At 72.7% G+C, this 56,082-nt stretch carries 51 protein-coding genes (2 of these 51 running past the window's edge); 30 read left to right on the top strand and 21 right to left on the bottom strand.

The window, feature by feature from the left end; translation table 11 throughout:
- The 5 genes from BKE41_RS19275 to BKE41_RS19255 all read right to left on the bottom strand — a co-directional run.
- Window positions 1-1,050: the 5' portion of an extracellular solute-binding protein gene (locus BKE41_RS19275; RefSeq protein WP_244632973.1), read on the bottom strand. 780 nt of this gene lie to the left of the window's left edge; 1,050 of the gene's 1,830 nt are visible here — the first part of the coding sequence; its start codon is at window positions 1,048-1,050; its stop codon lies off the left edge, out of view.
- A gap of 244 nt (window positions 1,051-1,294) precedes the next feature.
- Complete coding sequence (locus BKE41_RS19270) at window positions 1,295-3,376, bottom strand: hypothetical protein (protein WP_070999990.1); 2,082 nt, start codon at window positions 3,374-3,376, stop codon at window positions 1,295-1,297.
- Between the two features lie 334 nt (window positions 3,377-3,710).
- Window positions 3,711-6,530, bottom strand: a complete 2,820-nt coding sequence (locus BKE41_RS19265) for a DUF4159 domain-containing protein (protein ID WP_053621501.1) — start codon at window positions 6,528-6,530, stop codon at window positions 3,711-3,713.
- A gap of 7 nt (window positions 6,531-6,537) precedes the next feature.
- Window positions 6,538-7,449: a DUF58 domain-containing protein gene (locus tag BKE41_RS19260; protein ID WP_012320572.1), complete on the bottom strand. Its 912-nt coding sequence runs from the start codon at window positions 7,447-7,449 to the stop codon at window positions 6,538-6,540.
- Window positions 7,450-7,451: 2 nt separating this feature from the next.
- Entirely contained in the window at window positions 7,452-8,456 is a 1,005-nt protein-coding gene (locus tag BKE41_RS19255; protein WP_012320571.1) for a MoxR family ATPase, read from the bottom strand.
- A gap of 345 nt (window positions 8,457-8,801) precedes the next feature.
- Here BKE41_RS19255 and BKE41_RS19250 point away from each other — a divergent pair, with 345 nt between their 5' ends.
- The 5 genes from BKE41_RS19250 (at window position 8,802) to BKE41_RS19230 (ending at window position 16,331) form a co-directional block, all read left to right on the top strand.
- Window positions 8,802-11,936: a rhamnan synthesis F family protein gene (locus BKE41_RS19250; RefSeq protein WP_070999989.1), complete on the top strand. Its 3,135-nt coding sequence runs from the start codon at window positions 8,802-8,804 to the stop codon at window positions 11,934-11,936.
- A 19-nt stretch (window positions 11,937-11,955) separates the two neighbouring features.
- Window positions 11,956-13,488 (top strand): glycosyltransferase, encoded by a 1,533-nt coding sequence (locus BKE41_RS19245; RefSeq protein ID WP_070999988.1) that lies wholly within the window; start codon window positions 11,956-11,958, stop codon window positions 13,486-13,488.
- 128 nt (window positions 13,489-13,616) lie between these two features.
- Window positions 13,617-14,120: a cupin domain-containing protein gene (locus BKE41_RS19240; RefSeq protein WP_070999987.1), complete on the top strand. Its 504-nt coding sequence runs from the start codon at window positions 13,617-13,619 to the stop codon at window positions 14,118-14,120.
- A 133-nt stretch (window positions 14,121-14,253) separates the two neighbouring features.
- Window positions 14,254-15,306 carry an acyltransferase gene (locus BKE41_RS19235; RefSeq protein ID WP_053621499.1) on the top strand — a complete coding sequence of 351 codons (1,053 nt, stop codon included), beginning with the start codon at window positions 14,254-14,256 and terminating at the stop codon, window positions 15,304-15,306.
- Between the two features lie 74 nt (window positions 15,307-15,380).
- Window positions 15,381-16,331: a phosphatase PAP2 family protein gene (locus BKE41_RS19230; RefSeq protein ID WP_070999986.1), complete on the top strand. Its 951-nt coding sequence runs from the start codon at window positions 15,381-15,383 to the stop codon at window positions 16,329-16,331.
- Window positions 16,332-16,352: 21 nt separating this feature from the next.
- Here the strand turns inward: BKE41_RS19230 and BKE41_RS19225 are convergent, their stop codons facing one another.
- Window positions 16,353-17,618 (bottom strand): FAD-dependent monooxygenase, encoded by a 1,266-nt coding sequence (locus tag BKE41_RS19225; protein ID WP_070999985.1) that lies wholly within the window; start codon window positions 17,616-17,618, stop codon window positions 16,353-16,355.
- 100 nt (window positions 17,619-17,718) lie between these two features.
- On the opposite strand from BKE41_RS19225, the gene tesB reads away from it, so the two are divergent.
- The 3 genes from tesB (at window position 17,719) to BKE41_RS19210 (ending at window position 20,838) form a co-directional block, all read left to right on the top strand.
- Window positions 17,719-18,618 (top strand): acyl-CoA thioesterase II, encoded by a 900-nt coding sequence (tesB, locus tag BKE41_RS19220; RefSeq protein ID WP_083374385.1) that lies wholly within the window; start codon window positions 17,719-17,721, stop codon window positions 18,616-18,618.
- Window positions 18,619-18,918: 300 nt separating this feature from the next.
- Complete coding sequence (locus BKE41_RS19215; RefSeq protein ID WP_010683623.1) at window positions 18,919-19,257, top strand: P-II family nitrogen regulator; 339 nt, start codon at window positions 18,919-18,921, stop codon at window positions 19,255-19,257.
- 81 nt (window positions 19,258-19,338) lie between these two features.
- Complete coding sequence (locus BKE41_RS19210) at window positions 19,339-20,838, top strand: ammonium transporter (protein ID WP_024829209.1); 1,500 nt, start codon at window positions 19,339-19,341, stop codon at window positions 20,836-20,838.
- 152 nt (window positions 20,839-20,990) lie between these two features.
- On the opposite strand, the gene BKE41_RS19205 is transcribed toward BKE41_RS19210, so the two are convergent.
- The gene (locus tag BKE41_RS19205; protein ID WP_024829210.1) at window positions 20,991-22,160 is read right to left on the bottom strand and encodes a phosphoserine transaminase; all 1,170 of its coding nucleotides are present in this window, start codon (window positions 22,158-22,160) and stop codon (window positions 20,991-20,993) included.
- Between the two features lie 215 nt (window positions 22,161-22,375).
- Between BKE41_RS19205 and BKE41_RS30400 the strand changes: the two genes are divergently transcribed.
- A complete protein-coding gene (locus BKE41_RS30400) occupies window positions 22,376-22,555 on the top strand; it encodes a hypothetical protein (RefSeq protein WP_012320561.1) in 180 nt (59 codons plus the stop codon).
- Here the strand turns inward: BKE41_RS30400 and trmD are convergent.
- Window positions 22,513-23,277 carry a tRNA (guanosine(37)-N1)-methyltransferase TrmD gene (gene trmD, locus BKE41_RS19200; protein WP_058607401.1) on the bottom strand — a complete coding sequence of 255 codons (765 nt, stop codon included), beginning with the start codon at window positions 23,275-23,277 and terminating at the stop codon, window positions 22,513-22,515. The two genes, BKE41_RS30400 and trmD, sit on opposite strands and share 43 nt — an antisense overlap.
- Before the next feature lie 75 nt (window positions 23,278-23,352).
- On the opposite strand from trmD, the gene BKE41_RS19195 reads away from it, so the two are divergent.
- Window positions 23,353-24,084, top strand: coding sequence for a methyltransferase domain-containing protein (locus BKE41_RS19195; RefSeq protein ID WP_012320559.1), 732 nt, complete (start codon window positions 23,353-23,355; stop codon window positions 24,082-24,084).
- A gap of 7 nt (window positions 24,085-24,091) precedes the next feature.
- Here BKE41_RS19195 and BKE41_RS19190 read toward each other — a convergent pair whose 3' ends face one another.
- Together BKE41_RS19190 and BKE41_RS19185 are read right to left on the bottom strand one after the other, a co-directional pair.
- On the bottom strand, window positions 24,092-25,225 hold the full coding sequence (locus BKE41_RS19190; RefSeq protein WP_058607400.1) for an aromatic ring-hydroxylating dioxygenase subunit alpha: 1,134 nt from the start codon (window positions 25,223-25,225) through the stop codon (window positions 24,092-24,094).
- 354 nt (window positions 25,226-25,579) lie between these two features.
- On the bottom strand, window positions 25,580-26,209 hold the full coding sequence (locus BKE41_RS19185) for an ATPase (RefSeq protein WP_070999984.1): 630 nt from the start codon (window positions 26,207-26,209) through the stop codon (window positions 25,580-25,582).
- Window positions 26,210-26,520: 311 nt separating this feature from the next.
- On the opposite strand from BKE41_RS19185, the gene BKE41_RS19180 reads away from it, so the two are divergent.
- From BKE41_RS19180 to rimM, 5 genes are read left to right on the top strand one after another with little or no spacing between them, the layout of a single operon-like run.
- Window positions 26,521-26,739: a glutathione S-transferase gene (locus BKE41_RS19180; protein ID WP_012320556.1), complete on the top strand. Its 219-nt coding sequence runs from the start codon at window positions 26,521-26,523 to the stop codon at window positions 26,737-26,739.
- Between the two features lie 18 nt (window positions 26,740-26,757).
- A complete protein-coding gene (gene ffh / locus BKE41_RS19175) occupies window positions 26,758-28,320 on the top strand; it encodes a signal recognition particle protein (RefSeq protein WP_024829213.1) in 1,563 nt (520 codons plus the stop codon).
- Complete coding sequence (locus BKE41_RS19170) at window positions 28,317-28,649, top strand: chorismate mutase (RefSeq protein WP_012320554.1); 333 nt, start codon at window positions 28,317-28,319, stop codon at window positions 28,647-28,649. Before ffh ends, BKE41_RS19170 begins: the two co-directional genes overlap by 4 nt.
- A 7-nt stretch (window positions 28,650-28,656) precedes the next feature.
- On the top strand, window positions 28,657-29,019 hold the full coding sequence (gene rpsP / locus BKE41_RS19165) for a 30S ribosomal protein S16 (RefSeq protein ID WP_012320553.1): 363 nt from the start codon (window positions 28,657-28,659) through the stop codon (window positions 29,017-29,019).
- A gap of 12 nt (window positions 29,020-29,031) precedes the next feature.
- Window positions 29,032-29,727, top strand: coding sequence for a ribosome maturation factor RimM (gene rimM, locus BKE41_RS19160; RefSeq protein WP_070999983.1), 696 nt, complete (start codon window positions 29,032-29,034; stop codon window positions 29,725-29,727).
- Window positions 29,728-29,798: 71 nt separating this feature from the next.
- On the opposite strand, the gene BKE41_RS19155 is transcribed toward rimM, so the two are convergent.
- A complete protein-coding gene (locus tag BKE41_RS19155) occupies window positions 29,799-31,463 on the bottom strand; it encodes a DHA2 family efflux MFS transporter permease subunit (protein WP_024829214.1) in 1,665 nt (554 codons plus the stop codon).
- Complete coding sequence (locus BKE41_RS19150; protein ID WP_043074222.1) at window positions 31,460-32,728, bottom strand: HlyD family secretion protein; 1,269 nt, start codon at window positions 32,726-32,728, stop codon at window positions 31,460-31,462. Before BKE41_RS19150 ends, BKE41_RS19155 begins: the two co-directional genes overlap by 4 nt.
- A 194-nt stretch (window positions 32,729-32,922) precedes the next feature.
- Here BKE41_RS19150 and BKE41_RS19145 point away from each other — a divergent pair, with 194 nt between their 5' ends.
- Both BKE41_RS19145 and BKE41_RS19140 read left to right on the top strand, forming a co-directional pair.
- Window positions 32,923-33,585, top strand: a complete 663-nt coding sequence (locus BKE41_RS19145) for an HdeD family acid-resistance protein (RefSeq protein ID WP_024829216.1) — start codon at window positions 32,923-32,925, stop codon at window positions 33,583-33,585.
- A gap of 160 nt (window positions 33,586-33,745) precedes the next feature.
- On the top strand, window positions 33,746-36,190 hold the full coding sequence (locus BKE41_RS19140; protein ID WP_070999982.1) for a PBP1A family penicillin-binding protein: 2,445 nt from the start codon (window positions 33,746-33,748) through the stop codon (window positions 36,188-36,190).
- Between the two features lie 4 nt (window positions 36,191-36,194).
- Here BKE41_RS19140 and BKE41_RS19135 read toward each other — a convergent pair whose 3' ends face one another.
- Window positions 36,195-36,623, bottom strand: a complete 429-nt coding sequence (locus BKE41_RS19135; RefSeq protein WP_012320547.1) for a DUF1810 domain-containing protein — start codon at window positions 36,621-36,623, stop codon at window positions 36,195-36,197.
- A gap of 138 nt (window positions 36,624-36,761) precedes the next feature.
- Here BKE41_RS19135 and BKE41_RS19130 point away from each other — a divergent pair, with 138 nt between their 5' ends.
- Window positions 36,762-37,145, top strand: coding sequence for a hypothetical protein (locus BKE41_RS19130; RefSeq protein ID WP_043074220.1), 384 nt, complete (start codon window positions 36,762-36,764; stop codon window positions 37,143-37,145).
- 54 nt (window positions 37,146-37,199) lie between these two features.
- Here BKE41_RS19130 and BKE41_RS19125 read toward each other — a convergent pair whose 3' ends face one another.
- Entirely contained in the window at window positions 37,200-37,469 is a 270-nt protein-coding gene (locus BKE41_RS19125) for a hypothetical protein (RefSeq protein ID WP_012320545.1), read from the bottom strand.
- Window positions 37,470-37,676: 207 nt separating this feature from the next.
- On the opposite strand from BKE41_RS19125, the gene BKE41_RS19120 reads away from it, so the two are divergent.
- Window positions 37,677-37,949 (top strand): DUF2061 domain-containing protein, encoded by a 273-nt coding sequence (locus BKE41_RS19120; protein WP_012320544.1) that lies wholly within the window; start codon window positions 37,677-37,679, stop codon window positions 37,947-37,949.
- An 88-nt stretch (window positions 37,950-38,037) separates the two neighbouring features.
- Window positions 38,038-38,835 carry a 3-oxoadipate enol-lactonase gene (gene pcaD, locus BKE41_RS19115; RefSeq protein WP_012320543.1) on the top strand — a complete coding sequence of 266 codons (798 nt, stop codon included), beginning with the start codon at window positions 38,038-38,040 and terminating at the stop codon, window positions 38,833-38,835.
- A 73-nt stretch (window positions 38,836-38,908) separates the two neighbouring features.
- Here the strand turns inward: pcaD and BKE41_RS19110 are convergent, their stop codons facing one another.
- The 7 genes from BKE41_RS19110 to BKE41_RS19080 all read right to left on the bottom strand — a co-directional run bounded on the left by BKE41_RS19110 (window position 38,909) and on the right by BKE41_RS19080 (window position 45,427).
- Complete coding sequence (locus tag BKE41_RS19110) at window positions 38,909-39,196, bottom strand: hypothetical protein (protein ID WP_070999981.1); 288 nt, start codon at window positions 39,194-39,196, stop codon at window positions 38,909-38,911.
- A gap of 355 nt (window positions 39,197-39,551) precedes the next feature.
- Window positions 39,552-39,965: a histidine kinase gene (locus BKE41_RS19105; protein ID WP_012320541.1), complete on the bottom strand. Its 414-nt coding sequence runs from the start codon at window positions 39,963-39,965 to the stop codon at window positions 39,552-39,554.
- A 196-nt stretch (window positions 39,966-40,161) separates the two neighbouring features.
- Window positions 40,162-40,407: a hypothetical protein gene (locus tag BKE41_RS19100; RefSeq protein ID WP_012320540.1), complete on the bottom strand. Its 246-nt coding sequence runs from the start codon at window positions 40,405-40,407 to the stop codon at window positions 40,162-40,164.
- Between the two features lie 98 nt (window positions 40,408-40,505).
- Window positions 40,506-42,125, bottom strand: coding sequence for an ABC transporter substrate-binding protein (locus BKE41_RS19095; RefSeq protein WP_024829222.1), 1,620 nt, complete (start codon window positions 42,123-42,125; stop codon window positions 40,506-40,508).
- Window positions 42,126-42,310: 185 nt separating this feature from the next.
- The gene (locus tag BKE41_RS19090) at window positions 42,311-43,372 is read right to left on the bottom strand and encodes an MBL fold metallo-hydrolase (protein ID WP_012320538.1); all 1,062 of its coding nucleotides are present in this window, start codon (window positions 43,370-43,372) and stop codon (window positions 42,311-42,313) included.
- 117 nt (window positions 43,373-43,489) lie between these two features.
- Window positions 43,490-43,726 (bottom strand): hypothetical protein, encoded by a 237-nt coding sequence (locus BKE41_RS19085; protein ID WP_012320537.1) that lies wholly within the window; start codon window positions 43,724-43,726, stop codon window positions 43,490-43,492.
- Window positions 43,727-44,206: 480 nt separating this feature from the next.
- Complete coding sequence (locus tag BKE41_RS19080) at window positions 44,207-45,427, bottom strand: transglycosylase SLT domain-containing protein (RefSeq protein WP_071000721.1); 1,221 nt, start codon at window positions 45,425-45,427, stop codon at window positions 44,207-44,209.
- Between the two features lie 337 nt (window positions 45,428-45,764).
- Between BKE41_RS19080 and BKE41_RS19075 the strand changes: the two genes are divergently transcribed.
- The 10 genes from BKE41_RS19075 to BKE41_RS19030 form a co-directional block, all read left to right on the top strand.
- Window positions 45,765-46,955: an inositol-3-phosphate synthase gene (locus BKE41_RS19075; RefSeq protein ID WP_012320535.1), complete on the top strand. Its 1,191-nt coding sequence runs from the start codon at window positions 45,765-45,767 to the stop codon at window positions 46,953-46,955.
- A 40-nt stretch (window positions 46,956-46,995) separates the two neighbouring features.
- Window positions 46,996-47,925, top strand: coding sequence for a hypothetical protein (locus tag BKE41_RS19070; protein ID WP_070999980.1), 930 nt, complete (start codon window positions 46,996-46,998; stop codon window positions 47,923-47,925).
- A gap of 44 nt (window positions 47,926-47,969) precedes the next feature.
- A complete protein-coding gene (locus tag BKE41_RS19065; protein ID WP_058606201.1) occupies window positions 47,970-49,151 on the top strand; it encodes a methyltransferase domain-containing protein in 1,182 nt (393 codons plus the stop codon).
- Window positions 49,151-50,146 carry a Gfo/Idh/MocA family oxidoreductase gene (locus BKE41_RS19060; protein ID WP_070999979.1) on the top strand — a complete coding sequence of 332 codons (996 nt, stop codon included), beginning with the start codon at window positions 49,151-49,153 and terminating at the stop codon, window positions 50,144-50,146. Before BKE41_RS19065 ends, BKE41_RS19060 begins: the two co-directional genes overlap by 1 nt.
- Before the next feature lie 221 nt (window positions 50,147-50,367).
- Window positions 50,368-51,969, top strand: a complete 1,602-nt coding sequence (locus tag BKE41_RS19055) for a YcaO-like family protein (RefSeq protein WP_070999978.1) — start codon at window positions 50,368-50,370, stop codon at window positions 51,967-51,969.
- Window positions 51,966-52,838 (top strand): sugar phosphate isomerase/epimerase family protein, encoded by an 873-nt coding sequence (locus BKE41_RS19050; RefSeq protein WP_012320530.1) that lies wholly within the window; start codon window positions 51,966-51,968, stop codon window positions 52,836-52,838. Before BKE41_RS19055 ends, BKE41_RS19050 begins: the two co-directional genes overlap by 4 nt.
- A gap of 85 nt (window positions 52,839-52,923) precedes the next feature.
- Complete coding sequence (locus tag BKE41_RS19045) at window positions 52,924-54,162, top strand: glycosyltransferase family 4 protein (protein WP_070999977.1); 1,239 nt, start codon at window positions 52,924-52,926, stop codon at window positions 54,160-54,162.
- Between the two features lie 188 nt (window positions 54,163-54,350).
- Window positions 54,351-55,109 (top strand): PIG-L family deacetylase, encoded by a 759-nt coding sequence (locus BKE41_RS19040; RefSeq protein ID WP_070999976.1) that lies wholly within the window; start codon window positions 54,351-54,353, stop codon window positions 55,107-55,109.
- A complete protein-coding gene (locus BKE41_RS19035) occupies window positions 55,099-55,728 on the top strand; it encodes a uracil-DNA glycosylase (RefSeq protein ID WP_012320527.1) in 630 nt (209 codons plus the stop codon). Before BKE41_RS19040 ends, BKE41_RS19035 begins: the two co-directional genes overlap by 11 nt.
- Before the next feature lie 151 nt (window positions 55,729-55,879).
- On the top strand, window positions 55,880-56,082 hold the beginning of the coding sequence (locus BKE41_RS19030) for a lysylphosphatidylglycerol synthase domain-containing protein (RefSeq protein ID WP_012320526.1). It continues 886 nt past the right edge of the window; the window shows 203 of its 1,089 coding nt (coding positions 1-203); it begins with the start codon at window positions 55,880-55,882; its stop codon lies off the right edge, out of view.

Below are 56,082 nucleotides of genomic sequence, written 5' to 3'. Positions count from 1 at the left end.
GCCGTAGAACAGGGCCTTGTTCATCTCCTCGTAGTTCAGCGCGAGGTTGAAGGCCCGGCGGACGCGCGGATCCTTGAACTTGTCCCGGCGCGTGTTGAACGCGAAGGCCTGCATGATGCCCATGCCGCGCTCGGGGAACGCCTCCTTGATCAGCCGGCCCTCCTTCACGGCCGGGAAATCCTCGTAGGCGGTCGCCCAGTTCCGGGCGATGTTCTCCACCCGGAAGTCGTAGAGGTCGCCCTTCAGCGCCTCGACCAGCACGGTGCCGTCGCGGAAATACTCGTAGCGCTCGGTGTCGAAGTTGTAGCGCCCGGCGTTCACCGGCAGGTCCTTGCCCCAGTAGTCGGGCACGCGGGTGTAGGTCGTCGTGCGGCCCGGCTCGAACTTCGCGAGGCGATAGGGGCCCGAGCCCAGCGGCGGCTCCAGGGTCGTCTCGGTGACGCTGCGCGGCTTGCCGTTGGCGTCCTTGGCGGTCCACCAGTGCTTGGGCAGGACGCGCAGCTGCCCGATCACCTGCGGCAACTCGCGGTTGCCGGTCTCCGTGAAGGTGAAGGTCACCTCGTGCGGCCCGGTCACCGCGGCCTTGGCCACGGTCTGGTAGTAGGCGGCGTAGAACGGGCTGTTGGCCTTGAGCACGTCGAAGGACCAGACCACGTCCTCGGGCGTGATCGGCTGGCCGTCGTGCCAGCGGGCGTTCTCGCGCAGCCGGTACGAGACCGAGCCGAGATCGGGGGCGATCCGGACCGCCTCGGCGAGCAGGCCGTAGGAGGTGAACGGCTCGTCCGAGGACTCGGTCATCAGCGAATCGTAGATCTGCTGGATGCCGTTCTCGAGGTCACCCTTCAGGCCGGCGACGACGATGTTGAAATTGTCGAACCCGCCCTGGGCCCCGAACCGGACCATCCCGCCCTTGGGCGCGGCCGGGTCGGCGTAGTCGAAATGCTTGAAGTCGGGGCCGTATTTCGGCTGGCCCATCAGCGTGATCGCGTGGGTCCACTGGCCGTTGGCGGCCGGCAGGGTGGCAGGCAACTCAGCCGGCGTCGACGGCATCGCGGCCGGTTCCTGCGCACGGGCCGGGGCGAACTGGAGGCAGGCGGCGAGGAGTGTCGCGGCGAGGAGGCGTCCAGTCACGGTCTGCGCTGTCACGGGCAGGCTGTCTCCGTTGCGTCGGGCCCGCGCGCGGCGCGGACATCTCGAAAGTACCGGGGTCATAGGACGCGGGCGGCCACCCGTCGACCATGCGCCGCCGCACAGGACCGCGCGCGCGCCGCGCGCGACCCGCCGCGGGGCCGCGTCACGCCGCCCGCCCCCGGCGGCCCTCGACCAGCCACATGGCGAGCAGAGCGGCCGCCAGCGCGGCCAGCGCCGCGAGGCCGAGCGCCAGCGGGTAGACCTCGACGCCCCGGATGTTGGCGCTGTCGCTCGGACGGAAGCCGATCCAGTCGCTGCCGGCGAGGCGGCCGCCGCGCACCAGCGCGAGGCGCGGCACCTGGATGCCGCCGGTCTCGGCGACCCGGCGGACCGAGCCGCCCGATCCGTCGGCCGCGGCCTTCAGGCGCTCGGTGTCGCTGAACACGTCGGCCAGCTCGCGCGGGTTGGCCGGCCCGACGCTGACGAAGGCCACGAGGTTGCCCGAGCGCAGGGTGTGCAGGCCCAGGGTCTCCGCGTCGAAGGTCGCGGTGAACAGGCCGGGCTCCTTGGGCTTGAGCGTCAGCGTCGTCACCTTGCCGGTCGGGCCCGTGACGGTGACCGGCTCGGCCTGGTCCGCCATCGTCTGGCGCTCGACCCGCACCTCGCGGCCGCGCCCGGTGGTCTGGGCGCGCAGGGCCTCCTCCTCGAGGGCCGGCTCCTTCATCAGCCAGTGGCCGAGGCGGCGCAGCAGGTCGAGATAGGGGCCGCCCTCCTGGTAGCCCCGCGCCCAGAGCCAGGCGTGGTCGGACAGGAGCAGGGCGACGCGGCCCTTGTCCTCGCGCGACAGCGCAAGCAGCGGCAGGCCCTCGGCCCCCGACAGGATCGGCTGGATTCCCGGCCGGGTCCTGGCCTCGACGATGCGCAGCCAGTCGCCCCAGGCGGGCGGGCTCGCGTCCGAGCCCGGCAGGGCGCGGGTCACCGGGTGGCGCTGGCCGATCTGGGTCGGCGTTGCCTTGTAGGGCTTCTCGACGACCCGGCCGTCGGGGTCGCCGGGCAGGATGCCGGCGAGCCGCGTGCGGGCGAGGCTGGCCGGTCCGGCGAATTCGGGACCGGCGGCGATCAGCAGGGCGCCGCCCTCGCGGACGTAGCGGACGATGTTGTCGAAATAGGCCTGCGGCAGCACGCTCTGGTTGGCGTAGCGGTCGAAGATGATCAGGTCGAAGTCCTTGATCTTCTGGACGAACAGCTCGCGCGTCGGGAAGGCGATCAGGGAGAGTTCCGAGATCGGCGTGCCGTCCTGCTTCTCCGGCGGCCGCAGGATCGTGAAGTGGACGAGGTCGACGTTGGCGTCCGACTTCAGGAGGTTGCGCCACGTGCGCTCGCCCTGGTGCGGCTCGCCGGAGACGAGCAGCACCCGGAGCTTCTCGCGGATGCCCTCGATGGGCAGGACCGCCCGGTTGTTGACCGTGGTGAGCTCGCCCGGCAGCGGCTCGACCTCGATCTCCACCACGTTCGGGCCGCCGTGCTCGATGCGCAGGTTCAGGGAGAACGGCTTGTCGGTGGCGACGTCCCGCCGGCCGATCTCCTCGCCGTCGCGGCGCACCGTGACGACCGCGTGGCCGGTCCCGCCGCGCTCCATGACCTCGGCGCGGATCGTCAGGTCCTTGCCGACGATGCCGAAGCGGGGCGCCTCCAGGAGCTTGATCTGCCGGTCGCGCTCGTCCGGGTGTCCGGTGACGAGGACGTGGAGCGGCGCCTTGATGCCGAGCTGGGCCAGGGAGGCGGGGATGTCGTGCACCACGCCGTCGGTGAGCATCACGATCCCGGCGAGCCGCTCCGGCGGCACGTCGGCGAGCGCCTGGCTCAGGGCCGTGAACAGCTTGGTGCCGTCGTCGCCGTCCTTGGAATCGGGCACGTCGATGAAGCGGGGCTCGATGTCGGTCAGCGCCCCGAAGCGGCGCTGCAGCTCGGCGCGGACCGCGTCGGTCATCTGCGGCCGGTCGCCGAGCTGCTGGGAGCCGGACCGGTCGACCACGATGGCGGCCACGTCCTTCACGGGCTCGCGGTCCTCGCGCACCAGCGCGGGATTGGCGAGCGCCGCCAGCACCAGGGCGAGGACGAGGACGCGCAGCAGCGCGGTCCGGCCGCGGGCCAGGACGGCGAAGACCGCCAGGACGGCGACGATCGCGCCCAGGACGGCGATGGCCGGCCAGGGCAGGAGGGGGGTGAAGCTGAGGCTCAGCATCGGGCGGAGCACTCCGGATCCGTGAGGCGACGCCGCGCTTCGTGCCGGGCGCCGCCACGCTCACGCGGCGGCGCGGGCAGGCGCGACGGGCTCCCTCTCCCGTACGGGAGAGGGCTGGGGTGAGGGCCGGGAAGTTTCGGGCTCAAGCGCGCCGTCGACGTGCCGACAGGGAGCGCCGCGTCCGGGGAGACATGGTCCCTCACCCTGTCCCTCTCCCGCACGGGAGAGGGGACCCGCGCCCCGTCCTGCCAACGCGCCGCCGCGCGCGCGCTTCGGATCTGCAGGCACGCAGAGAAGGGAGGGGAGGCGGCCGCGCGCTGTCTGTCCAAAACCATCACTGCCCCAGCCGCTCCAGCAGCGCGGGCACGTGGACCTGATCCGCCTTGTAGTTGCCGGTGAGCGTGTACATCACGATGTTCACGCCACCGCGGAACGCCATCTCGCGCTGGCGCTGGTCGCCGCCCACGACCGGATACAGCGGCTCGCCCCGGCGGCCGACAGCCCAGGCGGCGGCGAGGTCGTTGCCCGTGATGATGATCGGGCTCACGCCGTCCCCGGCGCGGGCCGGGCGGCGCTCGGCGCCGTCCGCGGCCGGCGGCAGGGCCTCCACCCAGGTTTGGCCCGTGGCGTAGCGGCCCGGGAAGCTGTCCACGAGGTAGAAGGCCTTGGTCAGCACGTGGTCGAGGGGCACCGGCTCCAGTTCCGGCACCTCGAGCGTCGCCAGCATCTTCCGGAGATAGGCCCCTTCCGGGGTGGGCGGCCCGCCCGGCCGGGCGGTCAGCGCGTCGCGGGTGTCGAACAGGACCGTGCCGCCGTTGCGCATGAACGCGTCGATCTTGCGGATCGCGACGTCCGAGGGCTGCGGCCGGTTCGGGGCGATCGGCCAGTAGATCAGCGGGTAGAAGGCCAGCTCGTCCTTCGCCGGATCGATCCCGGCGGGCTCGCCCGGCTCCAGGGCGGTGCGCGCGGCCAGCATCTGGGTCAGGCCGGTGAGGCCGGTGCGGCTCGCCTCGTCGACGGCGGCGTCGCCCGTGATCACGTAGGCGAGGCGCGTGACCAGCGCCGATTCGATGCCGTTCGGCCGGTTGGCCGGGGGCTCCTCCGCGCCGGCCGGGCGCACCGGCAGGGCGGCGAGCAGGACCAGGCCGGCGAGGGCCAGCACGGCCGGCCGTCCGCGCAGGCGGGCCGCCAGACCGCCGCGGCGCAGGAAGCCGCCGAGCCACAGTCCCGCCAGGGTGTCGAGCGCCAGCAGCAGCAGCGCCAGGGTGAACAGGCTCGGCCGCAGGTCCAGGGTCTCGGCCCCGGCGAGCGACCCGAACCGGGCGCCGTCGAGGGCCGCGGTGTCGAGGGGCGTCAGCCGGTCATCCGGTTTCAGGGCGTTCACGCTGATGCCTCCGTCCGGCGGGCCGTAGAAGCCCGGCGGATGCTCAAGGTTCGCCCGGTCGGCGTAGTCGGCCGACACCGCGGTGGCCGAGGCCGGCGGCGAGCCCAGCGCGCCGAACCCGTCCAGCGTCACCCGCGGCGCGAGCACCGGCGCGGCGGCCCGCGCGGCGTCGCCCTGCACCGGCGCCGAGGCGCCGGCCAGCGCCACGACGCGCCGAAGCATGTCGATGAACAGCCCGGAGAGCGGCAGGTTCGACCACGTCGTGTCGGCGGTGACGTGGAACAGCACGATCGTGCCCTGGCCGCGCTTCTGCGCGGTGACGATCGGCGTGCCGTCCTGCAGGGACGCCCAGGTCCGGTTCGGCAGGTCGCCGTCCGGCTCGGCCAGGATCTGGCGGCGCACGCCGATATCGGCGGGCGGCGTCAGGCCCGCGAAGGGGCTCTCGGGCGGGAAGGGCGCCAGGGTCTTGGGGCTGTCCCAGGAGAGCGTGCCGCCGAGCGTCCGGCCGCCGCGCCGCAGCCGCACCGGCACCAGCGGGTCGTTGCCGGCGGCGAGCCGCGGGCCGGCGAAGCGCAGCAGCATACCGCCGTCCTTCACGAAGCTCTCGATCCGCGCGGTGGTCCTCTCGTCGAGGGCGCCGACATCGGCGAGCACGAGGACCGAGACCTGGTTGTCGAGGAGCTGGTTGATCGAGTCCGCCGTCCCCTTGGCGCCCCGCGGCTCCTGCACGTCCGCGAAGGGCTGGAGCGCCCGGGACAGGTAATAGGTCGGCGCCAGGAGGGGCTGCGCCTGGTCGAGCGTGCCGCCGAACACGAGGCCGACGCGGCGGCGCTTGCCGCGCTCGTCCTGCAGCACCACGGCGCCGGCCGAGCGCTCGCCCGCGATCTCCAGGCGGCTGATGCTGTTGCGCAGCTCCACCGGCATCTCGAAGGTCGCGTCCGCCTCGGTGGCGTCGGCCGCGAAGGCGAAGTCGCGCTCGGCCAGCGGCAGGCCCTTCTGGTCGAGCGCCCGGATCACCCCGGCGTCGCGCCCGTTCGGCGCCGCCCGCAGGGCGTGCGTCACGAGCTTGCCGGCATTCTCGGTGGCGGTGAGGGCGAGGGCGGGCGGCCTGTCGGCCCGCAGCACCGTCAGGGCCGCGCCCTTGTCGCCCGCGAGGTCGGCGAGGCCCTTGGCGAAGCGCGTGTCGTTCGCGCCGGCGACGCCGTCGCTGATCCAGACGAGGCCGGCGCCGCGGTTCTTGTCGAGGAAGGTCTCGATCGTCGCGAGATGCGCGTCGCGGGAGGGGAGGATCGGGCGCGGCGCGAGGGCGCGCAGGCGCTCCAGGGCGGCGGCCGGCGTCTTCGCCTCGAAGGCCGCGGGGGCGTCGGCGAGGCCGATCACCGCGACGGGCCGGCCGTCCCGGGCGGCGCCCTCGACCGCGTCGGTGGCGACGCGCAGGCGGTCGCGCCAGTCGTGGGCGGCCGGGAAGCCGTTGTCGAGGAGCACGAGGAGCGCGCTGCGGCCACCGCCGGCCCCGACGCCCCCGGCGTTCCAGACCGGACCCGCGACCGCGAGGATCAGCGCGGCGGCGATCAGGAGCCGGAGGATCAGCAGCCAGGGCGGCGTGCGGGCCGGGGTCTGCCGCTGCGGGACCAGGTCGGCGACGAGCTTCAGCGGCGGGAAGTTGATCCGCCGCGGGCGCGGCGGGGTCACCCGCAGCAGGAACCACAGGGCCGGCAGGCCGATCAGGGCGGCGAGCGCCAGCGGGGCGGCGAAGGTCAGACCCAGCATGGCGGCCTCACTCCGTGCCGCGGGCGGCGATCAGCGTGGCGAGCCGCAGGGCCGCCTCGCTGGCCGGCCGGTCCGTGCGGTGGATCGTCAGCGTCCAGCCCTGTCCGCGGGCGATGGACGCCAGCGCGGCCCGGTGCTCGGCGATCCGGGCCCGGTAGCGCGCCCCCCAGGCGTCGGCGTCGCCGATATCGAGGCTGAGGCCGCCCTCGAGATCGTGCAGGACGGCCTGGCCGGTGAACGGGAAGGTCTCCTCGATCGGGTCCACGACCATGAGGAGATGGCCGCGGCTGCCGCGGCCGGCGAGGCTCTGCACGGAGGCCGCGATCCGGTCCGGCGCGGTCAGGAAATCGCCGATCAGCACCACCTCGTCGAAGCGGGCGGGGCTGGCGCGGGGCGGCAGGTCCTGAGTCAGGCCCGCGTGGTCGGCCACGAGCGCCTGGGCCAGGCGCTCGACGATCCCGCGGGAGGCGCTCGCGCGGGTCAGCCCGAGCAGGCCCACCCGCTCGCCGCCCTCCACGAAGGCGTCGGCCAGGGCGAGCCCGAGGACGAGCGCCCGCTCGACCTTCGGGGCCGAGGCGAGGTCCGACACGAACCCCATCGAGGCCGAGCGGTCGATCCACAGCCAGATATTGTGGGCCGCCTCCCATTCGCGCTCGCGCACGTAGAGCCGGTCGTCGCGGGCCGAGCGGCGCCAGTCGACGCGCGCCGCGGCCTCGCCGGTCACGAAGGGGCGGAACTGCCAGAAGCTCTCGCCCGGCCCCGCGCGGCGGCGGCCGTGGAGGCCGTGGGCCAGCAGGCTCGACACGCGGCGCGCCTCCAGGACGAGGCGGGGCATCTTGTCGGAGAGGGCGGTCGCGCCCTCGCTCTCGCGCCGGCCTGGGGTGCGCCTGCCGGCGTCGAGGGCGTTCGTCGCGACCAAAGTCAGAGCTTCTCCGCGAGCTTGGCGATCAGGCCCTCGATGGTCTCGCCGTCGGCGCGGGCGGTGTAGCTCAGTGCCATCCGGTGCTTGAGCACCGGCTCGGCCAGCGCCTTCACGTCCGCCACCGAGGGCGCGACCCGGCCCTCGATCAGCGCCCGGGCGCGGGCGGCGAGCGTCAGCGCCTGACTCGCGCGGGGGCCCGGGCCCCAGAGGAGCTTGTCCTTCACGATGGCGTCGCCGCTGTCCGGCCGGGCGGCGCGCACGAGGTCGAGGATCGCCTCGACCACGGCCTCCCCCACCGGCAGCCGGCGCACGAGGCGCTGGGCGGTGAGCAGCTGCTCGGTGGACATCACGGCCCGCGGCCGCGCCTCGTCCACGCCGGTGGTCTCGATCAGGATCCGGCGCTCGGCGGCGCGGTCGGGGTAGCCGACGTCGATCTCCAGGAGGAACCGGTCGAGCTGCGCCTCGGGCAGCGGGTAGGTGCCCTCCTGCTCGATCGGGTTCTGGGTCGCCAGCACGTGGAACGGCCGGGGCAGGTCGTGCCGGGCGCCCGCCACCGAGACGTGGCCCTCCTGCATGGCCTGGAGCAGGGCCGACTGCGTGCGCGGGCTCGCCCGGTTGATCTCGTCGGCCATCAGGAGCTGCGTGAAGACCGGCCCCTGCACGAACCGGAAGGCCCGGCGGCGCTCGGCGTCCTCCTCCAGGATCTCGGTGCCGAGGATGTCCGAGGGCATCAGGTCCGGGGTGAACTGCACGCGCCGCGCGTCGAGGCCCAGCACCGTGCCGAGCGTCTCGACCAGCTTGGTCTTGGCGAGGCCCGGCAGACCGACCAGCAGGCCGTGGCCGCCGGCCAGGATAGTCACGAGGGCGAGATCGACGACCTCCTCCTGGCCGAAGATCACCCCGTGGATCGCCTCCCGCGCCGCGCCGACGGCGGCGAGGCAGCTCTCCGCCGTCGCCACGATGCCGTCGTCCAGGGTGGTGGCCGGGCTGATCCCCTGCGTCATGCCGATATCCATCTCCTGCCCGGGCCCCGCGGGACCCGCCGGCCAATCCCGCAAGTGTGGGGCTTCTGGTGCCGGGCTGGCAAGGTCGGGATCGCCGCACGCCCGTTCGCGGCCGATTTCGCGCTGCGCGAGGCCGGCGCGCATGCCGGCGGACGCGACCTCCGCGTCTCTGGGCGATCGCCGAGCTTGCCCCCGCTCTTGGCGTGGGCGACCCGGACCTTTAGGAAGGCGCCCAAGCCGGGGCGATCCTCACCCGCGACCGCCGGACCGGCCGAACCCTCTGATGTCTCTCGCGGATCGCGGCGTGGGCAGCTTTGCGGGCTTCCCGCGTATCCGGACCTGACCATGCGCCTTCGAGATGTGTTCGTCGTCGGATCGTCGGACAAGGCCGGCCTCGCCGGCGCGGCGCAGTCCCTCGCGCGCCCGCTGACCCGGCGGCTCAAGGGCCGCCGCCGCGGCGAGCCCCGGCAGGCGGACCTCGTCCGCGCGGTCAAGGAATCCGGCCTGTTCGATCCGGCCTGGTACGCGAGGCGCTACCCCGACGTGGTCGGCGAGGGGATCGACCCGGCGGTGCACTACGCGGTCCACGGCGGGCGCGAGGGGCGCTGGCCGCACCCGCTGTTCCACGGCGACCTCTACCTCGATTCCGTCCCGGGCCTCCGGGCCGAGGGCACCAACCCGCTGCTCCACTACCTCGACCGCGGCGCCGCGGCGGGCATCCGTCCCAACCCGCTGTTCGATCCGGACTGGTACGCGACGCGCTACCTCGGCGGCGCGGAGCACCGCGCCCGGGCGTTCTCCGACTTCCTGTCGCGGACCGACACCGACCCGTCGCCTCAGTTCGACACCGCCTGGTACCTGTCGCGCTACCCGGACGCCCGCGCGGCCGGCGGCAACGCCCTGAGTCACTTCTACGAGACCGGCCGGAAGCAGGGCTACCTGCGCAACCCGGAGGAGTTCGCCGGCCTGTCGCGGCACGTCGACCTGATCCGCCGGTCGGGCCTGTTCGACGCCGCGTTCTACCGCGCGCGCTGCCCGGAGGCCGAGACCAGCGGGCTCGAGCCCCTGGAGCACTACGTGATGGCCGGCGGCTACCGCCGCTACGCGCCCCACCCGCTGTTCGATCCCGACTGGTACGCGGCCCAGTCCGCCGCGGTGCGGGCCGACAGCCTCAACCCGCTGGTCCACTACCTCGAGCACGGCGCCGCCGAGGGCCTCGACCCGGGCCCCTGGTTCGACACGCGCTGGTACACCGAGACTTTCCTCGGTGACGACGCGGCCGGGCAGAACCCGCTGGCGCATTTCCTCGCCGATGGCGGGCGCACGACCAGCCCGTCGCCGCGCTTCGACGCGCCCTGGTACCGCGCCCGCTACCCGAAGGTCGCCGCGCTCGGCCTCAACCCGCTGATCGACTACGTCACGACCGGCCTGGAGGCGGGCCGCCTGACCCGCCGCGTCCCCGGCGCCGCGGTGCCGGAAGCCTCCGACGCGCGCCTCTCCTGCCTGAAGCGTGAGCCCCGGCGGCACGGCCGCACCGCCCTGTTCATCACCCACTGCCCCGAGGGGCGGATCCGCGGCCACGTCGAGCCCTACCTGCGGGCGTTCGCGGAGAACGGGACCGACCTCGTCCTGATCATCGCCGCCGACCAGCACAAGAACGCCGTGCCCCAGGCGATCCTGGATCTCTGCGCCTCGGTCTACCTGCGCGAGAACAGCGGCTTCGACTTCGCCGCCTGGGCGCATGTTCTCCTGGAGGACACCGACCTCCTCGATTCCGAGACGCTCTACCTCGCCAACGACAGCCTCGTCGGGCCCCTCGACCGCGACGACTTCGCCGGCCTGCTCGCGAAGATCGACGCCTTCCCGGAGGCGGTGATCGGGCTGGCCGACAATTTCTATTACAGTCACCACCTCCAGAGCTTCTTCCTGGCCCTGAAGCGGCGCTGCCTGTCGTCCTACGCGTTCAGCCACTTCCTCCTGTCGGTGGCGAACTGGCCGGACAAGAACGCGGTGATCACCGAGTACGAGCTGACCTTCTCGCAGCGGATGCGCGCGGCCGGGCTCGGGATGCGCAGCCTGTTCTCGGCCCAGAACAAGCACATGTCGCTGGTCAACGACCCGCGCAACAACCGCACCCTGTTCGACTGGGAGAACATGCTCAGCCAGGGCTTCCCGTTCGTGAAGCGCTCGCTGCTGGGCGAGCACGCCGCGATCGGCGGGGCGGCGGTGCGGGAGGCGATCGCCGAGCGCGGCTTCGACCTCGACCGGCTCGACGTGACCTACACGTATCCGGGCGCCAGGATCTGGGCGGATCTGCGCAGGCCCCAGGCGCCGGCGCGGCCGCTGCGCGTCGCCTTCGTCTCGCCGATGAACTACGCCAACGGCCTCGGCGTCGCGGCCCGCAGCTACGCCCGCGCCCTGCATCGGACCCCCTTCGCGCTGAACGTCCACCCGATGGAGCGGCCGTTCCACGTCCACGCCCGGGTGGCGCCGGCGTGGCAGGCCCGGACCTTCTCGGGCCCCGCCGACGTCGCGCTGGTGCATTTCAACGGCGACAGCTGGCACTCGCTGATGAGCGACCGGCAGCGGGCGATCGCCGCGGAGGCGCGGCTCAAGATCGGGCTGTTCGTCTGGGAGACCTCGCACGTGCCCGGCGGCTGGCTGCCGACCGTCGACGGCCTCGACGCGATCTGGGCGCCCACGGAGTTCTGCGCGGCGATCTTCCGGCAGATCACCGACATCCCGGTCGACGTCGTGCCCTACGTGGTCGAGAACGAGGCCGGCGAGCCGCCGAGCGCCGCCGCCAAGGCCAACCTGCGCAAGACCTTCGCGATCGACCCGTCCAAGCGGGTGATCCTCTATGCCTTCGACGGCTCGAGCTACCTCGCCCGCAAGAACCCGCACGCGCTGATCCGGGCCTTCCGGGCGGCCGGGCTGGGACAGGCGGGCTGGCAGCTCGTGCTCAAGACCAAGCACGTCTTCGACCTGCCGGAGGAGGGCAAGAAGCTCCTCGACCTCGTGGGCACGTCCGGCGACGTGGTGGTGATCGACCAGCCGCTCTCCCAGAACGAGCTGGGCGCGCTGTTCGACCTCTGCGCGGTCTACGCCTCGTCGCACTCCTCGGAGGGGTTCGGCCTGACGATCGCCGAGGCCATGGAGATGGGCAAGGTCGTGGTCGCCACCGATTACGGCGGCTGCCGCGACTTCCTCGACGCCACCTGCGGCTTCCCCGTCAAGGCCGAGGTCACGGCCCTCGACCAGACCTACGGCCCGTACCTGCGGGGCGCCGAGTGGGGGCAGGTGGACGAGGCGGACATGACCCGGGCCCTCAACGACGCGGCCCGGGCGGTGACCGGCGGCGACGCGGCCCGGATCGGCGCCGCCGCCCGGGCGCGCATCCGCGAGCGGCTGTCCATCGGCGCGGTGGCGCGAGTCATGGAGGCGAGCCTGACCCGCCTCCTGGCCGCCGAACGATCCTGACGTTCCGGAGACGCGACCCGTGTTGAAGAAGAAGCCGGTCCCGGCCCCGTCGAGCTCGTGGGGCACGCTCCCGTGGCCGGACGCGATCCTGCCGCTGCCCCTCGACGCGCAGCTCCGCCCCCTCGACGAGCGCCGGCTCGCCCAGGTCGCGGCCGGCCAGTTCCCCGCCTGCCGGGCGATCTTCGTCGCGCCCGCGGCCTCCGAGCTGCGCCCCGACCTCGCCGCGCACCTGACGCGCGCGCTGGCGGAGCGGCCCGATATCGGCATCTTCTACGGCGACGACGCCGTGGTGGACGGCGCCGGCCAGGTCCGCAGCGTCCACTGCAAGCCGGCCTTCAACCCGGCCCTGCTCATGGCCGACGACTACATCGGCTACCCGCTCCTCGTCCGCGTCTCGGCCCTGGCCGGGCTGAGCCCCGACTTCGGCCTGCGCCACGGCAGCGCCGCCTGGTTCCGGTTCCTGCTCGGCGCGATCTCCGCGGGGATCGGCATTGACCGGATCCCTCAGACCCTGATCGCCTCGCCGCTGGAGCGCCCGAAGGCGACCCGTGCGGGGCGCGCCCACGCCCTCGACCGGTGGTTCGAGGCGTCCGGCATGCCGCTGCGCGCCGCCCCCGGGCTGACCGCGGACACGCTGGAGATCCGCCGGAGCTTCGACGCGCGGCCGGCCGTGACCCTGGTCGTGCCGACCAACCAGAGCCGCCCGAAGGACGATCAGGGCCGCGTCGTGGAGGGCGCCAAGCCCCACGTGATCAACCTGCTCGACAGCCTCGGACGCAGCACCTACCCGGCCGACAGGATCCGGGTGCTGATCGGCGACGACGTCGCCGACGACGCGATCTATCGCGGCCGCTCCGACCGCTTCACCGTGACCCGCCTGCTGACGACCCGGGCGCCGGGCGAGCGGTTCAACTACGCGGCCAAGATGAACACGCTCTGGCGCGCGGCCGAGACCGACCTCGTCATCCTGATGAACGACGACCTCGTCGTGCGCCGGCCCGGCTGGATCGAGGCGCTCCTCACCTTCGCGCTGGACCGCGGCGTCGGCGGCGCCGGCGGCCGGCTGCTGTTCCCCACGGGCAAGATCCAGCATGCCGGCATGACCGGCGGCATCTTCGACGTGTTCGCCCACCCCTGGCACAACCGGGACGCGGCCGAGCCGACCTACGGCGACTGGGCCCTGACGCAGCGCGACTGCTCGGCGGTGACCGGGGCGCTCTTCGCGACCCGCAAGGCGGTGCTGGAGGCGGTCAACGGCTTCGACGAGGGCTTCGCCCTCGACTTCAACGACGTCGACCTGTGCCTGAAAATGCGGCAGCTCGGCTACCGCATTGTCTACACGCCCTTCGCCGAGATGGCGCACCACGAGAGCGCCTCGCGGCAGACCAGCTTCGCGCCGGGCTCGCAGATCGCGCGCTTCCTGCGCCGCTGGGGCGACGTCATCGCCGAGGATCCGGCCTACAGCCCGCAGCTGCGCATCGACACCGACGTTGTCGCCCCGCGCGCCGACGCGACGCGCTGGATCGCGGAGCGCCGGGCGGACGCCGCCTGAGCGGGCCCCCGGGGTTAAGCTAAACGCGCGAAGTTCGGCGCGGCGGGCTGGAACGGAGCGACCCGAGCCTCTACCCCCTTGCGGGGACGCGCGGACAGACTCGACCGCGCCGGGGTGGGGAGCCGACCGTGAAGAAGCTGCTCGCCGCCGCGGCCCTCCTCGTCGGCCTCGCCCTGGTCGGCCTCGCGGCGGAGATCCGGCTGCACGAGCGGGCCCGCCCCGTCGCCAGCACGGCGGTCCGGTCGAGCGGGGCCGCCTTCGTCCCGGCGCCGATCCCGGCGGACTGGGTCGTCTCCGGCGACCCCGTCACCGAGGTCGCGGAGGTCTCGCAGACCCATGACGGGAGCGCGCAGGTCTACCTGTGGCGCACCACGGCCAGCGCGTTCCGCTGGACCCACCACGCCGACGAGATCATCACCATCCTCGACGGCGAGGTCTTCGTCACCGACGCGGACGGAAGCCGCCACCACCTGACGCCGGGCGACGTGGCGCATTTCCCGGTCGGCTCCGTCCAGCTCTGGGAGGTGCCCCGGACGCTGCTGAAATCGGCGATCCTCAAGCACCGCGCCCCGACCCTGGTCGAGGCGTCGCTGCGCTGGCTGCGCCGGGCCCGGGCGCTCGTCACCGGCTGAGGCGCGGGCGCCCGTCACTCCCGACGCGCGGCCGCGATGAGGTGCCGTCCAGGTTGAATTCCGCAATCTGGTGACACGGCTTGCTAAGGCTTGGCGCGGCATCATCGGATCCCCGACGCCGCGAATTGACCCGATGGCCCCACCCCGCGACCTGCAGCTCGACGCCGCGCGCGGCCTCGCCGTGCTGCTGGTCCTCTCCGGCCACCTGCTGCAGCCCGTCTTCTACGGCCCGTCGGGCCCCGAGCCCGGGCCGGCCCTCGCGGTCTGGCGGGTGATCTACGCCTTCCACATGCCGTTCTTCTTCCTGCTCTGCGGGATGGTCGACCGGATGAAGGGAGAGATGGATCTCGCCGCCGCCTGCCTCTCCGCGCTGAAACTCGTGGTGGTGGCGCTGACGTTCAGCACCCTCGCGCTGATCCCCTGCGCCCTCGACGGCACCCTGTCGGCGGCGGACGCGCTGCGCGACGCGGTGTACGGCCAGAACTTCGGCCTGGGCGTGCTCTGGTTCCTGGTCGTCCTGGGGCTCGTGCGGGTGATCGACGCCGCGGCGCGCGCGGCGGTCTTTCCGGGCGGCTACTGGATCGTCCTCGGCGGCGCCCTGGCCCTGTCGTGGATCTGCAGCGCGCGGGCGTTCCCGTACTGGCAGGTCCACGCGCTCGTGGGCGCCCTGCCGTTCTACGTCGCGGGCCTGCGGCTCGGGCGGGGCGCGTTCGACGTGTCGGCGCTCCTCGGCGCCTGCGGCCTCGCCGTGCTCCTGGTCTGCGCGCCGCGCAACTTCGTCCACGTCGCGACCGGGCAGTACGGCGACCCGGCGCTGTTCGCCGTGTCGGCCGTGGCGGGCTCGGCGTTCATGCTGGCGGCCGCCGGCCGGCTGCGCGGCCCGCCGCGCGCCGCGGCGGGCGTCCTGGGGCGGGCGAGCTTCGAGCTCTACATCGTGAGCGGCCTCTTCCTCCTCTGGGCGCCGCACCGGCCCGCCTGGGACCGGTGGCATCTCCTGGCGCTGCTCGTGGTTCTCGGCCTGCCTCTGCACCTGATCGCGGCGCGCGCGCTGCGCGGGCCGATCCGGGCGGTCCGCCGGGCCGCCGACGCCGTGGTCGACGGCGTCGTCGACGGGCTCGCCGGCCGCCGGTATCGCGCGCCGCCGGGCTCCGCGCCGAGGCCGGGCTTCTCCGGGGCGGATCCTTAAGACTTGTGCGGGACCATCCGCCGGCATTCCGGCCACAAGACCCTCGATGACAGCGCCACCCGCCCGGGGCCCCGATGTTCGCTGAGCGCCCGCGCGGCGGCGTCGGCACGTGGCCCCTGATCGCCGCCACGCTGGTCGCCACGGTCGTCTGGATGGCGGTCGCCGGGCTGCGCTTCGCCTGGGACAGCGCCCTCGTCACCGGGGTGGCCTGCGGCGGGCTCGAGGTCCTGGCGCAGGTCTACCGCACGCGCCGCCCCGAGCCGCGCATCGCCGCCACGCTCAGCGCGCTCGCGCAGGTCATCGCCTTCAGCGCCTGCGCGGCCGCCCTGTCGTACACGGTCGCGAGCACCGGCGGCCCGCTCTGGGATTCGACCTTCCACGCCTGGGACCGGCGGCTCGGTCTGGACTGGCGGGCCTACCTGGCCTTCGTGGACGGCCATCCGCGACTCGGGCTGGCGCTCTCGCTCGCCTACCGGAGCCTGATCCTGCAGACCATGCTGGCGGTCATCCTGCTGGGCTTCAGCGGCCGGCTTCGAGCGCTGCGGGACTTCGTCCTGGCCTTCGCCCTCGCCGGCACGGTGACGGTCCTGGTGTCGGCGCTGACGCCCGCCCTGGCGAACTTCGTGTTCCTCGGCCTGTCCCCGGCCGACTTCCCCAACCTGCACCCGGCGGCGTCCTACGTCCACGTCGCGGACCTGACCGGCCTGCGCGACGGCACGCTCCGGACGATCAACCTCGATCACGTCGAGGGCATCATCACGTTCCCGAGCTTCCACGCGGCGCTCGGCGGCCTCTACATCTGGGCCTTCTGGAGCCTGCGCGCGGCCCGGATCCCGGCCCTCGTCGTCAACGCCCTCCTCATCGCCGCCACACCGATCGATGGCGGCCACTACTTCGTCGACGTGATCGCCGGGCTGGTCATCGCCGCCGTGGCGATCTGCGCCGCGCGGGCGCTCGGGCGGCGGGCCGCGGACGCGCTCCGCCCCGGAGCGCCCGAGGGCGGCCCCGCGCCGGGACGGGCCTGAGGCCGGCGGCCGGCGGGCGCCTCAGAGCGCCTCGCCCCGCATCAGCCGGGGCCGCGAGTCGCGCGCGGCCGCGGCCTCGCCGATGAAGAAGCGCTTGAGCCCCGGCAGCCGGTCGACGATCCCGAGGCCGAGGTCGCGGGCGAGCCGCAGCGGCAGGGCGTCGTTCGAGAACAGCCGGTTCAGCCCGTCGGTCGCCGCCGCCATGGCGAAGCTGTCGAAGCGCCGGGCGCGCTCGTAGGCGCGCAGCACGTCGGGGCTTCCGGGGTCGAGGCCGAGGCGCAGCGCGCCGGTCACGGCCTCGGCCAGCGCCGCGGCGTCCGCGAGCCCGAGGTTGAGGCCCTGGCCGGCGATCGGGTGGATCACGTGGGCGGCGTCGCCCAGCAGGGCGAGACGCTCGGCGCGGAAGGCCCGGGCGATGCCGAAGGCGAGGGGGTGCCGGCTCGGGCCGCGCTCCAGCGCGAGCGTGCCGAGATCCAGGGTGAACCGGCGCTCGATCTCGGCGAGCACCTCGTCGGGCTCGCCGGAGAGCAGGGCCTCGGCGTCGTCCGATCGCTCGGTCCAGACGATGGACGAGCGGTGCCCCAGGGGACCGCCGTCCCGCAGCGGCAGGATCGCGAACGGGCCCGCGGGCAGGAAGTGCTCGAAGGCGCGGCCTTCGTGCGGCCGCGCGTGGCCGATCGTCGCCACGATGCCGACCTGCGGGTAGGACCAGCCGACCCAGCCGATCCGCGCGGCCTCGCGCAGCCGCGACCGTGCCCCGTCGGCGGCCACCAGCAGGTCGCCCCGCAGGGTCTCGCCGGTGGTGAGCGCCGCGCGGATCGCGGCCCCCTCCGGCAGCGCGCGCACCACCCCGGCGGCGACGATCGCCACCCCCGCCGCCCGGCAGGCCTCCGCCAGGGCCGCGGCGAGCGGCTCGGCCTCGATCATGTGGGCGAAGGGCTCGCCGTCGTCGCGCTCGGCGTCCGCCTCGCGGCCGAAGGTCAGGAAGACCGGCCGCACCGGGTCGGCGAGGCGGCTGTCGCTGATCACCATCTCGGCGATCGGCTCGGCCGCGTCGGTGACCCGGGCCCACAGGCCGAGGCGCTCCAGCATCCGCCGCCCGCCCGCCGCCAGGGCGTAGGCGCGGCCGCGATGCCGAGCGGGGTCGGCCGCGCCCGGGTCGATCACCGTCACGGCCAGGGCCGGCCCGTGGGCCTGCTTCAGGGCGAGCGCCAGGGCGAGGCTGGGCAGGCCGCCGCCGGCGATCAGGAGGCTGCGGCTGCCGGGGCGAGGCGTCTCGGCCGTCATCGGGGCGGATCTCCTAGGGTTGCCGCACGCGGGACGCGTGGATTGGTTCGTCCGAACAGCCTATGTCGCACGCGGGCAACGAACGGAAACCCCGCGGGTCATGACCGACGCCAACACCGACGCGATGACGGACGCCGTCGCCGAGCTGATCGCCATCCTCGACCTGGAGCGCCTGGAGGTCGACCTGTTCCGCGGCCAGAACCCCAAGACGGGCTGGCGGCGCGTCTTCGGCGGGCAGGTGGTGGCGCAGGCGCTGGTCGCCGCGACCCGGACGGTGCCGGACGACCGCCCCGCCCACTCCCTCCACGCCTACTTCATGCTGCCCGGCGACCCGCGCACGCCCATCGTCTACGAGGTCGAGCGGATCCGGGACGGGCGGAGCTTCACGACCCGGCGGGTCAAGGCGATCCAGCACGGGCGCGCGATCTTCGCCACGACGGTCTCCTACCAGGTCGTCGAAGAGGGGCTGACGCACCAGCCGGCGATGCCGGCGGTGGCCGGACCCGAGGGGCTCCTCGACGGCAAGGCCCTGGCGGCCGCCGGCGGCACCGGGATGCCGGAGGCGATCGCCGCCTATTTCGGCCGCGAGCGGCCGATCGCGCTGCGGCCGGTCGATCTCAACCGCTACCTGCCCGCCGGCGCGGGCGGCCGGGCGCCCGACCCGATCTTCAATGTCTGGCTGCGCGCGGCCTCGGCGCTGCCGGACGATCCGGCGCTGCATCGGGCCGTACTGGCCTACGCCTCCGACATGACCCTGCTCGACGTCTCGCTGATCCCGCACGCGCGCTCCGTGTTCGATCCGGCGATCCAGGCCGCGAGCCTCGACCACGCCCTCTGGTTCCACCGGCCGGTCAAGATCGACGACTGGCTGCTCTACGCGCAGGACAGCCCGGTCGCGGGCGGCGCCCGCGGCTTCGCGCGCGGCCAGATCTTCGACCGCGCCGGCCACCTCGTGGCGTCGGTGGCCCAGGAGGGTCTGATCCGGCCGACGCGGGATTAAAGCGGGTTCCCGCGCGTGTGTTACCGGCGTGCCACAGCGCGGACTGCACGGATTCGGGCAGATTGCCTCGACTTTGTGCGTGATCGCCCCGGAGCCTGCCCGCGATCTGTCCGTTTCGGGCTAATCCATGGGCAAAATGACGATCGGTGAAAATGTTCCCGGTCAAGCTTGTCTGGCATAGTCCTTGAATAGCGGCCTTCGACCGCGGGTCATCCCGAGCCTGCGGACGGTCCGTTCCGGCTCGTCCCGCAGGTCGGGTGACGGCAACGGTTCCCGAGGACTTCGAAGGGGGCGTCGCCCATGAAAATCGTGATGGCCATCATCAAGCCGTTCAAGCTCGAGGAGGTGCGCGACGCGCTCACCGGAATCGGCGTCCACGGCCTGACGGTGACGGAGGTGAAGGGCTATGGCCGCCAGAAGGGCCACACCGAGATTTACCGCGGCGCGGAATACGCGGTCAGCTTCCTGCCCAAGCTGAAGATCGAGGTCGCCGTCGCCTCGGACCTGACGTCCAGCGTGATCGACGCCATCGCGGGGGCCGCGCGGACCGGCCAGATCGGCGACGGCAAGATCTTCGTGATGCCGCTGGAGAAGGCGGTGCGCATCCGGACCGGCGAGACCGACGCCGACGCCCTCTGATCCGCGGCCCGGCGCGTCCGGGCCCGCCGATCGCCAGACCTCCTGAAACAATACGGACTTGAGACCGGGAGCCACGTGCCCATGAAACTTCGTCATGCCCTCATGCTCGGCTTGGGAGGGGCGGCGATCGCCGCCCTCCTGATCGAGCCGTCCCTCGCGCAGACCCCGACACCGGAAGCCGCCTCGCCGCCGCCCTCGCCGATCCCCAACAAGGGTGACACGGCCTGGATGATGATCTCGTCGGCCCTGGTGCTGATGATGAGCATCCCCGGCCTCGCGCTGTTCTACGGCGGCCTCGTGCGCACCAAGAACATGCTGTCGGTGCTGACCCAGGTGTTCGCGATCGTGTCGATCGTCGGCCTGCTCTGGGTGTTCTACGGCTACAGCCTCGCCTTCACGAGCGGCGGCGGCCTCAACGACTTCGTCGGCGGCTTCTCGAAGGCGTTCCTGAAGGGCGTCGACGCGAACTCGACGGTCGCGACCTTCTCGAACGGCGTCGTGATCCCGGAATACGCCTATCTGTGCTTCCAGATGACGTTCGCCATGATCACGCCCGCGCTGATCGTCGGCGCCTTCGCCGAGCGGATGAAGTTCTCCGCGCTGGTGGTGTTCACGATCCTCTGGGTCACGATCATCTACTTCCCGATGGCCCACATGGTCTGGTACTGGGCCGGCCCGGACGCCGTCGGCAACGCCGCCAAGGCTCTGGCCGCCGCCACCGACGACGCCTCGAAGGCGACCGCCCAGGCGGCCCTCGACGCGGTCAACAAGGATGCCGGCTTCCTCTTCCAGAAGGGCGCCCTCGACTTCGCCGGCGGCACCGTGGTGCACATCAACGCGGGCATCGCCGGCTTCGTCGGCTGCCTGATCATGGGCAAGCGCATCGGCTACGGCCGTGACCTGCTCGCCCCGCACTCCCTGACCATGACGATGATCGGCGCCTCGCTGCTGTGGGTCGGCTGGTTCGGCTTCAACGCCGGCTCGAACCTCGAGTCCAACGGCACCGCCGCGCTCGCGATGCTCAACACCTTCGTGGCGACCTGCGGCGCCGCGGTGGCGTGGCTGTTCGCCGAGTGGGCGCTCAAGGGCAAGCCGTCCCTGCTCGGCATGCTGTCGGGCGCGGTCGCCGGCCTCGTCGCGGTCACCCCGGCCTCCGGCTTCGCCGGCCCGATGGGCTCGATCGTGCTGGGCCTCGTCGCCGGCGTGGTCTGCTTCGTGATGTGCTCCACCGTGAAGAACGCGCTGGGCTACGACGACTCGCTGGACGTCTTCGGCGTCCACTGCATCGGCGGCATCCTGGGCGCGCTGGCGACCGGCATCCTGGTCGACCCGAATCTCGGCGGCGTCGGCATCCCCGACTACACCTCGAAGCCGGGCGAGCTGGCCGTCGGTGCCTACGACATGATGAGCCAGCTCATCGTCCAGGCCGAGGCGGTCGGCCTGACCCTGCTGTGGTCGGGTATCGGCTCGGCGATCCTCTACAAGCTCGTCGACGTGACGATCGGCCTGCGCGTCACGCAGGAGGAGGAGCGCGAGGGTCTCGACATCGCCGATCACGGCGAGCGCGCCTACAACTACTGAGACTGACGGCGCGGCCCTGCTGGGCCGCGTCTCCCGAACGAGAAAACCCCGGCTCCGCGAGGGCCGGGGTTTTCTTTTGCGTCAGGCCGTCTCGCTTCGCCCCGCTCGCGAAGACGATGCGGGGTGGCGATCGGGCATCGACCCCGAAGCGCTCACGCCGCCCGCGTCAGCGCCGCCTTCTCCTCCGCGAAGGCCCAGTCGAGCCAGGGCGTCAGCGCTTCCAGATCCGAGGTCTCCACGGTGGCGCCGCACCAGATCCGCAGGCCCGCCGGGGCGTCGCGGTAGGCGCCGATGTCGAGGGCGACGCCCTCGCGGTCGAGGCGCTCGACGATCCCCGCCGCGAAGGCCGAGACCGCCGCGTCGCCGCGGGCGAGCACGTCCGGATCGGCGATCACGAGGCAGACGCCCGTGTTCGAGTAGGTCGCGGGATCGGCGGCCAGCGGCGCGATCCAGGGCGTGCGCGCGACCCAGTCGTAGACGACCTTCGCGTTGGCGTCGGCCCGCGCGTGCAGCGCCTTCAGGCCGCCGATCCGCTCGGCCCAGTCCAGGGTGTCGAGGTAGTCCTCGACGGCCAGCATCGAGGGCGTGTTGATCGTGTCGCCCTTGAAGATGCCCTCGATCAGCTTCCCGTCCTTGGTGAGGCGGAAGATCTTCGGCAGGGGCCAGGACGGCGTGTGGCTCTCCAGCCGCGCCACGGCGCGGGGCGAGAGGATCAGCATGCCGTGCGCCGCCTCGCCGCCCATCACCTTCTGCCACGAGAAGGTCACGACATCGAGCTTGTCCCAGGGCAGGGGTTGGGCGAAGGCCGCCGAGGTCGCGTCGCAGATCGTCAGCCCCGCGCGGTCGGCCGCGATCCAGTCGCCGTCCGGCACCTTCACGCCGGCCGCGGTGCCGTTCCAGGTGAAGACCACGTCGCTGTTCTTCGTGTCGATCGCCGCGAGGTCCGGCAGGATCCCGTAGGGCGTCTGGTGGATGCGCGGCGCGATCTTGAGCTGCTTCAGCGCGTCCGTCACCCACTCCTTGCCGAACGCCTCCCAGGCGGCGACCTCGACGGGCTTCGGCCCGAGCATCGTCCACATCGCCATCTCGACGGCGCCGGTGTCGGAGGCCGGCACGATGCCGATCCGGTACTCGGCCGGCACCTGCAGCACCGCGCGCGTCAGGTCGATGGCCCGGCCGAGCTTGGCCTTGCCGAGGGGCGAGCGGTGCGACCGGCCGAGCGCGGCGTCGGCCAGGGCGGCCGGGGTCCAGCCGGGGCGCTTCGCGCAGGGACCGGAGGAGAAATGGGGCACGCGCGGGCGCTGCGTGGGGCGGCTGGTCATGGCGGATCCATCCTTGCAGAGGGCCGCGCTCCCGCGGGGAGGCGCGTCCCGACTCGCGCATGCGCCGAAACCGGCCGGCTTGCAAGCGCCCGTCCCACCGGCAGTCTTCGCGGCGCTGCCCCCGGTCGGGACAGGGGCCCGGGCGGCGGGGAACAGTCGATTAATCCGGGCCCGTTAGCCTTAATGAGGTGCCGCGTTGCGTTTGAGGTGCGCCGATGTCTTTCCACAGCGCCGCGATATTGGCGGTCTGGTCCGTTCTACTCTTGGTTATTGGGGCCTTAATACCCCGCATCGTGCTGGCGAGCCGGACACCGCGCGTCGTGCCGCGGCCGCTGCAGCTCGACCCGCTGGATTACGACCGCGACGGCCCGGTGATCGACCTCGAGCCGGCCTGACCGGCCACAGACCCGTCGCGCAGATCGGGGCGGCGCTCGGCGGTGATCCGCTCGGCCTCCGCCCGCCGCCAGCGGGCGATGGCGGCGTGGTTGCCGCTGGACAGGACGTCCGGGATCGCGCGGCCCTCCCAGTCGCGGGGGCGCGTGTAGTGCGGGTACTCGAGGAGCCCGCCCTCGAAGCTCTCCTCGACGCCGGATTCCATCTTGCCCATCACGCCGGGCAGGAGCCGCACGCACGCATCCAGCACCACCAGGGCGGCGATCTCGCCGCCGGACAGCACGTAGTCGCCGATCGAGACCTCCTCCAGGCCGCGCCCGGCGATCACGCGCTCGTCGACGCCCTCGAAGCGGCCGCAGACGATCAGCGCGCCCGGTCCCGCCGCGAGGTCGCGCACGCGCGCCTGGGTGAGCGGCCGGCCGCGGGGCGACATGAGCAGGCGCGGGCGCGGGTCGTCGGCCCCGGTCGCGGCGCCGACGGCCGCGGCGTCGATGGCGGCTGCGAGCACGTCGCAGCGCAGGACCATCCCGGCCCCGCCGCCGGCCGGCGTGTCGTCGACCGAGCGGTGGCGGCCGAGGCCGTGCTCGCGGATGTTGCGGGCCTCCAGGGTCCAGTCGCCCCGCGCCAGGGCGTCGCCCGACAGGGAGAGGCCCAGCGGGCCCGGGAACATCTCCGGGTAGAGGGTGAGGATCGTGGCCCGCCAGGGCGTGTCCGCGCGCGTCATGGCGCTTGATGGCGCGCGGGGTGCGGCACGGTCAACGGGCCCGGCACCGCGGACGCGCCCCGCGGGTTGTCGGCCATGATCCGCGCCCTCGCCCTCCTCGCCGTCGCCGCCCCTGCCGCCCTGGCCGGCCCGGCCCGCGCCGCCGAGCCCCTGGCGCCCCCGGGCGCGCCCGCCGCCGCCTTCCCCAGGCCCGACCGGCCCGTGGCCGAGATCGTCGCGCCGCGCTGGTCCTCGGAGGCCGAGCGCGACAGGGCCGGCGAGTTCGAGCAGGTCGCCACGGGGATGGGCATCGCCCCCGGCGAGACGGTGGCGGATATCGGCGCCGGCAGCGGCTACTACGCGGTGCGGCTGAGCCCCCGGGTCGGGCCGCGGGGCCGCGTGCTCGCCGAGGACGTGACGCCGTCCTACCTGGCGGCCCTGGAGACGCGGGTGCGGCCACTCGGGAACGTCACGGTCGTGCGCGGCGAGCCGCACGACCCGCGCCTGCCCCCGGCCTCGGTGGACGCGGCGATCCTCGTCCACATGTACCACGAGATCACCCAGCCCTTCGGCCTGCTCCACAACCTCGCCGCCGCGATGCGCCCGGGCGGCCGGGTCGGGATCGTCGACGCCGACGCGATCCCGTCGCGGCACGGCACGCCGCCGGCGCTCCTGCGCTGCGAGCTCGCCGCCGCGGGCTACCGGGAGACCGGCTTCCGGCCGCTCGCGGACGGGGCCTACCTGGCGGTGTTCGCCGCCCCCGCCCCGGAGGCGCGCCCGAGGCCGGAGACGATCCGGCCCTGCCGCGACGACGCGACGGCGCGGTAGCGGCGTCTCAGGAGCGCCAGCGCAACTCGCGGCGCTCCAGCGGGTTGACGAACGGGCGACCGTCGCGGGCCGATTCCAGGGCCTCGCGCTTCAGCCGGAAATACCATTGCGAGGGCAGGTCGCCCTGGCCGAACAGCACCATGGTGGGCTTGCGGTCGAGCCCGTCCTGCGCGTGCTGGAGCACCTGCTGGTCCTGGGTCAGGAACTGCCGCATCAGCGGGCGCGCGACCGGCTTGAGCAGGTTCAGCGCCGGCATGCTCCAGTAGAGCGCGTTGGTGAGCAGGGTCCGGTCCGGCGTCAGCGGCGTCGCGAAGGTGTAGTTCGCCACCCGCTTCTCCCCCGCGCGGATGCGCTCCAGCCGCACGCCGGGCAGGCGGAACTCGATCTCGACCTCGGGGATGCCGCCGAGCAGGCGGTAGACCGGCGAACTCGTCGTGGTCGCGTGGCTCGTCATCACGAAGCCGTGGGGCACCGGCTGGAAGGTCTTCACCTTCTCGCGGAGCTGCTTCGAGGGCCGGAACCACCACGAATCGTGGACGAAGGCGACGTGCCCGGGATCGACGAGGCTCAGCGTCGTCAGGTCGAAGGAGGCCTCGACCTCCAACTCGACCACGAGGGAGCCGGCGGGCTCGAAGTCCAGCGCCGGCACCTCCGGCACCGCGCCCGCGGCGGGGCCGAGATGCGGGTTGACCCACAGGAAGCCGGCGCTCTCCCGCACGGGGAAGCGCTGCACCTGGATGCGCGAGAAGTCGGCCGCGTCGTGCTCCGACAGGGTCGGGACGTCGCGGCAGCGCCCGTCGGTGCCGAAGCGCCAGCCGTGGAACGGGCACATCAGGGTGTCGCCGTCGAAGCGGCCCTTCGACAGGGCCATGCCACGGTGGGGGCAGCGGTCGCGCAGCGCGAAGGGCGTGCCGTCGGGGGCGCGGCCCAGCACGATCTGCTCGCCGTTCAGCGCCACGGCCCGCAGGGCCGATCGGCCGCCCGCCCTGCCGAGGCTCCGGGACTGCCCGACGCAGTACCACGCGTTGCCGAGCGGCTGGCGCATCGCGTCGGGATCGAGCGCGGCCTCGTCGGCGGGGCGCGGCGGGTTGGCGAAGGGCGCGTTCAAGGCGGTTCGGGCAGACCTCGGGACGCCCGTCATACGCCCGGCCGCCGGGGCGGGGAAGCGCCGGCCCCTGGGAGAGCCCGGTCCGGCGCGGCGCCGGTTCGGCACCGATCTGGGGAGGACAAACGGGCGCAGGCGCGGGGCTTCACAAGCCGGGTGCGGCCACCTACCTTCGCTTCACCCGCAACCAACGAAAGGAGGTGATCCAGTGTCTCATTGTCATCAGCCGTGTGTCTCGGCTCATCGGACCTGGACCGTCGCCTCCGGCGCGTCGCTCTAAGACGCGCTAGAGACCCGATCTCGGGACAGTTCCGCCGGACGACACGGTTCGGCAATGGAAGGGCCACCCTCTCGGGTGGCCCTTCGGCGTTTCAGGGTCCGGGTGCGCGCTCAGCGCCGCTGGGACTGGAACAGCGGTTGGGCCAGCGCCTCGGTCCGGGCGCGCCAAAGGTCGCGCTCCTCGCGCAGGGCGTCGCGCTCGCCCGCCAGGGTCAGACGCTCGGCCCGCAGGGCGTCCCGCTCCGCGATCGCCCGGTCGCGCTCGGCGCGCAGCTCCTCGCGCTCGGCCCGGAAGCGCTCCCGCTCGCCGCGGAACTCCTCGCGCTCGATGCGGACGTCCTCCTGCTCGGCCCGGAGATCCTCCAGGGAGCCGATCTCGTCGCGGATATGCTCGCGCAGGGTCCGGATCTCGTCGGCCAGGATGGCCTGCAGCTCGTCCTGGCGCTCGGCCTCGACGCGCAGCTTGGCCTTCAGCATCAGGTTCTCGGCCATCAGCTCGGCGATGTCGGGATCCTCGGCCGCGACCCGCGGGGCCTCGTGGGTCGCGACGACGCGGGGCGACCACGCCGTCTCGCCGCCGCGGGCCCGCTTCGCCTCGGGCGGGGCCTCCGCCGGCCGCGCCTCGCCGCGGGTCTCGACCGGCGCCTGGGCCTTCATCGCCGTCAGCCAGTCGCGGAGCGGACCGGTCGAGGGAAAGCTGCCGGGCTCGGTCGGCGAGTGAGAGCGGGCGGGTTCCGACATCGGCGGGCGTCCTGAGCGAATATGGGCTGAAGACAATCCCAACATGCTTAACGATCGGTAAAAGTTAACGCGGTTCGTCCCGCCCGTCCCGGCGCCGGAGCGAACCGCGGTGGCCCGGACCGGGCGCGAAAATTGACTTTCCGGCCGGCTGCCGCTACGCCCCGGCCTCCCGATCCGTTGCAGATCGACCGATGCCAAGCCGACCGGTCCCGTGAGGCCGGAGGTCAACGCCCGACAGCGCGTCCGCGCCCTCGGGCGCGATGGGCGTTGGCCGATATGCGAGGACGGGATCCGCCGGCCGAGGCACCCGCATGACGCGAGATCAAGAAGCGTTGAAGATCGAGGACGCGATCAACGAGACCTGCCCGTGGTCGGGCAAGCCGATCTCGGCCGACTCGCTGACGCTCTACAACGGCGCCGTGGTGGGCTTCTGCAACCCGGAGTGCCGGGACAAATTCGCGAGCGCCCTGCGCAGCTTCGAGGCCGCCCTCCAGGCGCGCCGCGTCGAGCGCGCCGGGCTCGAGCAGTAACGGCGGGGCGTCAGGATCATGTTCGAAGGCCTGTCCGACCGCCTCTCCGGCATCCTCTCGGGACTCACCCGTCGCGGTGCCCTGACCGAGGCCGACGTCACCGCCGCCATGCGCGAGGTGCGCCGCGCCCTGCTGGAGGCCGACGTCGCCCTCGAGGTGGTCCGCGGCTTCACCGACCGGGTGAAGGAGAAGGCCGTCGGCGCCGTCGTGCTCAAGTCGGTGACGCCCGGCCAGATGGTCGTGAAGATCGTCAACGACGAGCTCGTGGCGATGCTCGGCACCGACGCCGAGACCGTCGATCTCAACGCCCCCGCCCCGGTGCCGATCCTGATGGTCGGCCTGCAGGGCTCGGGCAAGACCACGACCACCGCCAAGATCGCCCGGCGCCTCTCCGACCGCGAGAAGCGCAAGGTGCTGCTCGCCTCCCTCGACACGCGCCGCCCGGCCGCCATGGAGCAGCTCGCGGTGCTGGCCAAGCAGGTCGGCGTGGAGAGCCTGCCGATCGTCGCCGGCCAGTCTGCGGTGCAGATCGCCAAGCGCGCCATGGACGCCGCCCGTCTCGGCGGGTTCGACGTGGTGATGCTCGACACCGCCGGCCGCACCACGGTGGACGAGGGCCTGATGGCCGAGGCCGCCGAGGTGAAGGCCGCGACGAAGCCCCACGAGGTGCTGCTCGTCGCCGACGCGCTCACCGGCCAGGACGCGGTCAACACCGCCCGCGCCTTCGACCAGCGCCTCGGCGTCACCGGCATCGTCCTGACCCGGATGGACGGCGATTCCCGCGGCGGCGCGGCTCTGTCGATGCGCGCCGTCACCGGCAAGCCGATCAAGCTCGTCGGCGTCGGCGAGAAGGTCGACGCGCTGGAGGAGTTCCACCCGGCCCGCGTCGCCAACCGCATCCTCGGCATGGGCGACATCGTCTCGCTCGTCGAGAAGGCCGCCGAGACCATCGACCACGAGCAGGCGCTCCGCACCGCGGAGAAGATGCGCAAGGGCAAGTTCGATCTCGAAGACCTGTCCATGCAGCTCGCCCAGATGGAGAAGATGGGCGGCATCGGCGGCCTGATGGGCATGCTGCCCGGGATGGGCCAGATCAAGAAGCAGGTCGAGGGCGCCAACCTCGACGAGAAGATGTTCAAGCGCCAGCGGGCGATCATCTCGTCGATGACCCCGCAGGAGCGGAAGAACCCCGACCTCCTCAAGAACAGCCGCAAGAAGCGCATCGCGGCCGGCTCGGGGGTCGACGTCTCGGAGATCAACAAGCTCCTGAAGATGCACCGGACCATGGCCGACATGATGAAGGCGATGGGCCAGGGCAAGCGCGGGATCGGGCAGGCGCTCGGCTCGATGTTCGGCCTGGGCGGCGGCGGGATGGGCGGTGGAATGCCCGGCCTCCCGCCCGGCATGCCGGAGCCGACGCCGGAGCAGATCGCGCAGCTCGAGAAGCAGTTCGGCGGCAAGCTGCCGCCGATGCCGCCGGGCCTGGGCGGGGGCGGGATGCCCAAGCTTCCCGGACTTCCGGGCCTCGGCGGCCCGAAGCTGCCGGGTCTCGGTGGGTTCATGCCGGGGAAGAAGAAATGAGCGTGCTCGCGGCCCAGGCCGTCGATCCCGAACTCGCGCGCCTGCGGGACAGCATCGACAATTTCGATGCGGCGCTGATCCACCTCCTCGCCGAGCGTTTCCGCTGCACGCAGCGGGTCGGCGAGCTCAAGGCCCGAAAGGGGATCCCCCCTTCCGATCCGGACCGGGAGGCCCGTCAGGTCGCCCGGCTCCGCAAGCTCGCGGTCGAGGCCAAGCTCGACCCCGACTTCGCCGAGAAGTTTCTGGCCTTCGTGGTCAAGGAAGTCATTCGGCACCACCAGTCGATCAAGGCGGACCACGAGTCCCAGATCGAGCAACAGCGAAAGTAGTCAGACCATGGCCCTCAAGATCCGTCTCACCCGCGGCGGCGCCAAGAAGCGCCCCTACTACCGCATCGTCGTCGCCGACGCCCGCGCCCCGCGCGACGGCCGCTTCATCGACAAGGTCGGCGCCTACGACCCGATGAAGGCCAAGGACGATCCGGCCCGCATCGTGCTCGACAACGAGAAGATCCAGAGCTGGCTCGCCAAGGGCGCGCAGCCGACCGACCGCGTCCTGCGCTTCCTCGACCAGGCCGGCCTCGCCAAGCGTCCGGCCCGCAACAACCCGCAGAAGGCGGAGCCGGGCGAGAAGGCCAAGGAGCGCGCCGCCAAGCGCGCCGAGAAGGCCGCCGCCCCCGCCGAGGACGCCGCCGCGTAAGGCGCACCGGTCATGGCGCGCCGCCCCGCAGGTCCCACCTCCCGCGACGGCGGCCGCCGAGGCCGCACGAGCACGGCGATCGGCAAGATCGCGCCCGACGCGGCGACCTCGCCCAAGGCACCGGCCCCCAGGCCGGCGCCGCCGCCCGTGCCGCCCGATCCCAACCTCGTCCTGCTGGGCGAGTTCGGGCGGGCGCACGGCCTCACCGGCGAGGTCCGGCTCAAGTCCTACACCGGCGATCCGCAGGCGATCGCCGGCTACGGAGCGCTCCAGACGTCCGACGGCCGGACGCTGGCGTTCGCCGACGTGCGTCCCGCCCCCGGCTCGTCGCCCGACATGCTGATCGCCCGGGTCAAGGGTGTCTCGGGCCGCAGCGCCGCGGAGGCGCTCAACCGCGTGGCCCTGTTCGTTCCCCGCGACCGTCTGGCCGCGCCCGAGGACGACGACGAGGTCTACGCCGCCGACCTGATCGGCGCCGCGGCGGTGGACGAGGCCGGAACCCTCGTCGGGACGATCGTGGCCGTGCCGAATTACGGCGGCGGCGATCTCCTGGAGCTGCGACCGCCGAACGGCGGCGCCACCGCGCTCCTGCCCTTCACCAAGGCCTTCGTGCCGGTCCTCGACGTGGCGCAGCGCCGCGTCACCGTGGCCGCGCCGGAGGATCTGTTCGCGGCACCGGGCGAGAAGCCCGCCGACGATCCGGGCTAGGGCTCGGGGGCCGGTCCGCGGGCCGGGGCGCGTCCGGAATCCGGGCGCCGTCCCGGCCGCGGCCGCCGCCCTCAGTGCCCCCCGGCCGGCGCCCCACCGCCGAGCTTGACGCTCTTCAGGCTCAGGGCCAGCGGGACCGCGCAGGCGGCGACGAGGCCGAGCACCCAGAACACGTCGATATAGGCCCAGTAGGCCACCTGGGTGCTGAGCACGCTCCCGATCCACGCCGTCGCCTGGTTCTGGGCCTCGACACCGGCGTAGCCGTGCTCGGAGAAGTACTGCGTCGCCTGCCGCATGGTCTCCTGGTAGGCCGGCGAGGCCGGGTTGACGCTCTCCACCAGGCGGCTCTGATGGAACTGGCTCCGGTAGGCCAGGATGTTCTGGGCGAGCGAGACACCCATCGAGCCGCCGACGTTGCGGGCGACGTTGATCAGCGCCGAGGCCTGATCGGTCTGGTCCTTGCGGATCCCCTCGTACGAGGCCGAGGTGATCGACAGGAACACCATCGGCAGGCCGATGCCGATATAGACCCGCGACCACGCGAAGAACGCGAAGGTCGTGCTGCCGTCGATCCGGGTCAGGTCGTACATGCCGAGCGCCACGATCGTCATGCCGGTGGCGATCAGCCATTTCGGCTGGACGTAGGACGAGATCCGGCCGGTGAGGAACATCATCACCACCGTGACGATGCCGCCCGGGCCGAGGACGAGGCCCGACAGGGTGGCGGTGTAGCCGTAATATTCCTGCGTGATCTGCGGGATGAACTGCGTGGTGGCGATCAGGATCGCCCCGGTGAACATCATCACCAGGAAGCACGACCCGAACTGGCGGTTGCCGATCAGGCGGAGGTCGACGACCGGGTTCTCGCGGGTCAGCAGCCACGGGATCATGGCGATGAACGAGACGACCATCAGCACGCCGGAGACGTTCATCAGCGTCGAGGTGCCGAACCAGTCCTTCCGCTGGCCCTCGTCGAGGATCACCTCCAGCGAGCCGAGGAACAGGGCGACCAGCACGAAGCCGACGATGTCGAAGCGGATGCCCTTGCGGACCAGGGCGCGGCGCTCCTTCTTGGCCGCGTCGCTGTCCTCGATCAGCCAGTACATCAGCCCGAGGGCGATCACGCCCACCGGCCCGTTGATCAGGAAGCACCAGTGCCAGGAAGCGTTGTCGGAGAGCCAGCCGCCGAGCGTCGGGCCGATCACCGGCGCCACCACGATGGCGACCCCGTAGAGCGCGAAGGCCTGGCCGCGCTTCGCCGGCGGGAAGGAATCGGCCAGGATCGACTGCGCGAGCGGCGCCATGCCGCCGCCGCCGAGCCCCTGCATCACCCGGAACAGCAGCAGGGATTCCAGGCTCCAGGCGAAGCCGCACAGGATCGACGAGACGGTGAACAGCGCCACCGACCACATGAAGAAGGCCTTGCGGCCGTAGCGCTTGGCCAGGAAGCTCGACGCGGTCAGGGTGATCGCGTTGGCGACGAGGTAGCTCGTCACCACCCAGGCCGCCTCGTCGGGACCGACCGCGAGCCCGCCCGAGATGTAGCGCAGGGCCACGTTGGCGATGGTGGTGTCGAGCACCTCCATGAAGGTCGCCAGCGCCACCACGCCCGCGATCAGCCACGGATTGTGGCCGCCCGGGGCCTTGCCGGACGCGGCCTTGCTTCCTCTCGCCTGCCCCGCACCCGGCTTGCGTCCGGGCGCGGCCGCGCTCGCCTGGCCAGCCACGGCGCTCACCGCACCGTGACGGTCGGGACGATCGACATGCCCGGGCCGATCGACACGTCCGTCGGCCAGTTCTTGACCACGATCTTGACCGGGATGCGCTGGGTCACCTTCACGTAGTTGCCGGTGGCGTTCTGCGCCGGCAGCAGGCTGAAGGCGGTGCCCGAGCCGGGCTGCACCGAGGCCACGGTGCCCTGGATCTTGCGGCCGGGATAGGCGTCGATCTCGATGTCGACCGGCTGGCCCGGCCGCATGTCGGTGATCTGCGTCTCCTTGAAGTTCGCCGTCACCCAGATGTCGTCGGGCACGAACATCGCCAGGGTCTGGCCGGCCTGCGCGAGCTGGCCGACGCCGCCGGTGAGCCGCACGATGCGGCCGCCCTGCACGGCGCGCACCGTCGTGTAGCCGAGGTTCAGCTCGGCCTGCTCGACCTGCGCCCGGTCGCGGCCGAGCTGCGCCTGGGTCGAGGCCTTCTGGGCCTGGAGCGAGCCGACCTGCTTCTGCGCGGCGACCACGCTGGCATTGGCGCTCTGCACGGCCGCCTGCCGCTGCTGCAGCGTCGAGGTCGCCGACTGCGACTGCTGGACCGAGCCGGAGCCGCGCTCGGCGAGGTCCTTGTAGCGGGCCGCGTCCTCCTGGGCGAATTTCAGCGCCGCCTCGGCGGTGGCGACCTGCGCCTTGGACACGTCGATGTTGGCGTACTGCGCCTGGATCTGCGCGTCGATGTTCTTGATGCCGGCCTCGTCGGCGGCGACCTGCGCCTTCGCCTGGTCGAGGGCGATGTCGTAGTCGCGCTGGAAGACCTGGAACAGGATCTGGCCGGCCTCGACGTGCTGGTTGTCGGTGACCGGCACGTCCACCAGGTAGCCGCCGACCTTCGGCTGGATCGAGATGCTGCGCGCGTCGACGAAGGCGTCGTCGGTGCTCTCGTAGGGATGCATGTAGAGCAGCCAGTAGAAGAACACCCCGACGCAGAGCGCGACGACCGCGAGGCCGCCGAGCAGGAACGCGACGGGGTGGCGCCGCAGGACGCTGGGGCGCCGCGCGCCGTCGTCGTCATCCTCGGCGTCGTCTCCCGCCTGCCCGTCCTGCGCCTCGGGCGCGTCGTCGGCCCCCTCCGTGCCGGGCTTGCGCGCGGCCTCGCGGTCGGCCCCGCGATCGGCGGCCGGCTCGGTGCGGCCGAGATCGAGCACGTCGCGTTCGCGCGCGACGGCCGGGCCGTCGGCCGGCCGCGGGCGCGCCTCGTCCTCGGAGAGGTGCCGCTGATCGTCAAACATGGGAAGTCGTCGCCCGATGGGCCGGCCACCCGGGGGTGACCGGGCTTGTCGCATCGCCCGCCTCAGGCAGCAAAAGCCGGCCGCAGGCTCAAGGTTCCACGCGCAGATCGGCCCGTCTAGGAACGCATGCCGCACTGCGGCGTTCTGCGCCCGGAACCTTCGCGGTTCTCGGCCTGAAGGCCCAGGAGTTCGCCATGACCAGCAGCCCATCCCCGACGCCGAACAGCCCCGGATCCGGCCCCGCGACCACGCCCTCCGGCATCCCGCTCGTCGGCGTGGCGCGCCTCGACGCCATGAGCGCGGCGCTGGCGCGGAACTGGTGGCTCGTCGCCCTGCGCGGCGTCATCGCGATCCTGTTCGGGGCGGTCGCGTTCATCGCCCCGGGCGCCTTCGTGCTCTCACTCGTCCTGTTCTTCGCCGCCTACATGCTCGTCGACGGAATCTTCGCCGTCGTCGGCGCGGTCCGGGCCGCGCAGCGCCACGAGCGCTGGGGCTTCCTGCTGCTCGAGGGCCTCGTCGACATCGTCGTGGGCGTCGCGGCGGTGCTGGTGCCGGCCGCGGCCGTCTGGGCGTTCGTCCTGCTGCTCGCCGCCTGGGCGCTGGTCACCGGCGGCCTGATGATCGCCGCGGCCTTCCGCCTGCACCTCCATTACGGGCGCTGGTGGCTCGTCCTGGGCGGGGTCGTGTCGATCCTGTTCGGCCTCGCGCTGCTCATCAACCCGGGCATGTCGGCCCTGGTGCTGACGTGGTGGATCGGCTCCTACACCTTCGCCTTCGGCATCCTCCTGCTGATCCTGGCCTTCAAGCTGCGCGCCCAGCACGGGGCCGTCGGTCCGGGAGCGCCGCTCGGCCGGTGAGCCGGCCCCGGCCGGACCGGACCCCGTGGCCCGATCCACACGGTCGCGGCGCGATCGACGCTGCGCCCGTCCCGCGACCCCGCACCGGCGGGACACCGGGACGGATGCGGCTTAGAAGGCTCGGTCGGCCGGATCGACCGGTCCCGGAACACGCACCACGATGACGCCCGACGCGCCGGAACGCGCCCCGGCCGACGGGCCGAAACCGCCGAAGCCGGATCCCGCCGCCGACGCTCCGGACCCGCGGTTCGCCGCCCGGGAGGCTGGGCGCGCCGCGCGCGACCTCGCGCGCCATCTCCGGACCCTCCTCGCCGCGGCCGGACTCGGCCTCGCGCGGACCGGCCGGGCCCTGTCGGCCCGCGCGGCGGAGCGCGCGGCGCGAGCGCGGGCCGATCTCCCGCCCGCCGCCGAGACGGGCGCGCGCGTCCGGACTCGGCGACGTCGCCCGATCCTCGGCCGCCGGCACCCGGCCGTGATCGCCGCCGCCCTGGTGGTCCTGCTGCCGGCGCTGGCGCTGGCGATCTACCTGTTCGCCGCCTTCGTGAGCCTGCCGCCGCTGGGCGGCGCCGTGGTCGAGACCGGCCAGCGGGCGATCACCGTCGAGGCCGACGACGGCCGGGTCTTCGCCACACGCGGCAGCTTCCGGGGCCAGAAGCTCACCGCGGCCGACCTGCCGCCGCACCTCGCCCAGGCGATCGTGGCGATCGAGGACCGCCGCTTCTACAGTCACTGGGGCATCGACCTGCGCGGCCTCGCCCGGGCGACGTGGCGCAATCTCCGCGGCGGCGGCGTGCGCGAGGGCGGCTCGACCATCACCCAGCAATACGTTCGCCTGACCTCCCTCAACCAGGAGAAGACGCTCTGGCGGAAGGTGCAGGAGGCCTTCCTGGCGCTGCGGGTCGAATCGACGATGAGCAAGGACGCGATCCTGCTCGGCTACCTCGACTCCGCCTATTTCGGCGCCGGCGCCTACGGGGCGGACGCGGCGGCGCGGCGCTACTTCGGCAAGCCCGCCAAGGCGCTGAACCTGCCGGAATCGGCGATGCTGGCCGGGCTGGTGCGGGCGCCCTCGCAGCTCGCCCCGACCCGCAACCTCGGCGGCGCCAAGGAGCGCGCCGACGTGGTGCTCCAGGCCATGGTCGAGACCGGCGCGATCACGCAAGGAGAGGCCGATGCCGCGCGCAAGCAGAGCGTGACCCTCAAGTCGCCCCCCGAGGCGCCGCCCGGCACCAACTACTTCCTCGACATGATCGCGGGCGACGTGAAGCGCCTCGCCGGCACGGACGGCGACATGACGGTGCGCTCGACCCTCAACCTCGACCTGCAGAGCCTCGCCGAGGGCGTCGTGGCCCGCCGCCTCGACAAGGACGGCGCCCGCCGCAAGGTCGGCCAGGCCGCCATGGTGGTGCTCTCGAAGGAGGGCGCGATCCTCGCCATGGTCGGCGGCCGCGACTACGAGGACAGCCAGTTCAACCGCGCCGTCCAGGCCAAGCGCCAGCCCGGCTCCCTGTTCAAGCTCCTCGCCTACCTGACGGCCTACGAGAAGGGCTACACGCCGGAATCCGTGATGGTCGACCGCCCGATCCAGATCGGCGACTGGCAGCCCGAGAACGACGACGGCCGCTACCGGGGGGCCGTGCCCCTGCGGACCGCCTTCGCGCTCTCGATCAACACCGTGGCGGCCCAGCTCGGGCAGGATGTCGGCATCCCGGCGGTGATCGCCACCGCCCGCAAGCTCGGGATCCAGTCCGACCTGCCCAACGTGCCGAGCCTCGTCCTCGGCTCGGGCGCCGTGAGCCTCCTGGAGATGACCCGCGCCTACGGCTCGGTCCTGTCCGGGCGCACCCCGCTCCAGACCTACGGCATCCAGGCGATCCGCGGGGCCGCGCCGCAGCCGCTCTACGTCCGCACCGACGCGGCCCCGGGGCCGATGCTGGCGCAGGAACCGCGCACGATGATGCTCGACTCGCTGCAGGCGGTGGTGGAATCCGGCACCGGCCGCGCAGCGCGGGTGCCGGGCCAGATCATCGGCGGCAAGACCGGCACGAGCCAGGATTTCCGCGACGCGTGGTTCGTCGGCATGACCCCCGACCTCGTGGTCGGGATCTGGGTCGGCAACGACGACGACAGTCCGATGAACCGCATGTTCGGCGGCGAGATGCCGGCCGGGATCTTCCACGACTTCGTCCAGCGGGCCACCGAGAAGCTCGCGAAGGGCAGGGCCCGCCCCTCGGCGGAGCGGGCCGAGCCGGCCCGGGCGACGGCACCCGCACCCGAGCCGGCCGCGGTTGGCGAGGTCCGCGGCGTGCCGGAGGTGATCGACACCGGCACCCTCAACCTGCGCGGGCGAGTCGTGCGCCTCCTCGGCGTGGTCGGCGAGCGCGGCCACCTCGCCCGCCAGCTCGCCAGCTACCTGCGCCGTCGCGAGGTCGTCTGCAGCGGCCTGTCCGACGGGGCCACGGCCCGCTGCCGCATCGAGGGCGACGACCTCGCCGGGCTGATCCTGGCGGCGGGCGGCGCCCGCGCCTCGGAGGACGCCCCACCGGACCTCCTGGGCGCGGAGGAGCAGGCCCGGGCCGAGCGGGTCGGCCTGTGGGGCCGGTGACGCCCTAGCCCGCCCCGAGCTTCGCCAGAGTCCGCGGGTCGGGGACGCCGTCGAAGTAGCGCGCGAGCGCGTCGGCGAAGACCGGCTCCCCCGGCACGGCGCGGGCGAACAGCGTCATGCTGGAGCGGAACTTCAGATCGTCGGGCGAGCCGAAGATCGCGTGTGCCGAGCGCCCGGCGACGGCGTTGACGGCCGCCGTGCAGGCGCGCAGGCGCGCGCCGAGCACCGGGTGCGCCGCGTAGGCCTCGGCCTCCGCGAGCGACCCGATGGCGTAGCGCTGCGCCATCGGGCTCGCGCCGAGCCCGGCGATCTGCGGGAAGACGAACCACATCCAGTGGCTGCGCTTGTCCCCGGCCTGCAATTCCGCCAGGGCGCGCGGGTACACGCCCTCCTGCGCGGCGACGAAGCGGCCGAGTTCGTAGGTGTCGGTCATGCGCGGCTCCGATGCCCCTGCCTCGCTGGGTCAACCGCGCGGCGCCGGCCGCGGATGCACACGCGAAGGCACGCGCGAACGCGGGCGCGGATCCGGGTCGCCGCAGACGCCGCGTCGGGATTGGTGTAAGCGCCGCCCATGCTCGGAACGCTCGTCGCCTACATGGTCGCGAACCCGGCGATGAGCCACGCGCTGACGGCGATCCCCGAGACCGCCGGAATGGCGGCCGCGCTGATCCTGCTGCGCAGCCCCCGCCCGGAAGGCGTCGCGGCGCTCGTGGTCTCGACCTACTATTACGGCCGCGAGGCCGGGCAGCGGGAGCACGACATCAAGCATGCGGGCTGGGACGCCGTGCAGGCGCATCTCGGCGCCGAGTTCCTGTACGGCTGGTCGCTGCCGAACCTGCAGCAATGGGTGGCGCCGACCTGCGCCGCCTGGGCGGTGGCCGCGGCGATCTACCTGGTCCGGTCGCGGGCGGCGCGGGCGGTGCCCCCTCGGCCGCCGGGGCGCGGGCGGCCCTGATGGGCAGCCCGGCCGCACCCGCCGCGCGATCGCGCGCGGCGCCGGGTGCCCGGCTCAGGCGCGGGTGAACGGCCCGTCCGCTGGCCCGATCTCGCTGCGGTCCCCGAGAAGCCGCCGCCCCGAGGCGATGATCTGGACCGTCTCGCGGCTGCTGCACTGGCGCCGCGCCAGGGCCTCCAGGTCGCGCAGGTAGTCGATCACCGGGCTGCGCTGCTTGTCGGCGCGGCCGATCACCGGCTCGACCTTCGCGGTCACCAGACCGCCGACCGTGTCCCAGAACTCCGCCGGGCGGGTCGCGGCGTCGCCCATCGCAGGCTCGTGCATCGCTGATCTCCTCTGGCCTCGCCGCCGCTCTTGTCGAGCGTTTCGGCCGCCGGCGCATTAGCTCATGTTGAAGACGATCCTCCGGATCGCCGGGCTCGCGGCATCGTCATCCGCGCGCCGGGCGGTCCGACGGGACGGCATCCGGTGGCGCGGCCCGCAACGGACAGCGCCGCCGCGCGTGTCTCGGATGGACAGCAGGGAGCCCGTATGCCCGCCGACAACGTCCCGACCCAAGATGGCCGCGCGCCGGAGCCCGCCCGGACGGGCGCGTCCCCGGCCGGGGAGAGCCGCCTCCGCTCGATCGCCAAGGCCATGAGCTGGCGCGTCGTCGGGAGCCTCGACACGCTGCTGCTGTCCTATCTGTTCACCGGAAGCGTGCTGGTCGCCGGCTCGATCGCCTCGACCGAGACCGTGACCAAGACCGTGCTGTACTACCTCCACGAGCGTGGCTGGGGCCTGATTCCCCTTGGTCGCGCCTGAATGCCGTCGGGGGATGGCGATGCCCGCGATCCCCGCCCCGCCGCCCGCCGGCGCGACACCCTCGAGAGCCCGGACCGGAGAGAGCCGCATGCCGCAGATCACCGTCGGAGGACTCGGCCTCCGCTACCACCTTGAGGGTCCCGAGGACGCTCCGGTCGTCGCCTTCTCGAACTCGCTGGGGGCGACCCTTGAAATGTGGGACGCGCTCCTGCCGGCGCTCGCGGGACGCTACCGGACGCTGCGCTACGACACCCGCGGCCACGGCGGATCGGACACGCGCGACCGGCCCACGGCGATCGCGGATCTGGCCGGGGACCTCGCGGGCCTGCTGGACGCCCTCGGCATCGGCCGGGCCCATCTGGTCGGCCTGTCGCTCGGCGGGATGACCGTGCAGGCGCTGGCGAGCGCCGATCCCGGACGGGCGCTCAGTGCCACCCTGATGGCGACGGCGGCCTTCCTGCCGAGCCAGCAGAGCTGGGATGAGCGGGCCGCGACCGTGCGCGCCCAGGGAACGTCGGCCGTGGTCGAGGCGACGCTGGGGCGCTGGTTCACGCCGGGCTTCGCGGCGCGCGACCCCGAGGCGGTCCGGGCTGTCCGCGAGCGATTCCTGGCCTGCGATCCGGCCGGTTACGCGGTCTGCTGCGGGGCGATCGGACGCATGGATCTCCGTCCGGCGCTCGGAGCCATCACCGCGCCGACCCTGGTCATCGCCGGCCGCGACGATCCCTCGACACCTCCGGCCATGGCCGAGGAGATCTGCGGCGGCATCGCCCAGGCCGAGCTCGTCGTGCTGCCCCGCGCGGCGCACCTGCTGGCCGTCGAGCGCGCGGACGCGGTCGGCGCCTACCTGCGCGCCTTCCTCGACCGCGCCGCGCCGGGCGCGTAGCCGGGCCGCCGCGGCGTCCCGGCGATCGCCTCAGGGGAGGGGTCGCGCGCCGCGAGCGGGATCCTGCGCCGCTTCAGTGGCAGGCGATGCCGACATCGGCGGGCGACATGCCGCGCGCCAGGCGCCGCCCGGTCCGCAGCAGCGCCTGTTCGAGCAGCGCCACGGTCAGCGGATCGCCGTCCTGCTCGGCCAGTTGATAGGCGGCGAGCAGCGCGTCGCCGAGCTCGCCGAGCCGGTCCGTCGGGTCCGCATCCGCGACGTCGGCGTCCCGCCCGGTGCCGGTGTCACGCCCGTCGGCCAGCGCGCACAGTTCCGCGCGGCGTCTCGCGTTCGCTTCGTCCTCTGGTGAGCCGTCGCGCATCGTGTTGGTCCCTCAACCAGTTCGAGGGTGCACCTACAGGTTGCGAGCCGTCAACTCCCCCCGGCGTGCCCGGCGAGCGGTCGAGCGTCGCATCTCTCCGGATGGGTAAACCGGGTGCCGAACGGTCCGCCGGCCCGCGCGACGGAGCGCGGAGACGCCGATGCCCGATGCCGTATGAGGGCCGATGCGGGGGCATGCCAGAAAAGGTCGGCGACAAACCACAACTTTTGCGTGCAGATCCGGCGGATGGCACGGTCCGGCAAGGTGAACGGATGGTTAAAACGCGGTGAGGCCCCCGCGGCAGCTCCGCGGGGGCCTCACTCATCGACGCACCATCAGGAGCGTCCGGCCGGTATTACTTGATGAGGGCGAGGAGGGCCTTGCCGGCCTTGGAGTTCAGCTCCTTGGCGTCGAGCGTGCCGTCGTTGTCCGGATCGGCCATCTTGAAGCGCTCGCCGACGGCCGCGAGGTACTCCTTCTTGTCGAGGGTGCCGTCGTTGTCCGGATCGGCCTGCTGCACGCCGGCCTTGCTCAGGCGGCCCTTCAGCTCCTTGGCGTCGAGCGTGCCGTCCGAGTCCTTCTCGAGACGGTCGAAGGTCGCCGAGGCCACCGCCTCCACTTCCTTCATGTCGACGGTGCCGTCGTTGTCGGTGTCGATCATCTTGACGGCGCTCGCTCCGCTCACCGGCTTGGCGAGAGCGGCCGGAGCAGAGAGGCCGCACACCGCGAGGGTCACCGCCGCGAAGCCACTGATGAAACGGAGGGTCATTGCCAGATGCTCCCGAAATTTGATGCTCGATCTTCCTAGTCTCCGACTCGCCGTGCTGCAAGTGCGAAATTCGACCCTGTGGGTTGAGCGCGCCGTCTCGGCTCGGTCGCCGGCGAGTCGGCATAGAAAAAGGGGCCGGCGCGAGCCGGCCCCCGAAGAGGACGCGCAATCACCGGACGGCGATCCGCGCGGCGAGTCAGTATCCGTAGCCGCGCCGCATCACCGGGCGGTCGTCGTCGAAGCGCTGCCGCCGGTAGAGGCGGTCCTCGTCGTAGGCGCGGTCGCGCCGATACTCTTCGCGGCGGAAGTCGCGCTCCCGCTGGGCGCGGGAGCGCAGGTCGACGCTCGGCCCGTCGGGGCCGATCTCGATTCGCTGCGCCGCGGCGGGGACGACGCTCGCGAGGGAGGCGGCCAGGACGGCGCCGGCAAGCAGGGTCTTCATGGGACTCTCCTTCGTGCGTTCGGGGTCCAACCCGTCTTCGCGCCGATCGTTCCCGATATTCTCCCGTTCTTCCCGCGCGCCTCACAGTTCCGGATGGATCAGGCGAGCGTCGCGAGGTCCTGAAACCAGTGCTGCGCCTGGACGTAATTCTTCACCCGCGACGACAGCGCGTGCGGATTGGTGTCGTGAACCACCCAGACCTGCACGGCGTCGTCGACGACGATCTCGTGGATGCGCGCGAGCAGCCGGTTCTGCTCGGCCACGTCGAGGCTCGCCTTCACCTTGTCGCAGAGGGCGTCGACCTCGGGGTTGCGGTAGTGGCTCCAGTTCACGCCGTTCGGCGCGATCTGACGCGAATCGTAGAAGCGCAGGATCGCGTAGAACGGGTCGGACGTGACGTAGGCGATGTTGCCGGCGCTCACGCCCTTGAGGCTCGGATCCGCGGCGCCCTGGCGCCACGCCGTGTAGGCGACCTCCAGCTCGACGGTCTTGAACTCCACCTGGATCCCGATCTCCGCCCAGCTCTGCTGGACGAACTCGTTGATCGGCAGCGACAGCATCTGCCCGGTGCCGCCGGTCGGGATCAGGACCGTGGCCTTCACGGGGTTCTTCACCGAGTAGCCGGCCTCCTCGACGAGCTTGCGCGCCGCCTCGACGTCGGTCCGGATCCTGAAGCCCGGCTTGCCGAACCACGGGCTCGACTCCTGGACCTGCCCGACCGCGGGCTGGGCGAGGCCGCCCATCAGCTCGACGACGCCCGCGCGGTCGATGGCGAGGTTGGCGGCCTTGCGCAGGCGCAGGTCGCGCCAGGGCGATCCCTCCAGCATCGACAGGTGGTAGTTCCAGACATGGGGCGTCTCGTTGCCCACGACCCGCATGCCGGCGGCCTTCAGGCGCGGCACCGCGTCGGGCGCGGGCGCCTCGATCAGGTCGACGCTGCCGGACAGGAGCGCGTTCACCCGGGCGAGGTCCTCGGGCACGCAGGTGAGGGTCAGCTTCGCGAGCTTCGGGACCCGCTTCGGGTTCCAGTAGCCGACGTTCGGCAGCAGCTCGAGGCGCACCCGCGGCACCAGCTGCCCCATCCGGAACGGCCCGGTCCCCGAGGGCTCGAAGGCGAACTTCGCCCAGTCCTTCCCGACCTTCTCGTACTGCGCCGGCGACGAGATCAGGAACCAGAGCATCTGGTAGGGGAACAGGCTGTCGGGCGTCTTGGTGACGACCTGGACGGTCTTGGCGTCGAGCTTCCGGTAGCTCGCGACCCCGGGCAGGCGCGGGCGGACCTGGGCGGCCTGCCGCTGGTCGAAATGCGGCGCCTCCTTGTTCAGCACCTTGTCGAAGTTCCAGATCACCGCGTCGGCATCGAAGGCCGAGCCGTCGTGGAAGGCCACGCCCTCGCGCAGGTGGAAGGTCCAGACCTTGGGGTCGGCCGGGTCGGCCTCCCACGCGGTGGCGAGGCCCGGCACCATCTTGCCGGGCCGGTCGGCGACGTCGAGCTCCCAGGCGACCAGGGGGTCGTAGAGGGTCAGGCCGGTGAACTGGTAGCCGCCCGCGCCCCGGTCCGGCTGCCCGGTGGTCAGCGGCAGGTCGGTCATGGAGATGCCGTAGGTCAGGGTGCCGGGGGCCGCGCCCTGCGCGCCGGCCCGGCCCGCCGCTCCCAGCGCCGCGAGGGCGACGCCCCCGGCCATCAGGGATCGGCGTGTCGGCTTGATCGGGTCCATCGTGTCTCTCGGCTGAAGGCGCGGGCGCCGCACGGAGCGGCACCGGCCGTCAGGCGCGCGACGGCGCTGCCCCAGCCTCCTCCCCATGCTGCATACAGAATGATGCACGCATCGTGCCCAATGCCCGCCTGCGCCTGCCGCCGCTTCCCGGAGACAGCCCGAAGACAGCCCGGAGACAGCGCGGGTCAGGCCTCCCAGACCTGGCCCGGCCGGAGGGCGACGAAGCGCTCGGCCGGGATACCGGCGCCGCCGAGGGCCGCCGCGAGCGCCTCGACGGGCCGCTCGATGCCTTCGTCGGTGAGCTGGAACGTGCCCCAATGGTGGCCGAGGGCCTGCTCGGCGCCGAGCAGGGTGAAAGCCTTCACGGCCTCGGCCGGATCGACGTGCTGGGCCTGCATGAACCAGCGCGGCTCGTAGGCGCCGATCGGCAGCGTCGCGAGGCGCGGCGGCCCGAACCGGGCCCGGACGTCGGAGAACAGCGCGCCGTCGCCGAAGCCGGTATCGCCGACATGGTAGTGCACGCCGCGGGGCGAGGTCAGCACGAAGGCGCACCACAGTGCCATCCGTCGGTCGTTGACGCCCCGGGCCGACCAGTGGTTCGCGGGGGTCAGGTGGACCTGCAGCCCGTCGCCGAGATCGACCGACTCCCCCCAGTCGCGGGTCTCGACATGCATCGTGTCGTCGTAGCCGCGCAAGATCGTGTCGTTGCCCAGGGGCGCCACGATCAGCGGCTGGTGCGCCTGCCAGATCCGGGCGAGGCTCGGCCCGTCGAGATGGTCGTAGTGATTGTGGGTGATGAGGACCGCGTCGATGGGCGGCAGGTCGGCGAGGGCGATCCCCGGCGGGTTGACGCGCTTCGGCCCGGCGAAGCGGACCGGGCTCGCGCGCTTGGCGAAGACCGGATCGATCAGGATGTTCCGGCCGGCGACCTGCACGAGGTAGCTCGCGTGGCCGATCAGCACGACCCGCAGGCCTTCGACCCGCTCCGGTGGCCGGTCGGCGGGATAGGGGCTGGGGAAGCTCTTCGGCCAGGGCTCGCGCTGCCGCTTAGCCTGCCAGCGCAGCACGTCCGGCAGCGCCTTGTCGGTCGACTGTCCCGGCAGGAAGAACCGCAGCCCGTCGAAATGGTCGGAGGTCGGGCCGCGGTAATAGGGATTCCGTCCGCGCCGGTGCGCGGCGTAGCCGACGCCGCCGAGCGTCATGACCGTGGCCGCACTCGCGACCGTGAGCAGGCTGCGCCGTTTCATGGATCCGAGATGGCCGGAACCGGGGGGCGGTCAAGCGCTGCCGCGGCGCGGCGGGGAGCCTTAGGGCGGATTCGGCGCGGTCTCAGGGGCGCATCGCGGGCGCGGAGGACGCCCGCCTCACTCCACCATCTCGGCGGCGAGGGACAGGCGCGCCCGGTAGACCACCTTGCCGACGCCGTCGCGGACGCAGGCCACGTAATCCTGGCGCTCGACGTCCGGCAGCATGTCGCGGGCGATCGCCGACATGATCCGGGTGACCTTGGCGCGGGCCGCCGGCAGATCCGGCAGGTCGAACCCGACCTCATCGTGGATCGGCTGCGAGCCGTCGTGCAGATCGATGAAGTAGCGGGGCATCGGCGCCAAGCGTCTCTTAGAGAAGTAGTCTGCCGACAGGATTGGTCTTGCTATGGTTAACAGTGCCTTAAAAGCCGAGGTCTGACGCTGCTCGACGCTCGGGCGAGAGCCCGTCTCCGGCCCCGATGCGCCGCCCCTGAACCGCCGGATGCTCCGGGGCGCCGCGGGCGGGGCCGGAAGCCGGAACCGCGGTCGGCGCGAGAGCCGTTCCCGATCGCGTCGCGACGGTTCGGAACGACGACGATTCCGTGCGGGAGAGCCGCGCCATTCCTCATTTTCACGCCCCCCTCTCCCGACGGGTCTCGGGCCTGCCCGAGATCCGCCCGAGGTGACATCTGGGCGCCTCGATCGGGGACGGCGCCTCGATCGGGGACGATGTCGGCAGGGAGGACTGTCCATCCGACAGACCCGGCGCGCCGAAGCGGCGATCCAACTTGCTCAGGCAATTGGCTCAGGCGAGCGGGCGCCCCGACGGGGTCCTCACACCCCGTCCGGCGGCAGCGCCTCCGTCACCTCGACGCGGCGGTTGCCGGCCACGGGAGCCGTCTCCTCGGCGGCGGCGACGTCGCTCTGGACCGGCGCCTTGTCGAGGGCCTCGGCGACCGCCGCCACGCCCTGGTAGCGGGTCAGCCGCCGGTCGATCATGCCGTCGATCCGGTCGTGCAGCTCGGACACGGTCAGGCTGCGGCGCTTGCCGCCCGTCTTCTCGGTGAACAGGCTGCGATTGGCCCGGGCCGCCGTGCGGAACTCGCGTCCGGCGACCTCGTCGGGCTTCTCGGAGGAGAGCGACAGGAAGCGGCCGGCGCTCGCCGTGCCGAGGAAATGGGCGAGGTACAGCTCGGTCGTGGTGAGCGCGCGCCCGACCCGGGCCTCGATCCGCTCGCGATCGCGCTTGATCAGCTCGGCCGCCATCAGGGCGGCGACGCGCGGGTCGTTGCGCAGGCCGAGCACCCGGGCGCGCATGCTGCCCGCGACGGTGATCGCGGCGCCCCGGCCCTTCACGGCGGCGGCCTCCTCGGCGAGCCCGTAGCGGGCGCCGTAATCGCGGATCATCTCCAGCCAGGTGCGGGCGACGAACTGGAACAGCCCCTGCGCCGAGGATGTGGCAGCCTTCGCGTCCGTGTCGAAGCTCGATTCCTTGTCGGCCAGCGCCATCATGTAGACCGGATCGACGCCGGCCTCGTCGGAGGCCTTGACGATCGTGTCGACCACCTTGCGCGGCACGCTGCGCTCGCCGAACTTGACCGCGTCCTGCTCCTGCGTGACCCGCGGCAGGGCCGCGAGGTCTTCCTGGATCAGGGCCGTGGTGGCGGGCTCCTGCTCCGGCACCGGCAGGCCGTTCCAGGCGTCCTTGGCCGCCGGCGCCTCCGCGGGAACCGCGGGCTCGGACGCGCGTTGTGCGAGGGCCTGCGCGGCTCGCGGGCTGGTGTCGACCCGGTCGTGGGCCTGGGCGGCCGGCGCGAAGTAGGCGGGCGCGAAGGCGGCCTGCGGCAGGCCGAACCCGGCGACGAGCCCCATGGCCAGCGTCCCGGAGATCCGGCCGAGGCCGGTGCGGCGAAGTGACCGGCGCCCTGTCTCGCGTCCGGCCCGCGGCAGCCACGCCACGGCTTCATCCTCGAAATGGCCCGTGCCGGTCAGGGTCTGCGGCACGAGTCGGCTCACGTCGTCGGCGCGACGCGCCGGCTCCGGGAAAACCCCCATCATTGGTCCTCTTCAGATCGGTCCTTGCGTCCGCCCGGCTCTGACGGCCGGGTTTTTTCCGGAAGCGGCGGCCCTATCGACGCCGGCCGTGACCAGAATGGGACGGCCCCGTGATCCAAGCGTGGCACGGTCAAGGAAGGGTTAACCCTGCTCGTTAGGGTCACGTTAACGCCGCCGGCCGGCCCCGCGCGGGAGGACGGTGGGGCAATGTTGTCGCATTCGGCTTGGAACGCGGCACCGCCGAGCCAGTTAGGTACGGCCCCGGGGGGGCGAATTTCCGTCCCAGGACGGACCCTTCAAGACGCCACCCGCGTCCGCACAAGGACATCAGTTACCGATGAGCATGCAGTCCGGTCGCCGCGTCGGTGTCGCGTTCGTAGGCATGGGAGGCGCTGTCGCCACCACTGCCATCGCCGGCATCGAGATGATCAAATCCGGCTCCAACCGTCTCGACGGGCTGCCGCTCGCCGGTCTCTCTGTGGCCGGCATGGCCGACTACAAGGACCTCGTCTTCGGCGGCTGGGACCTGAACGGCGACGACCTCGCCTCCGCGGCGAGCGGGCACGGCGTGCTCTCGAAGGACGATATCGAGAACGGCGCCCAGGTCCTGAAGGGCATCACGCCCTGGCCGGCGGTCGGAAGCGCCAAGTTCTGCAAGAACATCGACGGCCAGAACCGGATCGTCGCCAAGGACCACCGCGAGGCGGTCTCGGTGATCGCCAACGACCTCCGCCGCTTCCAGAAGGAGAGCAACCTCGACGACGTCGTCGTGGTGAACCTCGCCTCCACGGAGCGCTGGCCCGACCTCAACGACCCGACCCTGAACTCGACCGCCGCCTTCGAGAAGGGCCTGGATTCGAGCGACGAGGCGATCTCCCCGGCGATGCTCTACGCATACGCGGCGATCAAGAGCGGCATCCCCTACGCCAACTTCACCCCGAGCGTGGCCGCCGACGTGCCGGCGCTCCTGGAGCTCGCCAAGGAGCTGAACGTCCCGGTGGCCGGCAAGGACGGCAAGACCGGGCAGACCATGATGAAGACTGTGCTGGCCCCCGCCTTCAAGGCGCGTGCGCTCCACGTCGACGGCTGGTTCTCGACCAACATCCTGGGCAACCGCGACGGCCTCGCCCTGAACGACCCGAACTCGCTGCAGTCGAAGCTCAACACCAAGGGCACGGTGCTCGACTCGATCCTCGGCTACCCGGTCGAGGACCACCTGGTGCACATCCACTATTACCGGCCGCGCGGCGACGACAAGGAGGCCTGGGACAACATCGACGTCACCGGCTTCATGGGCCAGCGGATGCAGATCAAGGTCAACTTCCTCTGCAAGGACTCGATCCTGGCCGCGCCGCTCGTCATCGAGATCGCCCGCGTGCTCGATCTCGCGAGCAAGCGCGGCGACGGCGGCGTGCAGGAGCAGCTCTCCACCTTCTTCAAGGCGCCGATGGTGAAGAACGGCCACGGGCCGGAGCACGCCTTCGGCAAGCAGGAGCAGATGCTCCGCGACTGGCTGGGCGTGCACTAGGCGTCGTCGAAACCAGGGGGCGGCTTTTCGGAACGAGACGATGCCAAGCGAGACTCAGTCGCCCCATTCCGGCGCCGCCGCGCCGGAGGCGTTGCGCGACCTCCTGGTCGAGATGAACGACCTCAAGCGCGTCCGCTCGGCGGGCCGCCAGGGGTCGATTGCCGAGCGGCTGTTCGCGCAGGGGTGGGGGCTCCTCACCGGCGGCGGCGCGCCCGACGACGTCGCCCTCGACATCGCGGCCGTCACCCTCGCGGCGACGCGCCTCTGCGACCTCGACGCGGCCTTCCTGACCGCGGCGGGGCTCTCGGACGAGGCCGCCTCCGCGGTGCTGGTGGCGGGCTTCGACGCCGTCACCGGGGACCTCGATCCCGATCTCCGCGACCGCCTGCGCGCGCGGCTCGCGCCGCGTCCGGCGGGCCGGCCCGGGCCGCTGCCGGGCTTCGTCGGCGCCCTGGCGCAGCAGCCGCGGGCGGGCGTCACCTGTCCCGGCCGCGCCCGGATCCTGCTGGAGCCGCCGGAGAACCACGCCGAGCATTGCCTGATCGTGGCGGTCTACGGCGTCTGCCTCAGCCCGTTCTACCGGGCCGATCCCGGCACCGTGTTCCTGGCCGCGATGGCCCACCACTTCCACAACGCCGCGATGCCGGATGCCGGCTTCACCGGCGAGATGCTGCTCGGCGACCATCTCGGCCCGATCATGGCGACCACGACCGCCTGGGCGCTCGCCGAACTCGCCGAGCCCCTGCGCGGTCAGGTCGAGCGCGCCCGCGCGGTCCTGCCCGACGACGCCACCGCGGAGGGCCGCGCCTTCCACGCGGCCGACTGCATCGACCGCGTCCTGCAGATCGCCCAGCACCTGCGCGGCGCCTCGACCACGATGGGGATGGTGCTCGACGAGTGGGAGCTGGTCCATGCCGGCCCGGTGAAGGGCTTCCACGATCGTGTCCTCGCCGACATGCGCATCCCTTGATCGCCGGACCCGGTCGCCCATCTGCCCGGGCGGCCCCGAGAACCATGATCCCGTTCGAACTCAGATCGCCGGACACCGGCAACCCGCTGAAGGCCGACGGCCCGCACGCCCTGCGCGACGCGGAGACCGGCGCGCGCTGGCCCGTGATCGACGGCATCCCGTACCTGCGGATCAACCGCGACGCCCTGGTCGAGCGGGTGCTCGCCCATCTCGACGCCGGCGAGCCCGACGAGGCGCTGGCCGCCCTCCTGGTCGATCAGGACGATTGGTGGAACGGCCCGCCGGCCGATCCCGCCGGGATCATCCGCCTGATCAAGGAGCGCCGCACCGCGACCCTGCGCGACGCGGTCGAGCTCCTCGGCTGGGGACGCGTCGGCGACTACTTCCTGCACCGCTGGAGCGACCCGACCTTCCTGGCCGGCCTGTCGCTGCTGGAGGCGCACTGGAACGAGCCCGTGTGCGTCTTCGAATTCGCCTGCGGCATCGGCCACTACCTGCGGGAGCTGCAGCGGCGCGGCTGCAAGGTCGCCGGGGCCGACGTGGTCTTCGCCAAGCTCTGGGTGGCCCGCCACTGGGTCGTCGCCGAGAAGGCGCAGCTCGTCTGCTTCGACGCCGGCTCAGCCCACTGGCCGATCCCGGGGGCTCCCGTCGATCTGGTCGTGTGCAACGACGCCTTCTACTTCCTCGACGACAAGGCGGCTCTGCTCGAGAGTCTCCGCCAGAATGCCGGCGATGACGGCTGGCTGGCGCTGAGCCACATCCACAACCGCGACTGCCCGGGCTTCTCGGCCGGCCGAGCGGTGACGGCCGAGGAGATCGCCGAGCTGTTTCCCGACGCCCTGGTCTACGACGATGCGGAGTTGACCCGGGCGCTGGTCGCGGCGCGGGCGCCGGGCCCGCAGGAGCCCGCGGCCCTGCGGAGCTGCGAGGCGTTCTCGCTGGTGTGCGGTCCCGGCATGCGCCCGGCGCCGCGCGCGCTGGTCGACGGGCTGACCCTGCCGAAGCCGGGGACCGTGCTGCGGCTCAACCCGCTCTACGCGCCCGAAGGCGAGGGTTACGTCATCCGCTGGCCCTCTGAGCGCTACGAGGCGGAATACGGCCCCCGCGCCACCTACCCGCTGCGCTCACCCGGACCCGAGACGCTGACTTTCGACGAAGGCCTCGAAGCGTCGGAGACGCAGCGCGTGCGCGTGCGCGAATTCGTCGATCTGCCGGAGCGTTGGTGATGGACGCGGTCGGCTGGGGCATCGTCGGCTACGGCTGGGTCGCCCGCGACTACATGGAGCCGGGCATCCGCGCCGCCGGCCACCGGCTGGTGGCGGTCAGCGATCCGAATCCGGACAGCCGCGCGGCCGCCGAGCGGGCCGGCGCCCGCGGGCACGCCGATCTCGCCGGCCTGATCGCCGAGCCCGCGGTCGAGGCGGTCTACGTGGCGACACCGAACCATCTTCACCGTGGCGCCGTCGAGGCGCTGGCTGCGGCCGGCAAGGCTGTGCTGTGCGAGAAGCCCATGGCGGCGACGCTCGGGGACGCCGAATCCATCGTCCGGGCCGTCGAGTCGCAAAACATCTTCTACGGGACCGCCTTCGACCAGCGGCACCACCCGGCCCACCGGGCGATCCGCGCGCAGGTCGCAGCCGGGCGGCTCGGCACGATCACGACCGTGCGGATCGTCTACGCCTGCTGGCTCGGGCGCGACTGGTCGGAGGCCGGCCAGCCGAACTGGCGGATCGACGCCGCCCAGGCCGGCGGCGGCGCCCTGATGGACCTCGCTCCGCACGGGCTCGACCTCGTGGACTTCCTGCTCGGCGAGCCGATCACCACCATCGCGGCCCTGACCCAGACCAAGGCCCAGGATTACGCGGTCGATGACGGCGCCCTGCTGATCGGGCAGACGGCGGGCGGTGCCTTGGCGAGCCTGCACGTCGCCTACAATTGTCCCGACGCACTGCCCCGCCGCCGCCTGGAGGTGGTCGGCACGAAGGGCCTGCTCGTCGCCGAGAACACGATGGGCCAGACGGCCGGCGGCTCGCTGACCTTCATCGACGGCGCCAGCGGCCGCGCGGAGCCGCTCGCCTTCGACGCCGACAGCTCGCCCTTCGCCGAGCAGGTGCGCGCCTTCGGCTCGGCCCTGCGCCGGCCCGAGGAGCGGGCCGCGTACTCGGCCTCGCGCGACCTTCACACGATGCGGCTCGTCGCCCGCGCCTACGGGCAAGGGTAGCGACCGCAGGACAGGATGACACAACACCGAGCCGGGACCCGATCCATTCAACCCGTGCCCTCATCCTGAGGTGCTGCGCAGCAGCCTCGAAGGAGGGCTCCAGGGAGCACAGCGCCTTCTGGAGCCCTCCTTCGAGGCCTCGGCTGCGCTTCGGCATCTCAGGATGAGGTGGGTGGATGGGACAGGGCTCGGCGCCGGTTCGCGGCAGACGGGAACACGACTTGACCCAACCAGACGCCTTTCACGACCAGGACGACCGCGCCCGCCACGAGCGGATCAAGGCGCCGCGCCCCTACCGCTTCGGCGCCAAGCGGCCGATCGAGGGGTTGCCCGGGACCCTGCCGGACCCGGTCAAGGCCTATCTCGACGTCCTGCCGGAGGGGCGCGTCGTCGGCTTCCCGCTGGCGCCCCTCGATCGCACCGGCGTCCCGGTCTGGTTCGTGGCCCTGTTTCTCGACGACCCGTTCTTCGTGGGCGCGATGCCGTCGGGCATCGGCTACGGCGCCACCGACGACGAGGCGCTGATCGGCGCCGTCGCGGAGATCGCCGAGAACCTGATGCCGTCGCTCGCGGTGCTGCCGCGGGCGAAGGAGCGGGCGAGCTACACCGATCTCGTCCGGGTCTACGGCGCCAAGTCGGTCGCCGACCCGCTGACCCTCTGCCTGCCCGCCGGCTCCCCGGTCGGCCGCGACACGGTGCTCGAATGGACCCCCAGCGTCCGGCACGCGACGGGCGAGATCGTCCTGATGCCCCTCGACGTCGCCGCGACCGACTATTTCGAGCTGTCGGAGGGCTACAAGCCCTTCACCAACCTGATCACCAACGGCCTCGGCGCCGGCCCGGACGTGCCCTTCGCGCTGGGCCACGGCGTGCTGGAGCTGCTGCAGCGGGACGGCAACGGGCTGCTGTTCCGGGCCCTCGACCAGGGCGTGATGCTCGACCTCGAGGGGATCGGTCCGGAGAACGCCGCGATGCTGGCCCGGCTCAAGGAGCTCGGGATCCGGGCGCTCCCGAAATTCGCCACCGACCAGTTCGGCCTGACCAACCTCTACGTCGTCGGCTACGACGAGGATCCGGCGCGGACCCCGGCGCCGATCGCCCTCTCGGCCTGCGGCGAGGCCTGCGACCCGGACCGGGAGCGGGCGCTGCGCAAGGCGCTCCTGGAGTTCCAGGCCGCGCGGGTCCGCAAGACCTTCGGCCACGGCCCCCTCGACATGGCCGCCACGGTGACGCCGCCGGGCTACGTCGACGCGTTCATCCAGAAGGCGCTGCCCAGCCTGGACCTGGAGGAGAGCCGCGCCCTGCAGGCCATGCTCGAATGGATCGAGATGCCGGCGGCGGACCTGCGCGGCGTGCTGGCCGACACGGTCTATTCCGAGCGCAGCACGAAAAGCTTCGCCGAGCTGCCCTCGACCCCGGCCGCCGACGGCCACGCCCGGGGGAAGATCGCCTGCGACCGGCTGCTGGAGGCCGGGTTCGACGTGCTCTACGTCGATTGCACGCCCCCGGGGGGCGGGGTCGGCGTCGTGAAGGCGATCGTGCCGGGGCTCGAGGTCGAGACCATGAGCTACTACCGGATCGGCGAGCGCAACACGAAGAAGCTTCTCGACCGCGACCACCCGCTGATCACGTTCGGCACCGAGAGCGAGACCCTGCGCCCGGTGCGTCTCACCCCGGAGGCCTTGGAGCGGTTCGGCGGCCAGCCGCTGTTCGACGTGGCCCTGGCCGAGCGGATCGTCGGGCGGCACTATCCGCTCTACCGCGAGCCGGAATCGCACCACGCGCCCTTCCGCCTCGCCCAGCGGAAGGGGAGGGCGGCGTGACGCTCCGGTTCGCCTACAACACCAACGGCGCGGCCAACCACCGCCTCGACGACGCGCTCCACCTGATCAAGGCGGCGGGCTACGATGGCGTGGCGCTCACCCTCGACATCCACCATCTCGACCCCTTCGCCGAGACCTGGGCGGCGGAGGCCGGCCGGGTGGCGAGTCTGCTGGAGAAGCTGGAGCTGACCTGCGTCATCGAGACGGGTGCCCGCTTCCTGCTCGATCCGTCCGCCAAGCACGAGCCGACGCTCGTGACCGCCGACGCCGCGGGCCGCGCCCGGCGCGTCGGCTTCCTGAAGCGCGCGATCGAGATCGGCGCGATGCTCTCCGCCGAGGCGGTCTCGTTCTGGGCCGGCGTGCCGAAGCCCGGCGTCGATCACGGCGAGGCCCGGCGCTGGCTGGTCGAGGGTCTGCACGAGGTCGCGGCCTTCGCGGCCGAGTCCGGAATCGTGCCCTGCCTGGAGCCCGAGCCCGGCATGCTGATCGAGACGCTCGACGATTACGCGGCGCTCGACGTGCCGGGGCTGAGGCTCGCCCTGGACACGGGTCACTGCCTCGTCACCGGCGAGCGCGAGCCGGCGGCCGCCGTGCGGGAATTCGCCGACCGGATCGGCACCGTGGCGATCGAGGACATGAAGCGCGGCAGCCACATCCACCTGCCCTTCGGCGAGGGCGACATGGACGTGCCGGGCGTGCTGGAGGCTCTGGAGGCGGTGGGCTTCGGCAAGCTGATCTGCGTCGAGCTCTCCCGCGAGAGCCACCGGGCCGACGTGATGATCCCGCAGGCGCTGGACTATCTCCGCGGCTGCCGGCGCCCCGGCCCGGTCCTGGCGGGCGAGCAGGAGACGCGGCGGCAATGGCAGTGAGGGCCGAATTGCGGCGAGGCGAGGATCGGGCACGGGAGAGGGAGCGCCTCGGCGCCTCTCCCGGTCTCTGCGAAGGTGCGGTGCGATGAGAATCCTCTTCCTCAGCCGCCGCTATTTCCCGGCCATATCGGGCATGAGCGTCTACGCGCAGAACCTGCTGCGCGAACTCGTCGGCGCCGGCCACGACGTCACGATGATCTCGCAGTACCGGGGCGACGCCTTCGGCACCCGGGTCTACGGGGGCGGGCCGCCGCCGCCGGTGCCGGGCGTGCGGGTGATCGGCCTGGAACAGCTCGGCGAGCAGACGTCGGGCGATTTCGAGCGCGACATCGCCACGATGGTGGACGCGATCGCCCGGGAGCACGCCCGGAACCCCTTCGACATCCTGCACGCCCAGTACGGCTACCCGACCGGCTGGGCGGTGCTGCTCGCCGCCCGCAAGCTCGGCGTGCCGAGCGTCGTCTCGATCCAGGGCGGCGACGGCCACTGGGTCGGCTCCTGCTGCGAGACCCACCGGGTCGCCATGTGCGAGGTGCTGGCCCACGCCAACGCGCTGCTGATCGGCGGCGCCTCCTTCGTGGACGAGGTCTGCGAGCGGCTCGGGTCGGACCCGGCCCGCTTCACCATCGTGCCCGGCGCGGTCGACACCGATCGGTTCGCGCAGGGCACGTCCGACGGGCTGCCGGCGCCCCATGACGGGCCGGTGCGGCTGTTCTACCACGGCCGGGTCGACCGTCGGAAAGGCGTGCTGGACTTCATCGAGGCCCTGGCGATCCTGCGCGCGCAGGGCACGCCCTTCGCGGCCACGATCTCGGGAATCGGGCCCGACGTGGACCCGGCCAAGGCGCTCGCCGCGGAGCACGCCTTCTCGGAGCGCGCGATCGCCTTCACGGGCTACGCGGAATACGGCTCCGTGCCCGACCTCTACCGCCGCGCCGACGTGTTCGTCTCGCCGACCTACGCGGAGGGCTTCTCCAACACGATCCTGGAGGCGCTGGCGGCCGGGCTCGCCACCGTGTCGTGCCACGCGGTCGGCGTCTCGGACTGCCTGCGCGACGGGGAGAACGGGCTGCTGGTCAACCCGGGCGACGTCCCGGCGCTGGCCGCGGCGCTCACCCGGATCGTCACGGACGCCGATCTGCGCCGGCGCATCGCGACGGCCGGCCTGGAGGAGTGCCGGCGGGTCTACTCGTGGCACGCGGTCGGGCGGCAGATCATGGAGGTCTACGCGCGGGTGCGCCACGAGCAGCCCGCCACCGATTTTCCCGAAGACCTGCCCGACGACCCGACCTGCCGCTTCCGCGCCGAGCCGCACCTGCTCTGAACGGTCCGCCAGCTTCGGGAATCCCGATCCACCCCCTCATCCTGAGGTGCCCGCGTCAGCGGGCCTCCCAGGATTCCTCCAGGGATCACAGCGCTGCTTGAAGGGCTCCTTCGAGGCCCCCGCTGCGCAGCGGTACCTCGGGATGAGGTCGCGGGTCGGACGTCGTGCCCGCCGACAGGCTCTGAACCATGCCCACCGCGCTCGCCCTCTCCCCCCATCTCGACGACGCGGCCTTCTCGTGCGGCGGCCTCCTGGCAAGCCTCGCGCAAGCGGGCTGGCGCGTCGTGATGGTGACCCTGTTCACCGGCAGCGTCGCCGAGCCGAAGGGCTTCGCGCTCGCCTGCCAGCTCGACAAGGGCCTGGGACCGGAGATCGACTACATGGCCCTGCGCCGGGACGAGGATGTCCGCGCGGCTGCCGCGCTCGGCATCGCCCCGCCCGTGCACCTGCCGTTCCGGGAGGCGCCGCACCGGGGCTACGGCTCGGCGCCGGAACTCTTCGCCGAGACCCGCGCCGATGACGGCATCGCGGACGACCTCGCGCCCGCCGTCGCGGCGCTGATCGCCGCGGACAAACCGGATCTCCTCCTCGCCCCCCAGGCGATCGGCGGCCATGTCGATCACGTCCAGGTGGTCCGGGCTCTGCGCGGCCTCGACCCGCTTCTCCCGATCCTGTGGTGGCGCGACTTCCCCTACACGGTGCGCGAGGCTGCGCCCCGGGAGCCGCTCGCGGACCTCTTCGCGGAACTTCCCGAGGCGACGGTGACCCTCGACCCGGAGTGCCAGGCCCGGAAGCGCGCCGCCTGCGCGGCCTATGCCAGCCAGATCGGCTTCCAGTTCGGCGGCGTGGCCGGCCTCGACGCGCGCCTCGCCCGGGAGACGGGCACCGAGCGCTTCCGCCGGTCGCGTCGCGGCGGCCCGACGATTCCCGGCCTCGATGCCGGCTGAGCCGCGGGCCCCGAAGGCGCTGGCCGATCCGGAGGCCCTGGCGGCCCGCCGCGCCCTGATCGACAGCCCCCACATCGCCCCGATCCGGGCCCTCGCGGCGCGCATCGCGGCCGAGCGCGGCGCCCCGGTCCCGGCGCCCGACCCCCTGGATGGCGGCGTCGGGGCGCGGATGCTCCTCCTCCTCGAGACGCCGGGCCCGGCGGTGCTGCGCACCGGCTTCGTCACCCGCGACAGCGCGAACGGCACGGCCGCGAACCTGTTCCGCTTCCTCGCCGAGGCCGGGCTCAGCCGGGCCGACACGCTGATCTGGAACGCGGTCCCCTGGCTGATCCACGCCGAGGGCGCCCGCAACCGGGCGCCCCGCCGGGCGGAGGTCGCGGCGGCCGCGCCCTATCTGGCCCCGCTCCTCGACCTGCTGCCGCGCCTCGCCGTGGCGGTGCTGGCCGGCCGCTTCGCCGGGGAGGCGGCGCCGTCCCTCGCGGCGCTCCGCCCCGACCTGCCGGTGATCCGGGTGCCGCACCCGAGCCCGACCTATGTCTGCACCGCGCCGGAGGTGCCCGAGCGGATCCGGCGCGGCCTCGCGGAGGCGGCCGCGATCCTCGATCGGGCCTCCGGCTGAGGATAGATCGCCCGTCACGGGCCTGCCTTCCCTGGCCTTGCGCGCCGGTTCGGCCTACATGCGGGGCAACGGGCCGCGGTCCGGGAGATTCCGGCACGGGCTGACGGCCTTCGGCCGGGCCGCGCAGCCGGAAGGGCGGACGCCGATCGGCATGAATTTTCAGGGACAGCACCGGAGCCCGGTCGAGCCGGTCGAGCCGGTCCAGCACGATGCCGGAGCGGGCTCGAAGCGGAAGAGCCGGCGCAGCCGCTATGCCTGGATCGGCACGGCGGCCAGCATCGTGCTGTTCGCGGTCTCCCTCGGCGTCCTGTGGAAGCTCGTGCAGAGCGTCAGCTGGGCGGAGGTGCGCAGCGC

Source organism: Methylobacterium sp. C1 (assembly GCF_001854385.1).
Lineage (GTDB): Bacteria > Pseudomonadota > Alphaproteobacteria > Rhizobiales > Beijerinckiaceae > Methylobacterium > Methylobacterium radiotolerans.
Note: the sequence above shows the minus strand (reverse complement) of the source record. Positions and strands in the feature narration are given on the sequence as shown.

Bases quoted from the DNA above. Each gene is read 5' to 3' on its own strand.
- BKE41_RS19035 (WP_012320527.1), top strand. From the start codon at position 55,099: ATGCCGGCTGAGCCGCGGGCCCCGAAGGCGCTGGCCGATCCGGAGGCC.
- rpsP (WP_012320553.1), top strand. From the start codon at position 28,657: ATGGCCCTCAAGATCCGTCTCACCCGCGGCGGCGCCAAGAAGCGCCCC.
- BKE41_RS19045 (WP_070999977.1), top strand. From the start codon at position 52,924: ATGAGAATCCTCTTCCTCAGCCGCCGCTATTTCCCGGCCATATCGGGC.
- BKE41_RS19075 (WP_012320535.1), top strand. From the start codon at position 45,765: ATGAGCATGCAGTCCGGTCGCCGCGTCGGTGTCGCGTTCGTAGGCATG.
- BKE41_RS19060 (WP_070999979.1), top strand. From the start codon at position 49,151: ATGGACGCGGTCGGCTGGGGCATCGTCGGCTACGGCTGGGTCGCCCGC.
- BKE41_RS19120 (WP_012320544.1), top strand. From the start codon at position 37,677: ATGCCCGCCGACAACGTCCCGACCCAAGATGGCCGCGCGCCGGAGCCC.
- trmD (WP_058607401.1), bottom strand. From the start codon at position 23,277: ATGACGCGCGCGGACACGCCCTGGCGGGCCACGATCCTCACCCTCTAC.
- pcaD (WP_012320543.1), top strand. From the start codon at position 38,038: ATGCCGCAGATCACCGTCGGAGGACTCGGCCTCCGCTACCACCTTGAG.
- BKE41_RS19215 (WP_010683623.1), top strand. From the start codon at position 18,919: ATGAAAATCGTGATGGCCATCATCAAGCCGTTCAAGCTCGAGGAGGTG.
- BKE41_RS19065 (WP_058606201.1), top strand. From the start codon at position 47,970: ATGATCCCGTTCGAACTCAGATCGCCGGACACCGGCAACCCGCTGAAG.
- BKE41_RS19140 (WP_070999982.1), top strand. From the start codon at position 33,746: ATGACGCCCGACGCGCCGGAACGCGCCCCGGCCGACGGGCCGAAACCG.
- BKE41_RS19255 (WP_012320571.1), bottom strand. From the start codon at position 8,456: ATGACGCAGGGGATCAGCCCGGCCACCACCCTGGACGACGGCATCGTG.
- BKE41_RS19270 (WP_070999990.1), bottom strand. From the start codon at position 3,376: ATGCTGAGCCTCAGCTTCACCCCCCTCCTGCCCTGGCCGGCCATCGCC.
- BKE41_RS19190 (WP_058607400.1), bottom strand. From the start codon at position 25,225: ATGACGGGCGTCCCGAGGTCTGCCCGAACCGCCTTGAACGCGCCCTTC.
- BKE41_RS19265 (WP_053621501.1), bottom strand. From the start codon at position 6,530: ATGCTGGGTCTGACCTTCGCCGCCCCGCTGGCGCTCGCCGCCCTGATC.
- BKE41_RS19185 (WP_070999984.1), bottom strand. From the start codon at position 26,209: ATGTCGGAACCCGCCCGCTCTCACTCGCCGACCGAGCCCGGCAGCTTT.
- BKE41_RS19085 (WP_012320537.1), bottom strand. From the start codon at position 43,726: ATGCCCCGCTACTTCATCGATCTGCACGACGGCTCGCAGCCGATCCAC.
- BKE41_RS19205 (WP_024829210.1), bottom strand. From the start codon at position 22,160: ATGACCAGCCGCCCCACGCAGCGCCCGCGCGTGCCCCATTTCTCCTCC.
- BKE41_RS19130 (WP_043074220.1), top strand. From the start codon at position 36,762: ATGCTCGGAACGCTCGTCGCCTACATGGTCGCGAACCCGGCGATGAGC.
- BKE41_RS19110 (WP_070999981.1), bottom strand. From the start codon at position 39,196: ATGCGCGACGGCTCACCAGAGGACGAAGCGAACGCGAGACGCCGCGCG.
- ffh (WP_024829213.1), top strand. From the start codon at position 26,758: ATGTTCGAAGGCCTGTCCGACCGCCTCTCCGGCATCCTCTCGGGACTC.
- BKE41_RS19070 (WP_070999980.1), top strand. From the start codon at position 46,996: ATGCCAAGCGAGACTCAGTCGCCCCATTCCGGCGCCGCCGCGCCGGAG.
- BKE41_RS19095 (WP_024829222.1), bottom strand. From the start codon at position 42,125: ATGGACCCGATCAAGCCGACACGCCGATCCCTGATGGCCGGGGGCGTC.
- BKE41_RS19080 (WP_071000721.1), bottom strand. From the start codon at position 45,427: ATGGGGGTTTTCCCGGAGCCGGCGCGTCGCGCCGACGACGTGAGCCGA.
- BKE41_RS19195 (WP_012320559.1), top strand. From the start codon at position 23,353: ATGATCCGCGCCCTCGCCCTCCTCGCCGTCGCCGCCCCTGCCGCCCTG.
- BKE41_RS19170 (WP_012320554.1), top strand. From the start codon at position 28,317: ATGAGCGTGCTCGCGGCCCAGGCCGTCGATCCCGAACTCGCGCGCCTG.
- BKE41_RS19210 (WP_024829209.1), top strand. From the start codon at position 19,339: ATGAAACTTCGTCATGCCCTCATGCTCGGCTTGGGAGGGGCGGCGATC.
- rimM (WP_070999983.1), top strand. From the start codon at position 29,032: ATGGCGCGCCGCCCCGCAGGTCCCACCTCCCGCGACGGCGGCCGCCGA.
- BKE41_RS19100 (WP_012320540.1), bottom strand. From the start codon at position 40,407: ATGAAGACCCTGCTTGCCGGCGCCGTCCTGGCCGCCTCCCTCGCGAGC.
- BKE41_RS19235 (WP_053621499.1), top strand. From the start codon at position 14,254: ATGGCCCCACCCCGCGACCTGCAGCTCGACGCCGCGCGCGGCCTCGCC.
- BKE41_RS19230 (WP_070999986.1), top strand. From the start codon at position 15,381: ATGTTCGCTGAGCGCCCGCGCGGCGGCGTCGGCACGTGGCCCCTGATC.
- BKE41_RS30400 (WP_012320561.1), top strand. From the start codon at position 22,376: ATGTCTTTCCACAGCGCCGCGATATTGGCGGTCTGGTCCGTTCTACTC.
- BKE41_RS19135 (WP_012320547.1), bottom strand. From the start codon at position 36,623: ATGACCGACACCTACGAACTCGGCCGCTTCGTCGCCGCGCAGGAGGGC.
- BKE41_RS19150 (WP_043074222.1), bottom strand. From the start codon at position 32,728: ATGTTTGACGATCAGCGGCACCTCTCCGAGGACGAGGCGCGCCCGCGG.
- BKE41_RS19125 (WP_012320545.1), bottom strand. From the start codon at position 37,469: ATGCACGAGCCTGCGATGGGCGACGCCGCGACCCGCCCGGCGGAGTTC.
- BKE41_RS19225 (WP_070999985.1), bottom strand. From the start codon at position 17,618: ATGACGGCCGAGACGCCTCGCCCCGGCAGCCGCAGCCTCCTGATCGCC.
- BKE41_RS19040 (WP_070999976.1), top strand. From the start codon at position 54,351: ATGCCCACCGCGCTCGCCCTCTCCCCCCATCTCGACGACGCGGCCTTC.
- BKE41_RS19180 (WP_012320556.1), top strand. From the start codon at position 26,521: ATGACGCGAGATCAAGAAGCGTTGAAGATCGAGGACGCGATCAACGAG.
- BKE41_RS19105 (WP_012320541.1), bottom strand. From the start codon at position 39,965: ATGACCCTCCGTTTCATCAGTGGCTTCGCGGCGGTGACCCTCGCGGTG.
- BKE41_RS19250 (WP_070999989.1), top strand. From the start codon at position 8,802: ATGCGCCTTCGAGATGTGTTCGTCGTCGGATCGTCGGACAAGGCCGGC.
- BKE41_RS19090 (WP_012320538.1), bottom strand. From the start codon at position 43,372: ATGAAACGGCGCAGCCTGCTCACGGTCGCGAGTGCGGCCACGGTCATG.
- BKE41_RS19145 (WP_024829216.1), top strand. From the start codon at position 32,923: ATGACCAGCAGCCCATCCCCGACGCCGAACAGCCCCGGATCCGGCCCC.
- tesB (WP_083374385.1), top strand. From the start codon at position 17,719: ATGACCGACGCCAACACCGACGCGATGACGGACGCCGTCGCCGAGCTG.